The sequence below is a fragment of the Streptomyces sp. NPDC001668 genome (assembly GCF_042893155.1).
Classification (GTDB): Bacteria; Actinomycetota; Actinomycetes; order Streptomycetales; family Streptomycetaceae; genus Streptomyces.
In genome coordinates this window covers 112814-170484 of record NZ_JBIAUQ010000009.1, presented here as the reverse complement: position 1 = coordinate 170484, position 57671 = coordinate 112814, and the positions used below count along the sequence as shown (strand labels likewise).

Genomic DNA, 57671 nt, shown 5'->3' with positions numbered 1-57671 from the left:
CCCCATGAAGGCACCGTCATCTGCGATTGAAAGACCCGTCAGAAAACCCTGGTGGAACTCTCAACAACCATCCGGAATGCCGGCCCACCGATACCGGCGTCCCGCGACGCCCGGGCCGGTCGAGCCCGGCGCCCGCACCTGGCTCGACCGCCCTGTGGACACCGCACCGCTGTGGAGTTCGGTGGACCTGCGCGACGGCAACCAGGCGCTGGCCAACCCGATGGACCTGGGACGCAAGCGAAAGATGTTCGACCTGTTGGTCCGCCTGGGGTTCAAGGACATCGAGGTCGGATACCCCTCGGCCAGCGAGGCCGAGTTCGCGTTCGTACGGCAGCTCGTCACCGGCGGCCACATCCCCGACGACGTCACCGTCACGGTCTTCACGCCGGCCCGCCCGGAGCTCATCGACCGCACCTTCGAGGCGGTCCGCGGCGCGGACCGCGCCGTGGTCCACCTGTGCCACGCCACCGCGTGTCTGTGGCGCGAGGTCGTGTTCCGGATGACGCCGTCCGAGGTGATGGCACTGGCGCGGGAGAGCGCCCGACGCCTGGTGCGGCTGGCCGACCGGGCCGAAGGAGCCGTCCGGTTCGAGTACTCCCCGGAGACGTTCAACGTCACCGAACCCGAGTTCGCCCTGGAGATCGCGAACACCGTCGCGGAGATCGTCGACGCGACGCCGGAGCGGCCGCTGACGCTCAACCTCCCGAGCACGGTCGAGACGCACGCGCCGCACGTCTTCGCCGACCAGGTCGAGTGGATGCACCGCAACCTCGACAGACGGGACTCGATCATTCTGTCGGTCCACCCGCACAACGACCGCGGCACCGCGGTGGCCGCGGCGGAGTTCGCGCTGGCGGCCGGGGCGGACCGCGTCGAGGGCACGCTCTTCGGCAACGGCGAGCGCACCGGCAACGTCTGCCTGGTCACCCTGGCGCTGAACATGTTCAGCCGGGGCGTCGACCCGCAACTCGACCTCTCCGACCTGCCGGCCGTCCGCCGCACCGTCGAGGAGTGCAACGAGATGCCTGTGCCGGACCGGCACCCCTACGCCGGAGACCTCGTGTTCACCGCCTTCTCCGGCACCCACCAGGACGCCATAGCCAAGGGACTCACCCACCTGGAGGCCCAGGCTGGCGCGGCCCGGGTACCGGCCGCCGAACTGCCCTGGGACGTCCCGTACCTGCCCATCGACCCGCAGGACGTCGGCCGGAGCTACGAGGCGGTCATCCGGGTCAACAGCCAGTCGGGCAAGGGCGGCATCGCGCACATCCTGCGCACCCGGTGGGGGATCGACCTGCCCGTCGACCTGCGCGTGGAGTTCGCCGAGGCCATCCAGCGCGTCACCGACGCGACCGGCGCGGAGGTGGCACCGGGCCGTATCTGGGACACCTTCCGCGCCGAGTACTGCGACACGGGCGGGTGGGCCGGCTTCGAGGGAGCCGACCTCGACGGCGACGACCCGGTCGGCGCCCTGCTGGCGACGCTCCGCGCGGCCGGCGTGCGCGCCGAGGTGGACCAGCTGGTGCCCCAGGAGGCCGGTTCCGCCTCCGGCGCCGCACACGCCTGCTTCGCCCGCACGCTGGTCGCGGATCGTCCGGTGTGGGGCGTGGGTCTGGGCGCGACACCTCGGGACGCGGCGGTCCAGGCGCTGCTGGCGGCCCTGCACCGCGGCGGGGCCAGAGCGGACAGCACAGGACCCGTGCCACACCTGGCCGGACCGAGAGGGGTGGCCCGATGAACGAACCGACACTGCCGGCCTACGTCGAACTGGAGCCCGGGCGGTTCCGCGAGGACGAGGGCCTGCGCTACGAGGACTACGTCGTCGGCCATGTCTTCGAGCACCGCCCCGGTCGCACGATCACCGCGACCGACAACATCTGGAGCTCACTGCTCTGCCTCAACCAGCACCCGCTCCACATCGACGAGGTCTACGCCTCCCAGACCCCGTTCAAGCAGTTGCTCGTCTCCAGCCTGGTGACGTTCGGCCTCGTGAACGGGATGACGGTCAAGACCGTCAGCCAGAAGGCCGTCGCCAACCTGGGCTGGGACAAGGTCCGGCTCAACGCCCCCGTGTTCGTCGGGGACACCCTCTACGCCGAGACCGAGATCGTCTCCAAACGTCCGTCCGGTTCCCGGCCGGGCGAAGGGATCATCACCGTCCACACGGTGGGCCACAACCAGGACGGGAGACAGGTCATCGAGTTCGACCGCACCCTTCTGGCGTCCATGCGCAATCCGGCCGGTCCGGCCACTGATCCACAGAGCTGAGGCAGGAGACGTCCATGACCGCACTACCGGTGATCAGCCTCGAACAAGCCCGGAACGGAGACGAGCGCAAGGTCGCGGAGGAGATATCCCGCGCCTGCACCGAGGTCGGCTTCTTCGTCGTACGGGACCACGGCATCGACCGCCGCGTGTTCGACGAGGCCTACGAGCTGTCCCTCGACTTCTTCCGGCGGCCCGACGAGGAGAAGGACCCGCTGCGGATGCGCACGAGCACGGCTCGCGGCGACAACGACTACAGCCCCTACGGATACAGCGCACTGCTGTCGGAGAACGCCTACGCCTACACCGGCAAGCAGGGCATGCCCTCGGACTACGTCGAGAAGTTCAGCGTCGGCCGGCTCGTGCTCGACGACGCCGAGGACCTGCCCTTCCCCGACGACGAGCGGGGCGCCGAGCTGCGCACCGCTCTCAAGAACTACTTCACCGCGTGCGAAACCGTGGCCGCGCGGGTGACCGAGCTGCTGACCATCGCCCTGGAACTGCCGCGCGACTTCTTCGCCGTCCGCACCGACCGGTCCAACGACTCGTTGCGCTCCCAGTACTACCCGGGCACGCGGCAGGAGTTCCTCAACGACCAGGGCATGGGCGAACACACGGACGGCACGCTGATCACGCTGCTCACCGAGGACGGCCCGGGTCTGCAACTGCGCGACCTGTCGGGGCAGTGGCTCGACGTGGACGTCCCCGAGCGCGACTGGTTCATCGTCAACATCGGTGACCTCATGGCGCGCTGGTCCAACGACGAGTACGTCTCGACCCCGCACCGGGTGAAGCTCGTCGAGCGCCGGCGCCAGTCGATCGTCTTCTTCAAGCTGGCCAACGACGACGCGGTCATCGAGTGCTTCCCGAAGTTCACGCGAGAGCGGCCGGCCACGTACGAGCCGATCCGCTACGAGACGTTCTCGCTGCAGAAGATGGACGCGCTGTTCGGACGGGAGGCCCGCTCGTGAAGGTCGATCCCTGCCTGTTCTACGTTCCGGCGTCCCGCGCCGACGTCCTGCTCAAGAACGTGCCGCGCCACTCGGTCGCGCTGGTGCTCGACCTCGAGGACTCGGTGCCGAAGCACGCCAAGCCCACCGCTCGGCAGCGACTGGGTGAGATCGACCTGACCGGGACGGGTCTGACCGGTGTCATGGTGCGCGTCAACAGCATCGAGACACCGGACGGTCTCCTCGACATCCAGACGCTGCTCCGCCTCGGCGGGGAGATCGGCGGGCTTCCCGTACAGACGGTGCTGGCGCCGAAGATCGCCGCGGCCCGGGACGTCGCCATCTACCGCTCGCTGCTCTCGGGCCTCGCGGCTCCGCCGGAGATCTGCAGCTTCATCGAGACCGTCGACGCGGTGGAGAACGCCTTCGAGATCGCCGCGGTCAGCGACGGGCTCTGCTACGGGCAGGCCGACCTGGTCGCCGAGATGTGGGCGCCGGACACGTCGTACCTGGCGCACGCGCGGGCCCGGATGTGTGTGGCGGCCTCCCGCTACGGCCTCCCGTCGATCGACGGGAACTCCTTCGAGCTGTGGGACATGGACATGGTCCGTGCCCAGAGCGAGGAGGCCAAAGCGTGCGGCTTCACCGGCAAGGCGGCCATCCACCCCAAACAGGTCGCCCCGATCCTCCAGACGTTCACCGTCGCCCCGGACGAACTGGACGGCCACCGCCAGACGATCAAGGACTACGAGGCCGACGACGCCGGCTTCGCCGTCAGCAAGGACCGGGTGCTCGCACCGCCCTTCGTCCTCAAAGCCAGGCGCATGCTCGCGCTGCACGACGGGATCGCGCGCCCCGTCCGCTGACCCCCACCGACCTACGAGGACGCCCCCGAACAGGGCGTACCGACAACTGCGAGGACATCATGAGCCCTTTGACTGCGGACATCCTGAAGCACGCCATGGTCGACGTCTCCGGATACGAGGTGGAGTTCGTCGACGGCCGGTTCACCACCGTGCCCGCGGACCTGACCGCCCGCCTGGTGAAGCTGGTCGCGGACGGCGCCGGAGTGGCCGTCTGCCACGGTGCGAGCGCGTTGCTCGCCCAGCACGGCATGGACATCCATCGCGAGGCCGACGCGGCGGCCGCGCGCGACTACTTCGAGGCCGTCTTCCGCACGTTCGCGACCGAGGTCGACGTCGCGAAGCACACCCCGGTCGTCATGGGATACGACCAGGTGGCGAGCATGGACGTGGACGGGTTCAACAAGAACACCAGCTTCACACCCAACTCCGACCACACCGAGTCGCGTGAGTTCCTGACGACCAAGTGTGTCCACTTCGACGCTGCCACGACGTTCATCGGCAACGTCTACGGCCCCAACACGAACATCACGGGCGGCCTGCCCATCGTGTGCGACACCCGGGAGTACTGCCGCCTGACCGGCACCGACCCGGCCGACCTCGTCGAGCTGATGCCGCACAGCTACAACGTCGCGGTCCGGCAGGAGCACGCCGAGGTGATCCTCGCCGAGCACGCGGTCGCCGTGGACGTGGATCTGAGCAGCGAGATGCTCATGGTCGTGCTCAACAACGAGGTCGCCGGCGGGCTGGCGCACGCCGGCTCCACGCCGCGCCTGGCGGACCCCGCCGAACCCGGCAAGCGCCCCCTGCGCCACATCGAGCTCCAGTTCGAGGACGGCCAGAACCTGAACAACTGGTACCGCCACTACCGGCTCGCGATGCCGGAGGTGAAGGTCCGCGTGCCCGACGTGAACACCCCGGAACACGACCGCTACCACCAGGGTGTGAGCTCCGGACTCGCGGCTCACAGCCCGGTCACCCTCGGCGACTGAGGCGCATATGTCACTGCTGCATCGCCCGGAGACCCCGGGCATGGACGACACGGACCAGGCGGAGCTGACGGCCCTGCTCACCCTGCTGCGGGCCGACGACTGGCCCGAGGACCTCTTCGAGGGCCGTCAGTTCTACGACCGGTGGGGTACGCCGGTGGCGCCGGACATCGAGGTGTCCGCGTGCGAGCTGGGCGGCGTACCGGCCTACCTGCTCACCCCGCCGGAGGCCGACGGCACCCGGATCGGCCTCTGGCTGCACGGCGGCGGCTACGTCTTCGGCTCGCAGCGCAGCCACGGCAGTATGGTCGCGGAGGCCGCGCGCAGTGCCGGACACCCGTTCCTGCACCCGCAGTACCGCAGGGCGCCGGAACACAAGTACCCGGCGGCGCTCGAGGACGCGTTGGAGTGCTACACGACGCTGCTGGAGCAGGGCTGGGCACCGGACGCGATCGTCTTGGCCGGCGACTCCGCCGGCGGTGGCCTGCTGCTCGCCACCCTGCTCGCCGCCCGGGACCGCGGGCTGCCGATGCCCCGGGCCGCGGCCTGCATATCGCCGTGGACGGATCTCCTCGGGACCGGGGAGACGTTCACGACGAAGGAGAGCGTCGATCCCCTGATCACCCGGTCCGTGGTCGACGACGTCGCGCAGGCCTACCTGGCCGGAACCGCGCCCGAGACGCCGTACGTCTCCCCGCACTACGGCGAGCCCCATGGCTTCCCGCCGGTGCTCATACAGGTGGGCGAGCGGGAGATGCTGCACAGCGACGCGGAGCGGTTCGCCGCGAAACTGGCCGACGCCGGGGTGCCGGTCCAGCTCGAAGTCTGGCCGGGCATGGTCCACGTCTGGCATCTGCACCACTCACGACTGGCCAAGGCACGAGAGGGGCTGGCGCGGCTGGGCGCCTTCCTGAGCGCGCCCCCGGCCGCGTCCCCGGACTCCGCCGAGCCGCCCTCCGCGCTCGCGACACAAGGAGACTCATGCACACCGGAGCCCCAGTGACCGGCACGGAGTTCGACACGTCGATGGGGCCCCACCGGTTCCGCAACAACCAGCGCATGGTCCCGGCGAGCGAGGCGGCGTGGAAGCTCGCCGGGGACAACGGGATGCTCGACATCCGTGTCGACGCGAGCAACGGCCAGAACCGGCTCCGCGACGTGCGCACCGGGCACGAGTTCGTCAACCTCGCCTCATGCTCCTACCTGGGGCTCAACAGCCACTCGACGGTGGTCGAGGCGGGCGTCACCGCCCTGCGGGAGGAAGCCGTCACGGGGCTGGCCATGGCGGAGTTCCGCATCCGGCTGGAGGCCGCGCGCCGACTGGAGGAAGAGCTCTCGGAGCTGTTCGGCGCCCATGTGCTGCCGTCGATCTCGTGCGGGGTGCTCAGCGCCGCCGTACTGCCCCTGATGGCGTCCGGCCACCTCACCGGCACCGATCCGCTGGTCGTCGTCTTCGACAGGTTCGCGCACTTCTCCCTGAACTTCCTCAAGCCCATCGTGGCCGACGAGTCGCTGGTGCTGACCTCCCCGCACGACGACATGGACTTCCTCGAGGACGTGTGCCGCAAGTACCCGCGCGTGGCCTACGTCTGCGAGGGCGCCTACTCCACCGGCGGTCTCGCGAACCTGCACGGCATCAAGGCGCTCCAGGACAAGTACGGGATGTACGTCTACATGGACGACTCCCACGCGCTGTCCACCCAAGGACCCCACGGCGAGGGCTACGCGCGCTCGGTGTTCCGTGAACTCGACGACCGCACCATGATCGTCGCCTCGATCGCGAAGGCGTTCGGCAGCACCGGCGGGATCGCGATGACCGGCTCGTCCCGCCTGTTCGACTTCCTGTACCGCTCCGGTCCGATGGGCTGGTCCCAGGGTCTGCGTACCGCCGCCATCGGTACGACGCTCGGCAGCATCGCGGTTCACCGTTCCCCGGAGCTCGGCACACGTCAGCGTCAACTGGCGGAGAACGTCGGCGTCTTCGACCGGCGCATGAAGGACCGCGGGATCCGCGGCACCGGGTCGCACATCAAGTTCGTGCCCGTGGGCGAGAACGAGTGGGCGGTGGAGCTGGCCACCGAGTTGTACCGGCGCGGCTACTACTGCTCGGCGATGTTCTTCCCGGTCGTCCCCCGCGGCCAGGCCGGCATCCGGCTGATGCTGCGTGGCGACATGACCGCCGCGATGACCGAGACGTTCGTGGACACCCTGGAGGACGTACTGGACGGGTTTCTGTGACGGCGCCGGAGGGTCCGCGCACAGCTGCCCCCACCTCGTCCGTGGAACTCGTCCGGTCGCTGGCCGAGGCGATGCGCGACAGTCTGCGCAGCGGCGCCGTGGGACGCATGTCGGTCCCGCCGCGGGAGACCGTCGAGGACGCGGCCGGCGCGAAGTTCATCTCCATGCCCGCCGTGTCACCCGACCACGACCTCTACATCAACAAGGTCGCGACGATCGTGACATCGCCCGGAGGGGGCCGCGGCGCGACGGTCACCTCCGTCGTACCGATGTTCTCCGTCTCCACCGGCCGTTTCCACGGGGTACTGGACGGCGCCACCGTCACCAACCTCAAGTGCGCGGCCGTGACGGCGCTGGTGACCGACCGGTGCGCCGCGCCGGAGAGCCGCGTCCTGGGGATCATCGGGGCGGGTGTCCAGGCCCGGCAGCAGTTCCTCGGGGTGTCGGCGGTGCGCGGCCTCACGGAGGTCCGCATCTGGTCCCGCACCGCGAGCCGCACCGAGAGCTTCGCACGCGACATCGCCGCGACGGCCGCCGCCGGGGGCAGGCCGGTGAACGTCGTCGTGTGCGGCTCCGCGGAGCAGGCGAGCCGAGGCGTCGACGTCCTGTCGACCGCGACCACCTCGGTGGTTCCGCTGCCGATCTCGGCGCACCTGCCGGCGCACGCGCACGTCAACTGCATGGGCGCCCACACCACCCGGTCACGTGAGCTGCCCGACAGCCTGCTCCGCAGCGGCGTGATCATCGTCGAGGACCTGCGCACGGCGGTCGCCGAGGCAGGCGAGAGCCACGCGGGGGCCGTCGAACTCGACGTCCTGGCGGGGCCCGGGGGAGAGGAGTTCGCGCGGCGGCGGACGGTCTTCGCCTCTGTCGGATGCGCCTACCTCGACCTGATCACCTGTGCTCACCTGGTCAGCCAGGGCGCGGGCACTCTGACGGCGGCGGCCCTCGCCTCGTGACCGAGACGCACAACCACCCCGGTGGAAACCGAACCACCACCCGACCAACCCAGTAGAAGAGGAAGCACATTGGCCAACATCGGACGGGAAGAGCTCTCGGGAAGCCATGACAGGGCGATCCCCCAGCGGTTCCTGGATCTCATGGCGACGGGCTGGCGTGCGGAGCCGGTCGATCTCACCCCGGTTCCCCAGGTCAAGCACCTCGCCCGGCGCAGGTCCCAGCTCTCGGCGGCCTTCCCGGGAGACACCCTGGTCGTCCCCACGGGCAACATCCACTCACGCACCTTCGGCGCGCCGTACGACTTCCGGGCCGGCAGCGACTTCCTGTGGCTGACGGGAGACCAGGAACCCGACTCGGTGCTCGTCCTGCACCCGACGGCCACCGGTCACGACGCCGTCCTGTACACCCAGCCGCGCTCCGACGCCGCGTCCGGTGCCCAGTACCTCGACCGGATGGACGGGGAGATCTGGCACGGCCGACGGTACTCACCCCAGGAGAAGTCCACCATCCTGGAGATCGCCACACGTCCCCTCGGCGAACTGCCCGCGGTGCTGGACGCGGTGGCGACGTCACGGCGACTGCGTGTCCTGCGCGGCTACCACGCCGGTCTCGACGGCGGCCTCCAGCCCGGCGCACTGCCCGTCACCGCCGACAACGCCGAGCGGGACGCGCTGCTGGCGAGTGTGCTGTCCGAGCTGCGCCTGGAGAAGGACGAGTGGGAGATCGACCAGCTGCAGGACGCGGTCGACGCCACGATCCGGGGATTCGAGGACGTCGCCCGACGACTGCGGCCGGACGCTCCGACGTCCGAGCGGTTCATCGAGGGCGTCTTCGCCTGGCGCGCGCGCACCGCGGGCAACGGCGTCGGTTACAGCTCGGTCGTGGCCGGCGGGCCCCGCTCGACGATCCTGCACTGGTCGCGCAACGACGGCGCCGTCGACCCCGGGCAGATCCTGCTCCTGGACATGGGCATCGAGAACGCCAACTGCTACACCGCGGACGTGACCCGCGTCCTGCCCGTGTCCGGGACGTTCAGCCCGGCTCAGCGCGACGTGTACGACATCGTGCACGCGTCACGGACCGCGGGGCTCGCGGCGATGGCCCCGGGCGTGGCCTTCGCGGAGATCCAGGACACCTGCACGCGCGTGCTGGCCGAAGGCCTCAAGGGCCTCGGCCTCCTCACGGGCAGCGTCGAGGAGGCGCTGGACCCGGCGTCGATCGCCTACCGCCGCTGGTCGCTGCACGGATTCGGCCACATGCTCGGTCTGGACGTGCACGACTGCGGGCACGCCCGCCCCGAGGCGTACGCGGGCGGCGTCCTGCGGGAGAACTACGTGCTGACCATGGAACCCGGCCTGTACTTCCAGCCGCACGACGAGCTGGTGCCCGAGGAACTGCGCGGCATCGGCGTGCGGATCGAGGACGACGTCCTGGTCACCGCCACCGGCACACGGCTGCTCACCGAGTCGCTCCCCACGGAGTCGTACGAGGTCGAGTCCTGGCTCGCCGCCCAGCGTGAGGCGGGCCCGCGGGAACCGGACGGCCATGGCAGCTGACGTGACCGCGGCGGCGGCCGAGGCGGAGTTCGACGTCCTCACGGCGCGGCTGGGCATCGACGTGCCCGCGGACCTCAAGGGCGGTGTCCTGAGGGGCTATCAGGGACTGCGCGCCATGGCCGAACTGCTGCGCGGCGCCGACGCCCGGCACGGCGACCCGCCGGGCGACGACAAGCCGGGCGACGCGAAGGGGACCCCCCGTGGCTGACCAACGCACGGAGCGCAGCACAGCGCTGCACGAACTTTCCGTCCAGGAGGCGGGCACGCTGCTGCGCTCCGGTGAGCTCACCTCTCTCGAGCTGACACGGAGCGCCCTCGACCGCATCGCCCGGTTCGACCCCGCCCTGCACGCCTTCATCCTGGTGACGGAGGAGACGGCTCTGCGGCGTGCCGCGGCCGCCGACCGGGACCTGCGGGCGGGCAAGGACCGCGGTCCGATGCACGGCATCCCGTACGCGCTGAAGGACATCTTCGACGTGGAGGGCGTGCCCACCACCAACGCCTCGCGATTGTGCGCCGGCCGCGTGGCGCGCACGGACAGCACGGTCGAACGCCGCCTGCTGGCCGGGGGAGCGGTGGGGCTGGGCAAGCTGACCACGTTCGAGTTCGCGATCGGCGGCCCGAGCTTCGACCTGCCCGTGCCGCCCGCCCGCAACCCGTGGAGTGAGGAGCATGTGCCGAGCGGCTCGTCCTCGGGCTCGGGCGCGGCGGTCGCCGCGGGGCTGGTGCGCGTCACCGTGGGCTCCGACACGAGCGGATCCACCCGGGGCCCGGCGTTCCACTGCGGCGCGGTCGGCCTCAAGCCGACGTACGGGCGGGTGTCCGGGCACGGTGCCTGGACGCTCTCCCGGACGATGGACCACTTCGGCCCGCTGACCTGGACGGTCGCCGACGCGGCCGCGGCGCTCCAGGTGATAGCGGGCGCCGATCCGGCCGATCCGCGTACCGCCGATGTCGGGGTCCCCGACTACACCGCGGCGTTGGGCCGTGGCGTCGCCGGGCTGCGGGTGGCCAGTTCGCCGGGCTGGTACGCCGAGGACCCCCTGACGATGCCCGAGATCGTCACCGGCACGGAACAGGCGCTCGGTGTGCTCGACGGTCTGGGCGCGCAGGTCGAGCAGGTCACCCTGCCGCCCTACGAGGTGTTCAACGCGTGCGGCCGGATCATCTGCGCGGCGGAGGCGTTCGCGAACCTCGAGGACGACCTGCGGCGCCACCCGCGCTCGTTCGGGCGCTACACGTACCAGCGCGTGATGCCGGGGGCCGGGATCGCCGCCGCCGATCTGATGCGCGCCTACGACATGCGGCGACGGCTGACCCGGCAGCTCGACGAGGGGGTCTTCGACCGCCACGACGTCCTGGTCACCGTGTGCGGCCAGACCACCGCCGCGCTGTGGAGCGACTTCCCGCAGGACTGGCCGCCGCCCAAGCTCGCCAACGACATGCAGACGATCCCGTTCAGCGTCACCGGCCATCCGGCACTGTCACTGCCCATCGGGTTCGCCGCGAACGGCCTGCCCATCGGCCTCCAGATCGTCGGGCGGCCCTTCGAGGAGGCGACCGTCCTGCGCGTCGCGGCGGCGCTGGAGGCCGAACTCGGGCAGCGCCACCGGCGCCCGCCGGAACCGGACGAGACAGGAGCACGGTCATGAGCCCCGTGGCGGAACTGGCGACCGACTACCCCTCGGGTGCCCTGAACAAGGACACCCCGGGCGAGCGGGAGCGACTGCTGCTGCTCGAGGAATGGGGCGACGTCGACACCCGTACGGCGTTACGGGCGACCGGGCTCGGCCGTGACTGGCGTTGCCTGGAGATCGGGGCAGGCGCCGGCTCCGTCGCCCGCTGGCTCGCCGAGCAGTGCCCGGACGGCGCCGTCACCGCCGTCGACATCGACACCCGCTACGTCAGTGACGCAGGATGCCCCAACCTCGAACCGCGCACCGGGGACATCCGCTCGATGGACTTCGCGCCCGGCTCGTTCGACCTGGTGCACTCCCGCCTGACCTTCTGTCATCTGCCCGAACGCGAGGCCCTCGTGGGCGCGGCCGTGCGGTGGCTCAGGCCCGGCGGCTGGCTCGTCCTCGGCGACCCCATGTGCATGCCGGCGGCGGGATCGGTCCACGAGCCGGTCAGGCGTTTCTTCGGCGCCCTGGAGGAGGGATGGGCCGCCCAGGGGTCCGACATGACGGGTTGGGCGCAGACGATCCCGGCCCGACTGGGGCGCGCCGGCCTGCGTGACATCAGCGTCACGTCCAGGATCAACCGCCTGGGCGAGAGCGGCCCCTACGGTGCACTGGCCGCCGCCAACATCAGACAGGAAGGCGCCTACCTGGTCGGTGCCGGACTCCTGGCGCAGGCCGAGGTCGACGCGCTCACCGCCCTGTGCGCCGACCCCGGCTTCACCGACATCCGCTCGATCACGGTCTGCGCGTGGGGCCGCAAGCCCCTCGGCGCGGCCGGCGCCGGCGACGGCGGGAAGGAGTCATGACGGCGACCGACCCTGCCGGGGGGACCGTTCACCCGCCGGCGACCGCTGCGCCGCCGGATCCGTCACGAGAATCCGCCCAGGCGGGTGCCGGGACGTCCGGGGCGCTGCGGCGGCGCGCCGTCCTCGGCTGTGTCATCGCGGCCGCGATGACGGTCCTGGACCTGTCCATGTCCAGCACGGCGCTCGGCAGCATCCAGGACACCCTGGACACCTCGCTGGCCAGGGGCTCGCTGGTGATCTCGGCATACGCGACCGCCGAGCTGGTCACGCTCTCGCTGAGCGCCTACCTGACCCGGGTGTTCCGGCCACGGACGTATCTCGTGCTGCTGGTCTGCCTGTTCGTCGCGGGCGCACTGCTGTCCGCCGGAGCGTGGAGCTTCGAGAGCCTGCTGGTCGCGCGTGTCGTGCAGGGGGCGGCGAGCGGGGCGATCATGCCGTTCGCCTACTACGCGATCGTGGTCCTGCTGCCGGGGGACGAGCATCCGAAGGCGATCTCGACGTTCTCGATCATGGTGACCGGTTCCTACGTCCTGGCCCCCGTCCTCTGCGTCACGCTCGCGCAGTGGCTCAGCTGGCGGGCGCTGTACTGCGTGGCCGTGCCGGTGGGCGCGTTCGCGCTGTGGCTCGCCCTGCCCGCGCTGCGCGAGATGCGCACGGACGCGTCGCCGCCGACGAGGAGAGTGAACGTGGTGAGTGTCGGCGCGATCGTGGCGGGCCTGGTCTGCACCCAGTACGCCCTGGACACCGGGCAGGCGGTCGGCTGGTTCTCCTCGACGGTTCTGACCCTCGCCGTGGGTGTGGCGCTGGCCGCCTTCACGCTGTTCGTGGTGACCGAGCTGCGCGGCCGCCACCCGCTCGTCGACCTGCGTCTGCTGCGGCTGCGGCCGTTCCTGGCCGGCTGCGTGTTCAACGTCGTGGCCGGCGGGGCGGTCTACTCGAGCTTCGTCCTGATACCCGTGTACCTGACCACGCTCGGTTTCACGGTCAGGGACATCGGCACCGTGACGCTGTACGGCGGCATGGTGCAACTCCTGATCGCGCTCGGGCTGCCGGTCATGCTCCGCCGGGTCGACACCTTCCTGATGGCGTCCACCGGCGCCTGTGTGTTCGCCGTGGCCGCGTTGCTGCCCTTCCTCGCCGGTTCGTCGCCCCCCTACCTCGTGATCGTCGCGGCCCTGATGGCCCGCTCGGTCGGCGCTGGTCTGCTGCTCGCCTCGCTCGGGCTGCTGGCCACCCGCGCACTGGGCGCGCGCCAGGCATCCTCGGGGTCCCTGCTGTTCAACATGGCGCGCAGCCTCGGCGGATCCGTGGGGGCGGCCGGTCTCGCGGCGTTCCTGGCGGTCAGGGAGGCCCACCACGTCGGCGCGGCCGACGGGTTGGTCACGGCGGGCGAGGGCCGGGGCATGGCGCTGCACGACGTGTTCCTGGCCGCCTTGCTGATCCTTGTGACGCTGGCTCTCTCACTGGCCGCCGGATACGCGTTCCGCCGGGTCCGAGTCCGGCGGGAAGCCCCTACGACCGCGCGGTGAGGTACGGACCGCATGACCTCTCAGCCCTGAGGACCGCCCATGTTCACCGAGTACAACCGCTCGTTCCTGGCCGCGCAACGCGCGGCGCCGGACCACGCGATGGCCGCGCGCGGCGCCGACCAGCTCCTTGACGATCTCGGGATCGCCTTCCGGTCGCTGCCGTACTACTTCCGTATCGACCCGGCGACCCACGCCGCACTCGCGCGTGCGACACGCACTCTGGTCGGCGCCCAGGAGAAGCTGGTGCGGCACCTGTGCACCACACGGACGCCGGACGAACTGCGGACGCTGTTCCACGTACCGCCCACGATGGCCGCTCACATGGACTGGCCCACCGTCGCCACCCGTGGCCTGCGGATGCTGCGGGCCGACATCATCCCGACCGACTCCGGTTACCACTTCTGCGAGATCAACCACTTCTCCGGGGTCGGTGCGACCGAGGGCTACTACAGCGCCTACGCCTTCGCCGAACTGCTGGGCCGGTCCGTCTCCGGGGTGTCACCGATCCGACAGCAGGCGCATCTGTACATGACCGAGTGCCGGCGCGGCGGCTTCACCCGCTTCGTCATACTCGACTCGACCAAACACCGGGCCTACGGCTTCAGCCCGCACTGGCTGTTGCAGCGCTACCTGCGGCTGATGGCCCCGGACATCGAGATCCACTACCACGACGAGCTGACGTACCCCTCCGCGTGGCTGGAGCCGGCGGAGGCCGCGAAGACACTCGTCCACCGCCTGGTCACCGTCGAGGACACCTCGGACGAGGGCGAGTTCCTGGTGGCGCTGCGGGACAGCGGGGCGACGTTCTCCTGCCTGTTCGAGGGCGAACTGAAGATGCACCGGCGCTGGTTCTCACTGCTGTGCGACCCCGAGTACCAGGAGCTCCTCGACGAGGAGGAGCGAGAGGTCGTACGGCAGTACGTGCCGCACACCTTCGACCTGTGCCCCGCCACCCTGGAAGCGGCGTTGGCGGACAAGGACCGGCTGGTCTTCAAACGCAGCTACACCTACGGGGGCAACGAGGTCCTGATCGGCGACCGCTACACGCCCGAGGAGCTCCGCGCACTGCTGAGCCCCGACGTCCCCGGCTGGACCTGTCAGCGAAGGGTGCACGCCTCGACCCTGGAACTGCCCGGCCCGGACGGGGACGTCGTGCCGTTCCACTACGTCCTGGGGATGTACCTCTACGGAGAGGGCGCCAGCGGTCTCCTCGTGCGGGGTACCGCGCATTCCCCCGTGGTCAACCTGTCGCAGGGCGGAGGGGTTTCGTGGGCGTTCGTCGAGTAGCCGCAGTGAAGACCGACCAGGAATCGGCGACCCGCCAGGACGACCGGCGGTGGCTCGCGGAACGCGTCGCGGCGCTGCGGGCGGACGACCCGGAGTTCGCCGGGGCGATCCCGTCCCCGACGGTGGCGGAGGCCATGGGGCGGGCTGACGGCAGTCTGGCCGACACCGTCCGCGCCGCCATGACGGGATACGCGGACCGGCCGGCGTTGGCGCAGCGGGCGCGGAGGGTGGTCGCGGATCCCGCGACCGGTAGAGCCTGTCTGGAGCTCCTCCCACGCTATGACGCCGTCACGTATGGTGAGTTGTGGGCGAGGGTGGGCGGGCTGACGCGGGCTTGGGCGGCTGGTGTGTCGGGTGGGTTCGGGGCGGGCGACTTCGTCGCTGTTCTGGGGTTCACCGGTATCGATTACGCGACGATCGATCTCACGTGCATGGTGCTGGGCGCGGTGTCGGTTCCGTTGCCTAGGGGTGCGTCCGCGGCACCGCTCGTGTCCATCGTGGCGGAGACCCGGCCGCGGATCCTGGCGGCTGATGTCGAGTCGGCCGGTATCGCGGTGGAGGTCGTGCTGCGCAGTGACTCCGTCGAACGGCTTGTCATCTTCGACTACGACGAGCGGGTCGACGACCAGCGCGAGATGTTCGCGGCAGTCGTGGAAAGGCTGCGCGGGCGCGTCACCGTGGTGCCGTTGGGCGGGGAGCTGGAGGAGGGCCAGGGACTGCCGGCCGCGGAGGTCTCTCCGCATGGTGATCCCGAGCGGTTGGCCGGTCTCATCTACACCTCCGGCAGTACGGGTCCGGCGAAAGGCGCCATGTACACCGAAGCGATGCTCACCGCGATGTGGCAGCGCTCCCGAGGTGGCATGTCCAACGCCGGAGCCGGCGACGACGCGCCGCTGCCGACCATCGTCCTGCACTACATGCCGATGAGTCACGCGAACGGCCGTTCCTGGCTGGTCTCCGGGCTCGCTTCGGGCGGCATCGGGTTCTTCGTGGGGCGCGGTGACCTGTCCACCCTGTTCGAGGACATCTCCCTCGCGAGACCCACCGTGCTGAGCCTGGTTCCCCGGATCTGCGACATGGTCTTCCAGCTCTGTGAGATCGAGGCCGGACGGCTTGCGGGGCAGGGAACGGGAAACGATTCGGCTCGCGCCGCGGCCCGCGCGGACGTACGGGACCGGGTTCTCGGCGGTCGCGTTCTCAGCGCGCTGTGCGGCAGCGCCCCGCTGTCCGGGCAGATGCGCGATTTCATGGAGTCCGTTCTCGGCATCAAGGTGACCGACTGCTACGGCTCCACGGAGACCGGCCGGCCTGTGGTGGTGAACCAGCAGGTCAGGCGTCCGCCGGTGATCGACTACAAGCTGGTCGACGTGCCGGAGCTGGGGTACTTCCGCACGGACAGGCCGCACCCGCGAGGTGAACTGCGACTGAAGTCGGAGGGCCTGGTCCGCGGGTATTTCCGCCAACCGGACGCTACCGCCCGGGCGTTCGACGAGGAGGGGTACTACCGCACCGGCGACATCATGGCGGAGGTCGCCCCGGACCAACTGGTGTACGTCGACCGCATCAACAACGTCGTCAAGCTCTCCCAGGGCGAGTTCGTCGAGATCTCCCGCCTGGAAGCCCTGTTCTCGAGCAGTCCGTACATCGAGCAGATCTACCTGTACGGCAGCAGCGAGCAGGCGTTCCTGCTCGCGGTGGTCGTCCCCGACCACGAGCGAATCGGTTCGCGGGACACCGACGAGGTCCGAGCGGCTGTCAGCGGGTCGATCCGGCGGATCGCGGGGGAGGCCGGGCTGAAGCCGTACGAGATCCCCGGCGACTTCCTCCTCGAACCCGACGGGTTCTCCGTGTCGAACGGGCTCCTGTCCGGTGTGGGCAAGCACCTGCGGCCCGCGCTCAGGGCGCGTTACGGTGAGCGGCTGGAGGGCCTGTACGAGGAGATGGCGGCCCGCCGGGCGGGTCTGTTGGCGCGGGTGCGTGTCGACGCCGGCAGCCGGCCGACGCTCGACACCGTGGCGGCCACCGTGCAGGTCGCCCTGGGGCTGCGGTCGCCGGAACGCCGACCGGATCGCAGTTTCACGGATGCGGGCGGCGATTCGCTTTCCGCGCACACCTTCTCGACGATGCTGGGGGAGGTCTTCGGCATCGAGGTGCCGATCCAGGTCGTCATCGGGCCGACGGCCACTCTGGCCGACGTGGCCGCATATGTCGACACCGTGCGCGGTTCGGGAGCCGGGCGTCCGGGTTTCAGCTCGGTACACGGCCGGAACAGCACGCGGGCGAGGGCCGCCGACCTGTCCCTCGACGCCTTCATCGATGCCGGGACGCTGGCTCGGGCCACGGCGCTGCCGGCGGTGGCCGGCCCGGCCCGGACGGTGCTGCTCACCGGGGCGAACGGTTTCCTGGGCCGCTTTCTGTGTCTGGAGTGGCTCGAACGGCTGGCCGTGACGCAGGGGAGATTGATCTGCCTGGCGCGCGGACGTGACGACGCGGCGGCCCGGCGGCGTATCGACGAGGCGTTCGAAGGGGGATCGCCGGAACTCGCATCGCGCTACCGGAGGTTGGCCGGCCGGCACCTGGAGGTGCTCGCGGGAGACGTCGGCGCCCCGCGACTGGGCCTCAGGGACGCGGACTGGGACCGGCTGGCCGGCACCGTCGACCAGATCGTCCACTCGGCCGCGCTGGTCAACCATGTGCTGCCGTATGCCCAGTTGTTCCAGCCGAACGTCCTGGGCACGGCCGAGCTGATCCGCCTGGCGCTGACCGAGCGCCGCAAGCGGTTCAGCTATGTCTCGACGGTCGCGGTGGCGATGCTGCCGGACGGATCGTCGGTCGGCGAGGACGCCGACATCCGCACGGCGAGCCCGGTGCGTTCGCTCGATGACGCCTACGCGAACGGGTATGCGACGAGCAAGTGGGCGGGCGAGGTGCTGTTGCGTGAGGCACACGACCACTGCGGGGTGCCGGTCGGGGTGTTCCGCCCGGACATGATTCTCGCGCACAGCCGCTTTCCCGGTCAGTTGAATGTCCCGGACCGGTTCACCCGCCTGCTGCTGAGCGTCGTCGCCACCGGCGTGGCACCGCGTTCCTTCTACACGGCGGACGCCAACGGCAGACCCCCGCGTGCCCACTACAGCGGCCTGCCGGTGGACTTCGCGGCAGCCGCGGTCACCTCGCTCGGTGAGAAGGTGACGGAAGGCTTCGCGACCTACAACGTCGTCAACGACCATGACGACGGCGTCTCCCTCGACCGGTTCGTCGACTGGCTGATCGGTCTCGGCTGCCCGATCACCCGCATCGACGACTACGGGCAGTGGCGTTCGCGATTCGAGATCGCGCTGAAGGCGCTGCCCGAGCGGCAGCGCAAGCACTCCCTGCTGCCGCTGATCCACGCCTACGACGCTCCGGCGAGACCGGTGACGGGAGCGCTGGTCCCCGCTGAACGGTTCCGCGCCGCGGTCCGGGAATGCGGGGTGGGCGGGGGCCGGGGTGTTCCGCATCTGTCCATGGAACTGATCGAGAAATACGTGGCCGATCTGACCCGTCTGGCACTGCTGTAGGAGCTGACACGACACGATGTTCACGAAGAATCCCGTCGGGGCCGACGGCGGCCCCGCACAACGCCGCGACGGCGCGGTCCGGCCCGCCCGCGTACTGGCGGTGGCCTGCCTCGGCTACGGAATGGTCGTCCTGGACACCACCGTGGTCAATGTGGCCATCCCCGCGATGCAGACGAGCCTGCACGCGGACCTGGCCATGATGCAGGTGGTCGTGGACGCCTACGTGATCGTCCTGGCGAGTCTGGTGCTCGCCGGTGCCACGGCTGTCGCGCGGTTCGGCGCGGTCCCCGTGTACCGGGTGGGGGTCGGTGTCTTCGGGGCGGCGTCCTTGCTGTGCGGTGTGGCGCCCAACGGTCCGGTCCTGGTCGCGATGCGCGTCGTGCAGGGCTTCGGCGCGATCCTGCTGATGCCGGCCACCCTGGTCATGCTGACGAAGGCGTACCCGGGGCCGGACGCCCGCGCCAGGGCGATGGCCGTCTGGGCCACCGTCGCCGGCAGCCCGGTGGCGTTCGGGCCGATTCTGGGCGGGGCCCTGGTCGGCGCGGTCGGATGGCGAAGCATTTTCCTCATCAACGTCCCTGTCGTCCTCGGCGCGTTGTGGATGTCGGCACGATTCATGCCCCCCGACGACGGCATCCGAAGGGAGCCGCAGGACTTGATCGGTCAGGCACTGGCCGCCGTCTTCCTCGGGGGAGCCACGCTGGCGCTGGTGAAGGGTCATGAGATGGGCTGGGGCCGGCCGGTGTGGGCCGCCGTCGCGGTCGTCTGCGTCGCGCTGGCCGCGTTCGTGGCCAGGCAGAAGACCTACGCGTATCCCATGCTTCCGGCCGACCTTGTGCGCAGCCGTGGATTCAGCGGGTTCGTCGGCGTCGGCCTCCTGCTGTTCGCCGGGTACTACGGATTGGTCTTCGTGGTCAGCCTCTATCTGCAGCAGGTACGCGGCTATGGGCCCGTAGCCGCCGGGCTCAGCTTTCTGCCGGCCGCGCTGCCCATCACCTTCACGCCGTTGCTGGCCGGCCGGGTCAACGCGCGGCTGGGCGCCCTGCGCGTCCTGCTGATCGCGCTGTCCCTCAGCGTCTTGGGTGCGGGGCTCTTGATGGTGTTCGGCAGCTCCGGGCCGGTGGGGATGAGCGTCGGCCTCTTCGTGGTCGGACTGGGCTTCGGCCTGGCCACGGTTCCGCAGATCACCCTGGTCATGGCCACGGCGCCCACTCATCGCACCGCGATCGCCAGTGGTGTGCTGACCGCGGGACGGCAATCGGGGGCCTCCCTGGGAGTAGCGCTGCTGGGCGGCCTGCAGTCAGGCGGGACCATCTTGATGCCGGCGTGCGCCGCACTCCTGATCTATCTGCTGATGCTCCTGACGGGTGCCGCCGCGGGCAGACGTTCCACGGCCCGGCAGCCCGGCTGACCGGTGGGCCCCGCGTCGCTGACTTCCGGCGGCGTGATCGGGGCATACGGCGGGCTGAGCGCCGAACGGCGGCAGTTCCGCGGACTCACGCCGCCAGGGGCCACGCGAACTCGGACGGCCTGGCTCCCACGGGCAGAGAGACAGACCAGCAGCGTGCCCGTCTTTCGCCGCACACGGCTCGCGGGCACCGCGATGGCCCGGTCACAGGGCACCGCCGCGGGCTGAGCCCCCGCCTGGCCCGGCCGCCACCGCAGCCGGAAGAATCCTCCGCGTGGAGCAGACACTGCAGGCCATGGCCATCGTCGTCGCCGCCTTCGGCACCGCGGTCCTCTCGGCGGTGGCCGGATTCGGCGGCGGGGTGCTGCTCCTGCCCGTGTTCGTCGCCGTACTGGGCACCCGTGACGCCGTCGCGGTCCTCACCGTCGCCCAACTGGCCGGCAACGGCAGCCGGGTCTGGTTCAACCGCCGCGAGGTACACGGACGCCTGGTCGGCATCTTCGCGATCGGCGCCGTCCCGGCGGCGGCCGTCGGCGCGCTGTTGTTCGCCACCGCGCCACTGCCTGCCCTGACCCGCCTCATCGGCGTGTTCTTGCTGGTCATGGTCGTCTGGCGGCGCTGGAAGCCACACGCTGCCCGACTGGACGACACCGCGTTCGCCGCCGTCGGCGCCGCGTCCGGCTTCGGCTCCGCCCTGGTCGGCTCGGTAGGCCCGATGGTTGCCCCGTTCTTTCTCGCCCGCGGGCTCCTGCGAGGCGCCTACATCGGCACCGAGGCCGCCTCCGCCGTGGTGATGCACCTGACCAAGCTGGTCGTCTTCGGCGCCGCCGCGGTCCTGACCGCCTCCAGTGCGCTCATCGGCCTGGCCCTCGCCCCGGCCGGCACCGCAGGTGCCTGGGTCGGCAAGAAGATCGTCGACCGGCTGCCCGCCCATGTCTTCGTCCTCGTGGTGGAGATCGGCCTGATCGCCTCCGGCCTGCTCCTGACCATCACGGGCGGCTGATCACCCCAACCGGTGCACCAACCGGAGCAAACCCTCAGTGTCCGCGTAGGCTCTGGCGCCGACAGCCGATGAGAGACCCGAGGCCCGACGTGCAGATCGACGACGAGAAAGACCCGCCCGCACCCCACAGCAAAGAGATCCCACCCGTGGCAGCGGGCCAGGGAACCATCGAGCTGACAAGGGTCAAGGACGGATACCAGGACTTCCTCCGCGGCTACACCGTGCTGATCGACGACGTCCCGGCGGGCAAGGTCCGTCGAGGACAGACCCTGCGCCTGAAGGTCCCCGCGGGCACGCACCAGCTGCGATTGACGATCGCCTGGTGCTCCAGCCCGCCGATGACCGCCGACATCGATGCCGGCACGCGGACCTACTTCGTCTGTGCCCCGGGCAACGGGCCGTCCGCAGGCACCGACGTCACCGCCGGCGCGAACGACTACATCGCGCTCTGGCGGACACCGGAGGCCGCAGCCCTGCCGGCTGGCACCCGCATCGACGCACTCGGCCGGTTCCGCCTCGGCAGCGCGTTCGCGTTCTTCGTCGGGGCCCTGACCCTCATCGGAGCCGGGATCTGGCATCTGACCGGGGCCGCCCCCGGCGCGGACCATCTCGTCACCGGCGTAGGCCTGGCCGTCACCGCGGGCAGCATGCTCGCCTTCCGCATCAGTCGGCGCCGCCACCGATGATGTCCCCCCCCACCCCTGACCCGCCGACGGGCGCCGAGTAATTGCGGACGGCTGCGGATGGTGCGGGCTTGCAGGCGAGGACGTCGAGTTCGGCGCTGCCTGGTGAGCGGGGCCGGGCGCGGTGTCCGGTGGGTCGGCCGACGGAGTCAGCGGAGGTGGACCAGGATCCGGCCGGCGTTGGTCGGATCCGTCTCCACACGGACGTAGAGCTTCTTGAGGTGTTTCTGCGCCAGCACCGCCAGCACCCGCTTCTTCAACTGGCCCGTCCCCTTGCCCGGGATGATCTGAACCGTGTCGACCCCGGTGGCAGCAGCCTTGAAGAGGGTCTGCCGCAGGGCCGTGTCGATGGCGCGATCACTGCGGAAGACGGGGTGCAGATCCAGGGTGAGCAGGGCCATCGCCTCCGATGAAGTCGAGCCCCGTGGGGCTTGTCGTACGGTCGCAGCGTATGTGATCCCCCGGGCCCCGTCCCAGGCAGCAGTCGGAGGACGCCGCGCGGTGGTCGTCGATCGACAGGACACTTGCCGTGGCTGGGCGACGACGAATTCCTGGCCCGGGTCGAACAGTTCGCGGGACACCGGCACGAGACGCCGGGTCGGCGCGGACCAGGCCCTTGAGCGGTCCGGCGTCACCACGGCTGCCTTCCACTACGTCGAGATCCCTGGCCGGCACGTGCACCTCGTCGACGCGGCACGGCCCCTGGTGGAGAGCATCACCCGAACTCTCGCCGGGTGAAGGGCCGTTCATGAAACTGCTCGACGGCATGACAGCGGACGTCACCGGAGCGCGCGGACTCGGCCGCGCCTGCGCCACCCGGCTGGCCGGGGAGGGGGCTGACCTCGTCCTGGTGGACATCGCCGAGGACCCGGCCCGAAGTGATCCATCCGCTGGCACCGAGACCCAGCTCCCGCACACCGCCGAACTGTCCCGGTCGCCGCGCGTGCGCTCGGCCGATTCGGTGCGGTCGACAGCCTGGTCAACGGAGCCGGGATCGCCGCGCCTTCGCGAAGGCGGTGCACGGGATCGCCGAGGACGAACGGCGGTGGTGATCGACACGGATCTGTCCTGTCCGGCGCCCGGCACATAATGCGGGCGATCGTCCCCGCGGTGGCCGCCCGGCGGGAGGGCGACATCGTCAACATCGCGTCCACCGCCGGGCTGTCCGGCTACCGCTACTTCTCCGAGTACGTCGAGGCCAGGTAAGGGCTGATCCGACTGACCAAGTCCGCAGCGCTCGTCCACGCTCCGTTCCGGGTGCGGGCCAACGTGCTGGGCGCGGCGGTTCGGTGCGGGACGATCCGCTCGTCGACGGCCGGACGCTGTCGAGATCGCCCCTGTCAACGCCCGTGGGGCGGGGGAGAGGCGGCCGGTGATCAAGGTGCGGTCCGGTGTCAGGGATGCTGCCCGAGGGAGGCTTCGGTGCTGTTCGCCCATGCGGTGTCGAATTGTTGGAGGGCAATGGTGTAAAGGAGGCCGGGGGCGCGGGCGTACAGGCAGGGCGAGTTCCGGCCATGAGCGTTGTCGCTGTAGAAGGTGAGGTAGGCGGCCTTGTCGGTGGCGATGACGCGGCATGTGTGGGGGAGGTTGTAGCGGCGCAACCGGATGGCGGATTGTGTGCGCGCGGCTTGGGTGAGGTAGTCGATGTTGGCCCGGACCTGGCTTCTGAGGAGGTCAGGGGTGAACCCCGGGTCGAAGTGGGCGACATGCTGGGAGCGGCGGTCGAGCCAGGAATCGTGGGGTGCGTCGGGGTCGGGCAGCAGGATCTGGACGGAGGCGGGGCTCAGGGTGCCCGCCCACAGGGGGGCGAAGGCCTCGCGGGTGAGTATGTTGCCGCGTCCTGCCATGACTTTGACCCACTGGGCGCGGGCGAGGTCCTGGCGCATGATCCTCTCTGCGGAGGCCTGGCGGCGGTAGACGCGGTGGAGTCCCGTGCCGGTGAACCAGGAACAGGCGGCGGTGAGCCACCACAATGGGCGTGCGGCGCGTAGGAGGCTGAGGGCGAGCAGGAGGGCACTGGTGGCGAGGGAGCTGAGGATGCCGAGCAGGAAGGCGTTCATGGGCAGACTCCGGTCGGGGGAGTTCTCTTGTGGCTGTGCCGGTGCTCGGGACCGGCTCAGCAGAGGTAGGGCAGCAGGCGGCTGAGGACGTGGGCGGCGTTGCGGCTCGCGAGCTCGTGGTGGCTGTGGGCCTTGTGCTCGTCCGCGTTGTCGGACACGCCGCGGATGACGATCCAGCCGGGATTGGCCGCGCCGTGGACCGAGTTCTCCTGCCAGTACTGGCTGAGGCCGCCGGCCTCCATGTCTACGGCGAGGACCTTCTCGTGGTAGGCGGTGAGGTAGGTGCGGATCTCGCTGGCCCGGTCGGCGATGACGGCCTCGCCGGACCCGATGACTCCAGGATGGATCTCGTACTGCTGGTCGGCGTGTGCAGCCACCTGGCCGTTGATGCGTGCCGGTGTCCCGTGGTCGGTGAAATACGCGTTCACGGCGTGGACGACGTGCGCCGGAGCCTGCCGGTGTTCGCCGCGGCGGCGGGTGTCCCCCCGAGGATTGATCTTGCGGTTCTCGTAATAGACGACGTCGGTGGAGACGATGACGTTGCCGATGCGGGCGTGGTCGTCATGGATGCCTCCGGCGATGCCGACCAGGGCCCACAGACGGGGGTTGTAGTGGCGGCGGAGGTTTTCCAGGGCGGCCATGGTGGACCGCTGACCCTGGCTCTGGGTCTGGGTGGCCACGACGCGCAGCGTGGCGTCGGAGACGGTGTGTTCGCCCTGGTAGAAGTAGAGGCCGCTGGGTGTCTTGTGCCGTTGGAGCTTTAATGCGTCGATGACGGAACGGAGTTCCTCGCTGAGTATGGTGACGATCCCGAGATCCCAAGGGACGTCTGCCTCGGCGGCGGGTTTGGCCGAGGGCGCAGGGGCGGTCATGGAGACTTGCGCCTTCTCGCCGATGGCGATCGTGCTGAAGGCGTTGTTGTCGCCGCGGCTGATGATGCCTTTGTTGCTGGTCATGTGGCTGCTCCGTTGTCGGCCGGTGCGGGTTGGTTCGCGGAGACGCTGACCTGAGCCGCGTCTCCTACGGCATTGTTGGTGAAGCTGTTGTTGTCACCGAAGTTGAAGATCCCACTGTTGATGATCTTGAGTGCGCGGTCGTTGAATCCGGATGTGTCGACGTCCCGGCTCTGGAGGAAGTCGCCGGCAGCGCTCAGAAGCCGCTGCTCTATGGTTTTCAGGCGTCCCAGGATGTCGCTCTTCTCCAATTGGACCTTGGTCCAGGTCTGGGACGACTCCTCCCGTATGCTCACGCGGCTGCCGATGAGGATGTTGCGGATCGGGGTCGTGGTGAGGTCACGGGGCAGGACGGCGGCCTTGGCCAGCCTGTACAAGTACCGCAACAGACGCCAGGAGTGCTGGATGTCGGTGGGCAGCGCGCGCAGTTCGCTGAAGGCCGCCCACAGGACGGCCGCGGAGCCGTGGTGGCCGAACTCTTCACCTCGCTGGAAAGAGCGCGGCGTGTGGGCGAGCACGCATGCTGCCGTGGACAGGCTCAGGGTGCGTCCCTGCAGGCTGACGTGGAGCAGGACCGTCGCGACGAATTCGGACCCGTCGGCGGGGGTGATGATCTCGAGGAAGTGGTGCTGCTTCGATTCCGGCGAGTTGATGATGGAGCGCAACTCGTTGCGGGTGAAGTGATGCGGAAGCAGCGACCGGTCGACGGCGACATCGGTCTCCGCGACGTAGACGCGGTCCCGGACTTCGGCGGGCAGCCGGACGTCGCGGGTGTCGGCGTTCAGCGGCAGCACCGCCTCGCGTAAGTATTCGACGAGTTCATGTGCCTTGAACGGCGGCACCGCATGCTCACGCTCGTGCAGCGGCGCCTCGTCGGAGTCGGCACGCAGCAGCTGGATGCTCATCGGCGGGTTCCACTGGTAGACGAGTTCGCCCGCGCCGATGAACGGAGACTCGTCACCGAAAAGCGTGAACACGGTGGGGTCCTCGTCCTCGTCGTCGCTGTGCCGGGAGCGGCGGTACACGGCGCACATGTGGTGTTGCTGGCGGTCGGCTGCCCGCTGGCGGCCGGACAGCCGGGCGGGACGCAAGACAGGTGTGCGCAGTATGCGGTTGAGGATCAGCTGGCGCGTGGCTCCGACGGCCAGGTAGACGAGGGTGAGCACCGTGGCCAGCCGGAGCGCCGCCAGTGCCTGCCCTGGAAAGAGGAGGCCGATGGCCAGGATGGTCAGCGCCAGCCACAGCGCGGCCGTGATGACGTGTTTGATCACGCGCGCTGTGGGCGTGGTGACCCGCGGGAGGAGGAACCTGAGGAGAAAACGGTGAGCGCGTAAGGGATCCGGGACGCGACGGCGGGACCTGCCGGCCGCCGCCGACTGGCTGTCGGCGCCCCGCAGCCGTACGGCCAGACGCAGCAGCAACAGCAGAGCGAAACCGCTGGCAATCAGGACGGCCGCGGGAACGCTTCCGGTGAGCAGGGGACCGGCCACTATGGCGAGGACCGTGGTACGGGGCAGAGCCCTGAGCGCAGCGGCACGCCATGCGTGCTGCATGACCGGGACGATGTCGAAGCCGTAGGACGGGGCGACCCGGCGGTGCGGCGCGGTGCAGACTTCGTCGATCACGAGGTCACGGAAGCGTTCGTCCACGTACACGCCGGCACACAGATGGCGGGTGGCGGCCGTGGGTTCGGGCGTTGTCTCCTGTGCTGGTGGCGCCTCGGACGTGGTCATGTCCTACCCCCGGCTCCTACAGTTATGGTTGCTGTGACCATAAGTGTCGGCAGGGTTTAAGTCAATGAGACCTTTAGGGGTGCGGTGGACGACTGGCTGAAAGACTCGGACGAGGTCAAACCCTCCTGGCTGACCGTAGACCTCGCGATCTTCACCCTCAGAGACGAACAGCTCATGGTCCTCCTGATCGAGCGCGGCCTGGACCCCTTCCGCGGCATGCCCGCGATGCCCGGAGGCTACGTACAGAAGAACGAGACCCTGCGCGAGGGGGCCCTGCGCGAGCTGGCGGAAGAAGCCGGCATCGACGGCAGCCGACTGCACCTGGAGCAACTCGGCGCCTACGCAGACCCAGGACGCGATCCGCGGGGCAGAGTGGTGACGGTCGCCTACCTCGCACTCGGCCCCGACCTGCCGGCCCCCGTCGGCGGAACCGACGCCGCACGTGCATTCTGGGCGCCCGTGGCGCGCTTGGAAGACGGCACGCTCACCCTGGCGTTCGACCATCACGCCATCCTGACGCAGGCCCTGGAAGAAGTCCGCAGAAAGATCGAGTACACCGCAGTGGCCACCGCCTTCTGCGCAGAGACCTTCACGCTCAGAGACCTGCGTACCGTGTACCAAGTCATCTGGGGCCAGCAACTGGACCCCAGCAACTTCCGCCGCAAAATCCTCAACACCGCAGGATTCGTGCAGCCGACGGGAGACCAGTGGCTGCCCCCTACCGGCCGTCCAGCCGCCCTCTATCGCCGAGGACCGGCATGGCTGCTCAATCCGCCCCTGCTGCGCGCCACAACATCCGGTCAACGAGGCTGAGATGCGGCTCCGGTGACATCTGCCTTGACGCCGAAACGGTGTACCAGCAAGCCCCCCAGAGTGCGCAGAGAGTACAAAACCGACGTCCGCGCTGCGACGATGGGCCCACACGCTCGGCATGGTCGAAGCCGAAGAGCAGCCCGACCGCACCGCCGCCCTGTCGGCGGCGGCGACCGCTGGGCGGCTCCGTGCCGGCGGCCGCCGATCCGCAGACGTCCGCCCACCACACCACCCGTGCCCCGACCAGTTGCGCGCCCGCAGCGGAACGACTCGGCCGGTGACCGCCTCGGCGCCGTCCGCACCCAGAGCCGACGCTGGGCGCAGCCGGTTGTCAGACGTCACACGCGGCACCTCAACCAAAGCAGGCCCGCCGTAGCTTCGTTGGCGTCAGCGGCTCATCCGGAACGGCCCATGTGATGCGCGCGCCGCACTGAGCGATGTCGTCGAGGAACCGAAGGAGAAGGCCGAGCGTGAAGAGGAACTCTCCGGCCAGGTCTGGGACGCGCTCGACGACCGCTCCATATCGGCTGCGGTCTCCGTGTCTCGGTGCGCGCATCATGGGTGAGCTATCCTGCGCCCATGCGTGGGCGGTTCATCGGCTGGCCGGAGCAGGCCATGGACGTGTTGTGGCAGCTCCAGGGCGAACCGACCCAAGCGATCCGCGAGCGCTACCGCACGGACCGCGAACGCCTGGTCCGGCAGCCGATGATCGCCCTCCTCAACGAGGTCGCGGACACCGACCCCCGGTACGAGGACTTCTCCGTCTGGCACTACCGCACCGGCTCCTGGTGGTGGCAGCACCAGGGTGCGGTGATCCGGCTGGGCCGCAAGATCGAGATCGGTCTCCGGTTCTCCCTGGACGGCCTGCGGATCCAGGGCGCCTGGTGGTACCCCGATCCGGGCCAGGTGGACATGTTCCGCAAAGCCGTGGCTTCCGAGGGGAGCGGCCGCGAACTCGCGGCCATTGTCGAGGACGTGCGGAAGAAGGGCTACGACATCTCCGGGGACGTGATGAAACGCCCTCCGCGCGGGTATCCGACGGACCACTCCCGAACGGACCTGCTACGTCACCGTTCTCTGGTCGCCGCCCGTCCCCTGGGCTGCGAGGAGTGGCTGCACACCCCCGAAGCCGTCGACCGGGTCCTCTCAGCTGCCGCCGACCTGGATGCCCTGCTGATGTGGCTGGTCCGCCACGTGAAGCGCGCCGACTGACATCGCCGTCCCGTACCGGACGTACGGCAGCATGGACTCGATGTAGTCGGCAGGTGGTGGCAGTCCCGGTACATCGGCGATCTGTTCGCCGATCGCGAGGTCGGCGAGCTGCAGAGGCACTGCGTGCCGAGGTGCGGAAGGGACTCCAGCGACAGCCGGGCCGTGTTCGTCAGCTCTTCGAGCGCGGCGTACACGCCGGTCCTCAACTCGACGGCGAACGCGGAGGCATGGCTCTCCATCACCTCGCGGGTGGTGCGGTTGGTGACGGGCGTTCCGTCCGGCCGGTAGATGACGTCTCGTGGGTTCCCACAAACCCCCTCCCGAGTGTTAGGCGCCTTGTCAGAGGTCTGCTCGTCAGGGCGCTCCATATGTCGTCACTGGCTCCTACGAAATCCCCCTGCGCCGCAGCGTCTCCAGTCGTTGTCCGGCGCACATGGCGCGTGCGATGCTGCCGCACACCGCTGGTCCCGCAGCCGCACATTTGGATCCGTAGTGCACCCCGACGGTGATCACCACCAGGATGAAGACGTAGGCGGGCAAGTCCTTCAGCCAGCCGAGCTGGATGCCGGTGCCGATCGCTCCGATGATCAGGGCGTAGAGCAGCATGGTCCACCACCACTGTTCGAATCCGCGGGTGAAACGGCGGCTCGGATCAGGCGTCGTCGACAGCGTGGGCTCGGCCTCCCGCAACAGGATGTCGGCCGTCGACCAGGCAGCCCAGTTGCTCAGCGCGACGGCGACGGCGCCTGCCGTGCAGGTCCAGGGCCAGACCCAGTACCAATGGGCGCTAAAGGTGGAGAGCACCGTGGTCGGCACAGCCACGACGGCCATGGAGCGCATCGCCACCTCGGTGCAACGGGCCCGTAGGCCCGGAATGCCGCGCGCGGTCAGCCTGGCAAGGATCGTCTGATAGAACTTCGCTGCCACGAGCCCCTGAGACAGGGCGATGACCTTGGCGTAGAGCTCTGGGCCGGTGGGCAGCGCGTCGGCCTCACCAACGACGATGTCGCCCACGGTGACCAGAGCGGTCTTGGACACGATGAACCACCAGGCCAGGGTGGACAGAGCGGTGAAGAAGAGCAGGTAGCGCTCGTGCGGGCCACGGAACTCGGCGCCGTTTCGCCACTGGAGCCACTGCTGGAACTGGGTCGCGAACTCGCGGGACGTGGGAGCGACACGGGCCCACAGGTACCTGGAGCGCTTCGGTTGGGCCACCGGTTCCTGCTGCACGAGTTGAAAACAGAACTCGAGGTGGCGGCGGAGCTCGTCGAAGTTCAGGCCCTGTGCGTGGGGGACGGCCAGCAGGCGGTGCTCGGGGCGCTCCTCGATCAGGTCCTCCAACAGACGTCCCAGATTGGGACTGGTGGACCAGACGACCTCAGGTGTCCGTCCATCACGTGGCGGAGCGCCGGCCAGTGTCTGCAGCAGGATGACACCGAGCGAGTAGGCATCGGCCGTCTTCGACGCGATGCGTTTGTTCTTGATCTCCGGGGCCGTGTAGACGGCGTCGTCATGTTCGGCGATGCCGACCTGCCGGCTGTAGAGGTGGTTGACACCCAGGTCGATGAACTTCGCGTTTCCCTGCGGATCGATGATCACGTTGTTGGGCGACAGATCGAGATGCTGACGCTTCGGATCGGAAGCGTCGACCGCCTCGTGGCGACCCAGTTCGTGAAGGGCGACAGTTAGTTTGCCCGCGATGTCCTCGGCCATGGCGATGCGGTCGGCCATCGTGGGAGAGCCGGCCTCGAATTCGCTGAGGACCTCTCCGAGTGTCCGGCCCTCCTGGAAGGGCATCAGCACCCACTGACCCGAGGACGCCTGAGGTTTGACGACCTGCGCGGAGACCGACTCCTGCCCGTAGCGCAGGGCGTACTCGTCGGTGGCTCTGGTGATGGCGGCCAGCTTGTTCCAGGGGAACAGGACGCATTTGACAGCCAGCGGACTGCGTGCGCCCGCCTCGTTGTCGGGAAGCCGTCGGTGACCGCGCAGGATGAAGGACGTGGTGCCTGCCTTGTGGTACCGAAGGCCGGTGAAGTCCACGGCGGACCAGTACGCTGCCTCGCCCTGCGTGGTCGACGGGTGGCCAAGTGGGCCGTAGACCAACTCGATGGCCCGGCCGATCGCCTGATCGGGAAACAGGGAGTCGCAGTAGGCGTCAGCGTTCCTCTGCTCCTCCAAGTTCGGTGATCTGAACCGCCGATCGAGAAGTACGACATTGAGGGTGATCAGGGAGACGAAACCCACCGCGAGTGCGGTGGGGCCGCCCGGCTCGGCCAGCAGACGTCGGCGGGCCTCGCGGCAGGAGTCCGCGAAACCGCTGCCGTCCGTGCTCTCGAAGTCGTAGTTGGTGATGTGGTCCAGGATGTCCCGGAGCACGGTCACGGTGGCCGCCGTCATCTCGACCTCGTCGCCCGTCTCCAGGAGGCAGCGTCTGCCGCCCGCGCCGTTGCGTCCGTTGAGTTCTGCCAGCAGTAAGTCGCTGAAGGTGCCGTTCGGTGTCGTGGCCACGGATCCCCCGTACTGGACGTCTCTTCCGTGCTGTGGACAGGAGGCGGTGCTACGGGTTGTCGGTGAGCGATCCCCGCGCGTCCAGCCGCACTTTCCGGCGGCCGACGAGCGGTACGACGCCGAGGGCTCCCTGGACCGAGACGCCCGCCCGCAAGGTGGTGTGCAGGCGGGCCGCGGTGACCCCGTCCGGAAGGCCGACCAGCACGCGCAGCACGCGGTCGACGTGCAGGGGCGCTTCACCGACCTGCATGAAGTCCCACCAGGCCGCTGAGAACATGGGCCCGGACGACGTCAGTCGGGGTAGGTACACGTCCTGTTCCCTGGCCCGTTCGACGCTGACCTCGGGCCCCAGGGGGACGGCCTCGATCTCCAGGGACAGGCCACCGCTGTACCGGGTGGTCACCTTCACCGGTTCGGTGGCGACCTCGTCCTTCGGACTGAGGTCGAGGATCCTCCCGTCGCTTTCGGAGACGTCCACGCTCACTCTGACCCACCGGAGGCGGCACTCGGGGTGCCGGTGAGCGACGCATCGCAGCGGGATGTCGACCGTGCTTCCCTGACCGGACGCGAGCGGATGCCACGCGTCAGGGCCTGCCCGCAGGGCGAACCTGTTCTCCCGTGCCATCAGTCGGACCGTTCGGTCCAGGGTGACCGGTTCGGCGCGTTCCTCCAGGGCTGCTTCGTCAATGTCCATCACGAAGTCGGCGGTGTGCTCGCCCGCCGCCGCGTCCTGACCGTTGTGCAACTGATCCTCCCTCATAGCCAGTCGCCGATGGCGACGAAGGCGCCCCAGTGGTAGAAGTGCCGGCGTGCTGTACCGGCCACCGCTCGGGCCACGCGATGCAACGCGTCAACGGCGCTGTGCCCGTTGGCCAGTTCCCGGTGGAATTTTTCGAGCAGGGCGGCCGCGGACGTGTCCGCCACCTTCCACTGGCTCACCACGACCGACCTGGTCCCACCGAGGAACAACGCCCGCGGAAGTCCCACCGGCTCGTCACCGCTGCGGTGTTCGTTGACCCCGGTTTCGCAGCCGCTGAGCACCACCAGACCGGCTTCGAGACGGCGGCCGACAAGGTCGGAGGCGCGCAACACCCCGTCCGCCATCTCCATGCCGCGTTCAAAGCCGTCCCCGGTCGACAGGCGGCCATGGCCCGCGAGATGCACGAGGGCGCAGGTCTCCAGTGCCTCAAGGACCCGGGCCCTTGTCACCTCCTCACTCAGCTTCTCCTCGACCGCGAGGAGACGGGCCACAGACCTTGCCTCCTCCGCCGACCTCGGCAGATTGGCTTGCGAGTCGCCGAACACCGCGCGCGGGCCTGTCCGTGCCTGATGCGCCCTGCCCTCGCGGCTCATGAGGTCGACCAGCACCGCGGTGCTCGGGCTGTAGCACACCGGATTGCGCAACAGCAGCGGCTCGCCCGCGACGGGCAGGGTGTGCAGCGGCAGGTCGTGGAGGATGCCGTGCGGGACGAGGTAGACAATGTCACCGGGCCTGGTCCAGTCCGCCAGCGGGGCGACGAGCGGCGCGAAGGAGTGCCAGTCGCGCTCTCCCCCGTCGGCGAGATCCTGCATCATCAGCCGCACCCCGCCGGGCCGGCGGAAGTACTGAGCGGCGTAACGGGACAGGCGTGCGTGATCGACCGCGACGGGCTTCACCTGCGGTGTGGGCCAGTCGGCGCGCAGTGCGAACAGCAGCGTCTCACGCGGAGTGCACCGGTACTCGGCAACGACGATCCGACGTCCGCCCGTGTGCCGCTGGTCGCTGTCCAGCGCCGCGCGCAGTTCCTCGTAGCCCGGAGGCTCGACGGACCTGGCGCGTGCATAGCCGGCCATCGGACCGTCGCGCATCGACTCAAGCAGTACGGCGATTTCCTCACGCAGCGCCAGTTCCTCCGAGTCGGTCGAGGCGGAGCGGTTTTGAAGCGCTCGTTCACGGGCGAGTTCGGGCGCCTCCCGTAGGACCGACTCGGCGAGTTCGAGCTCGCCCAGACCGTCGAGCAGCGCCCGGCCCTTCGTCCGTTCGAGCCATCGCAACGCCCCGGCCGCGTCGGATCTGCGGTACCAGCTCAGTTCGAAACCGAGGCGGTAGACCTCAGACGTGTCACCGGCCAGCGCTATGCGTACGTGCTGGGCGCGCAGCGCGGTCATGTCCGCCGTCGCCGAGGCGGCACGGAGCCGGTCCAGTTCCCGGGCCGCCTCGTCGAGGAGTGTGCCCGCGCGGACCCAGTGGCTGTCGCGGTCCCGGTTCGTGCGCGCATAACGGTCTCCGGTCTCCAGCGCACAGATGCCACGGTGGAACAGCACCCGCCATATCTCCGGGCGCATACCTGCGGCGGCAAGCAGACGCTGCACCTCGCCCAGACGGCTCTCGGCATCTTCGTACAGCGCTGCCCCGCCTCCCTGTCGGGCTCGGTCGATCAACACCAGCGCCTGGTAGCTGAGAGTGAAGGCGAGTTGCGGACGCAGCCCGAGGGCCCGGGACAACTCCTCGGCGCGGCCGAGGGACGCGCCGCACTCCTCCCAGTCTGCGGCGAAGAAGGCAGCCTGGCCGCGCTGCTGATGGACAGACACCAGGTGGACGCGCGCCTCCAGGGTTCGTACAGACTCCAGTAGCCGTGTCGCCCGGTCGAACAGACCGGCCACGTCGTCATGCGCGCTGGCCACCGCGCTGCCGTCGCGCCGACGAGCCAGCACGATCACCCATGCCTGGAACGAAAGGCATCGCGCCTCGTCCACAGGCAGACCCAGCTGACGGGCCACGGCAGCACCGTGCTCCAACTGGGCGCAGGCCGCGGGGCTGTCGGACTCCGCGAGGAGACCCGCCAGCGACAGCGCGACCTCGGGCAGCAGGCCCGCGGGCGCCGGACGGTCCCGCAGTCGATGTTCGACGTCTCGGAGCAGTTGCACGGCCTCCTCGGTCAGGCCCATCGCCGACAGCACCGAGGCTCGCACGACGGCCTGGCCGGCGAACTCGCCTGTCCCCGACCGGCTCGGCCGCAGAGTGAGCGTGTCGGCCAGGCCACGGTTTCCGCCGCGAAAGGCGATGTCCGCGTCGCTGATCGCCCTCGCATCGTCGGCGAGCGGATGCCCGATACGCTCGGCCAGAGCCGCAGCCCTGCGGTCGGCGACCGCCCGCGCCGCCGCATCGCCGTGATGGACGTGCCACATGGAGAGCGCCTGCCAGGCAGTCACCTCCTGACCTGGTACGTCAGCCCGCCGGAAGCCTTCTGCCGCTTGCTCGGTGAGTGCCACGCCGTCGGACGCCCCGTACTCCAGGCACAGGTGCCCGAGTGCCAGATGTGCCCGCGGTTCCGCTAGACAGCCGCCGGCGGTGGCGATCCGGTCCGCCGCGCTCTCCAGCGCGGCGAGCAGCGGCCCGGGCTCTCGCCCCTCGGGCTCTTGCCACTCGGTCTGGAACCAGTGACCGAGATCGAGTTCCGCGAGGGCGAATGCCGTTTCGGCGGCCGACAGATCGTCGTGTCGCCGTTCCGCCGACTCCAAGAGGGCCAGTAGAAGCTCACGGGCCCGAGCAGGGTCGGCTCCCGGAGCGCGGCGCAGGAACGAAGCAGCCCGCCGGATCGCCCGGTCGGCGTCCTGGTACAGCCCCGCACGACGGTAGGCGGCCGCCGAGGCCTCCCACTGATCGGAAATGACGGCACGCTGGGCGGGGTCCTGGCCCGACAGCACGAACCGCAGGGCCGAGCCCTGTGCCCTGAGGTCCCGGGCCAGCGCGGCGGGCGCCGGGGCCGCGTCGGCAGCGACTCGTTCGCAATGCCTGATGAACTCATTCAGCGGCCCGGGAGCCAGCTCCGATCCCCGAGCAAAGACCCTGACGAACCGACTCCACAGACCGGCAATACCGTCAGTGGCGAAACGACCGTCGGCGGCTTCCGCCAAGGTGTCGGCCTCTTTGACGAGGCCCTGCTCCAGGCGGCATCGGAGCAAGAGCGTCCACGTCTCCTCGTCCCAGCCGTGTGGGCCAGGCCGTCGCGCACTCCATGCGACCGCCTCCACGAGTTCCGTATACCGCTGCTGGTCCAACAGGAGTCTCGTCGCCGAGGCATCCACCCGGGCCCCCTGTCACTCCGGCCACCCCCACCGATGGCAACGGATATGAGGATGCCCTGTCGACCGCCTGCGAACTCCTGACTGTCCGTTCATTTGCGGTTCGCCCACTCCTGCCGTCCGAACGACGTCGCACAGCCGTACCGGGCCGTGCTGTTGATGACCGTTTGCCTGCGCATGAGGTGGCCTGCTCATTACTGACTTTCTCGGCGTGGTGTCGTCAGGGTGAGGCCGGTTCCGGCGAGGCAGCCATCAATGACGTTGCTGCGGTACTGGATCTTGCGGAGGCCCTGTCTGAGAGTGCGCATCAAGTGATCGGGGTCGGTGAAGGCGGTGTTGGCCTGACTGCTGCGTCGCAGCAGTGACCAGATGCCTTCGACAGGGTTGAGGTGAGGTGCGTAGGCCGGCAGGAAGCAGCTGGTGATCCAGTCGTGGGAGTCGATGAACTCCCGCAGCCGAGCGTCCTTGTGCACGTCCAGGTTGTCCCAGATGAGCACGATCGGGGCGCCGAGCTGCTGGTGGGCGTCGATCAACAGGTCGCGGTACTCGGTCCACATGCCGCTTGGGCCTGAAGATCAGCCGCGAGCGTTCGCCCTGCTTGTAGCAGGTCAGAGCGGCGATGGAGAACCGGCGCCGGGAACGTCCCCGCACCCGGATGACGGGCGTGCGTCCGAGCCTGGCCCAGGTCCGCATCGTGGGCGGCGTCATCGAGAAGCCTGCCTCGTCTTGGAAGCAGATCCAGCCCCCGAGCGCCGCCGCGGTGTTTCCACCCGGGGCCAGGTCTCCTTCACCCAGCCGGTGACGGCTTCCTGGTCGCGTTCCACCGCCCGTCTGGCCGGGACCTGGTGACTGAAGCCGTGCCGGTGCAGCATCCGCGCGATCGACGACAAGGTCATGCTCTTGTGGAACCGGCGCCCGATCAGCATCTCGATCCTCGACAGCGTCCATGTCCGGTCCGGCCAGCCGTGCGCCACCGGCCCCTTGGCCAGCTCCTGCTCCAGCACCGCGAAGAGCGCCTCACTGAGCCTGGGCCTGGAGGCCGGCCCCTTCGACGCCAGGGCCCGCTCCCCACCGTCATCCCAGACCCGGCGCCACCGCTGTACGGACCGCACGCTGACACGTAACTCACGGGCGACCGCGGCATTGCCCTGCCCAGCCGCGAACAGCTCAGCCGCCTGTAACCGGACGTGCTCACGAAACGCCTGCCGCTCTGCGGTCAGCCCGCCCCCCTGCGCTTACCTCACACAACCGACCTACCGCAGCAACTACCGCTCGTCAGCTACGACATCACGCCAACAAAGTCAGTAGCGGCGGGTGCCGGACCAGGGCGTGAGTAGTCACCGTCGCGGCGTGTCCGTCGTGGGACGCGAGGGGGGAATGTCAGCGCCGCACGTACGGTGCGTCCGCCCTGGGGATCAGCTCCAGCGCCTGCCGGGCCGTCTGCCGGAGCGTCGTGCCGTCGACACCCGCCTTGGCCATGCAGTCGATGCCCCTGACCACGCTCAGCAGCAGATATCCCAGGGCCGTGGCGTCGGCGTGCTCGGCCACCTCTCCCGCGTCCTGGGCGTCGCGTATCGCGGACGCGAGGGCGCCGGCGAGATCCTCGAACGCGCGACGGGCCGTGCCCGCCACCATGTCGTCCTCTCCGGCGCGGTCCGCGGTGACCTTGCTGCGGAAGCATCCCCGGCGGGGCGACTCGGTCGCGAAGGCGTCGGCGAGTGAGACGACGTAGCGCTCCAGGCGGGCCATCGGCGAGGTGAGCACCGCGTTCGGGCTTTCCCGCAGTTCCTCGCGGGCCTGGGCGACGAGGTCCTGGCAGTAGTCGGAGAAGACGCGCACATAAAGGGAGTGCTTGTTGCCGAACGCCTTGTAGATGCTGCCCTTGCCCAGGCCGGTCGCATCCATGAGGTCGTAGGTGGACGTGCCGTCGAATCCGGTGGTCCAGAACCGGTCGCGGACGACATCGAGCACGGTGGTCTCGTCGAAGCCTCGGTTTCGCCCCATGACCTCGCCATACGTCGTTGTGGTCCAGGTGGACCACAACGGTCGCCAGATGCCCGCCCGCTGCAGGGCGGAGCTGTGACTTCGGTCGTAACACTTTTCGTTACCCGGGCCCCAGGTGTCCCGCCGAAGCCGACGACGGGAACAACCTGCAATCGACGCCCAGGCCGAGGCAGCAAGCTAGGTCCTCCAGGGACCTGACATTGTCTGGGGATGTTCAACGGCCGGGCGCGTCGAGACTGGCGCCGATCAGTCGGCAAGCAGTGGGATCCCGTCGTAGGCATTGACGTCGTGGGCAGGCACGATCTGCATGACGTCCGCGAGCGCGATCATACGAAGCAAGTCGTCACGCACCAGTTCGGGATCAGTGTCGGCGAGTTTGCGCAGCAAGAGCGGTCGTTCGACACGACGGCGGATGCCGTCGATTTGCCAAGTCAGGTCGCCGATGAAGGCGTACCGCTTGCGGGTCGGCAGAGTGACGAAGATGATCACAGAGCCAGTCGTGTGACCTCCGGCGGGCACGATGACCACTGAGCCATCGCCATAAACGTCGAAGCTCGACGAGAAGCCTAGATAGGCGGGTCCGTTGAGTTCGTACTGGTGAATTTGGTGACCTGCGGAGACTTCACGGAATACTTTCCCGCCGCGATGTTCGCTCGCATATTGCAGTTCCCCTGCATTGATCCAGATGGGCACTTGAAGCTCGTCGAGGCCGCTGACGTGATCCCAGTGAGAATGGGTCAGCAGCACACCACGCAGCCCGCTGCGGTCGTAGCCGCTGGCTGTAAGTTGATCGCTGGCGGTGCTGGTCACCTGGTATGGAGCCTGTTCCATGCGCGGGAGAGACTGAATGTGCGCGGCAACGTGAGAGCCGAAACCCGCATCGATCAACAGATCACCCTGCGGGTGCCGCAGCAGGGTCGCCGTCGCGGCGAACCGGCGCTTATCGCGGAACGAGCCGCCCTTGAAAGCGAATGCCGCCCTGGTTTCGTAGGTTCCAGTAGGCAATTGGTACAGCGCCATTTCAGATGGCGGCGCGGCCTCAGGAAGAGGCTCCGCCCAGGCGGAAGGTATGGGAAGCGGTGACATGAAGGTATGGTCCGTTACCGCCAACCGAGCGTCCAATACCTGATCTGCAGGCCCGATACCTGCCAGGTATCGGGCCTGCAGTGCCACGGCACTGTCCTCGTACCTCGTGTCGGACGACTCTCCTTACGAGCAGGAGAGCGGGGCTGGAAACGGTCACGCTGTACGCGACCAATGGAGCGGCCCAGTCGGTCGCTTCCTGCACGGTTTCTGACCTGCCATGGAGGTATGGCCACCGATGACTGTCGGTCGGACCTCATCATGTGAGTTTCATGTGAGTCCCAGGGGCATCGAGTGCTGTCTGTGGGAGCTTCCCAGGTCAGAGACTTGGCATTGCCATGAAACGTTCATGTTCGTCCAGATCGGGCCCACGTCGGCAGCGGACAGTGAGTGGCGCACGCGACGGTCGCGTGCACCACTGCCGGTCTGGAGTCTCGATGATCGAAGTATGCGGCCTGTCGAAACGCTATGGCGAGGTCCTGGCTGTGGATGATCTGACATTTGCTGTCCGCCCCGGGGAAGTCACCGGGTTCCTGGGGCCCAATGGAGCCGGCAAGTCGACCACGATGCGCATGATTCTGGGTCTGGACGCCGCCAGTTCCGGGACTGCGACAGTGGCCGGTCGGCCGTACGCCGCGCAGCCCGCGCCACTGAAGGTGGTCGGGGCGCTCCTGGATCCGGGCGCAGTACTGCCCAGCCGCACCGCCTGTCATCATTTGTCGGCATTGGCGGCCGGCAACGGAATTCCGCGCCGCCGGGTGGACGAGGTACTGGCGGAAGTCGGCTTGGAGAAGGTGAGTCGCCGGCGTGCGGGGACGTTCTCCCTCGGAATGCGTCAGCGGCTGGGCATCGCCGCGGCCCTGTTGGGCGATCCTCCGGTGCTGGTGTTCGACGAGCCGCTCAACGGGCTGGACCCGGAGGGCATTGTGTGGATCCGTTCGCTGATGCGGAGGATGGCGGCCGAAGGACGCGCGGTTTTGATGTCCAGTCATCTGATGAGTGAGATGGAGTTGACCGCCGACCATCTCATCGTCATCGGTCGCGGAAAGCTGATCGCTGACACGACGATGAAGGACTTCATCGAGGCGCACTCCGAGCGTGAGGTCCTTGTTCGCACCCCTCAGGCCGAGGCCCTGCGCAGCATGCTCTCCGCGGCCGTTCAGGTGCGGACCGAGGGCGGTGACGCCTTGGTGGTGACAGGTCTGGAAGCCGCCGAGATCGGGGCCCTGGCATCGCTGGGCGGAGTGGAGCTGCATGAGCTTGCTCCGCGCCAAGTGTCGCTGGAAAAGGCATTCATGGATCTGACTCGCGATGCGGTGGAGTACCAGTCGGAGAAGGAGACGAGCCGATGACCGCCCCTGCGCGACTCCCTGCCAGGTCGACAAAAGCCCGTCGGCACTTGCTTGTGTCCCGCCTTCAACGAGACCCGGACCGTGCGCGGAGTGGGAAGGTGACCTTCTGGCACTGCCTGCACGCCGAGTGGATCAAGATCCGCACGATGCGGTCGACGGTGTACGTGATCCTGGGCACTCTGGCGTTCTGCATTGGTCTTGCTGCGCTGAACGCCTCGTCCGCAGGCAGTGAGTTCGCGGACCTGAGTCCCGCGGACCAGGCCTCGTTCGACCCGTTGGCGACCAGCCTGCGCGGCTACCTGCTTGCGCAGATCGCGCTCGGCCTGTTGGGCGGCCTGGTCATCACCTCGGAATACGGTGCGCGCACGATCGTCCCCACCCTGATCGCTGTTCCGCACCGGGCGCGGGTGCTGGTGTCCAAGGCTGTGGTGCTGGTGGGCGTGGCGCTCCCGGTCGGGATCGCGGTGTCACTGGCCGGGTTTCTCGTGGGGCAGGCGTCGCTGTCCGGGGCGGGCGCCCCGCACCTGACACTCTCCGACGGCGTGGCACTGCGTGGCATCGCAGGTGGTGGTCTGTATCTGGCACTGGCCGGGCTCTTCGGGCTGGCTCTGGGCACGGTGATCCGCTCCACCACGGCAACAGTGACCACGCTGTTCGGCGTGATGCTGATCGTTCAGGCCTTCGCCCCGGCCCTGCCCGCAGGACTCGGCGACTGGGTGTCGAAGTACTGGCCGCCGATCGCCGGCGGGCAGATCATCACCAGCTATCAGGACCCCATGTTGCTGAGTCCCTGGGCAGGCGTGGGCGTCATGGCCGGATGCGTGGCGGCCTTGATGACGGCGGCGTTCGTCGTGTTCCGCAAGCGTGACGCCTAGCAAGGCGGGACAGTGAAGACAGAGGATCATCAGCCGGGGACGGGTGCCATGACGACGACACAGCGACTGCTACTGGTGGAGGACGAGCCCACGCTGCGTGAGTTGCTGTCTGCCAGCTTGCGGCTGGCCGGCTTCGAAGTGATTTCGGCCGAAGCCGGCGGCCAGGCCCTGGAAGCGGTCCGCGACAAGCGCCCCGATCTGATCGTCCTGGACGTGATGCTGCCCGACTTCGACGGCTTCGAGGTCGCACGCCGCCTGCGCGAGCATCCGTCCGGTTCCGGAAGCGGGCACCCGCCGATCCTCTTCCTGACGGCCCGGGACGCAGCCGAGGACCGCATCAGCGGCCTGCGGGCCGGCGGGGACGACTACGTGACCAAGCCCTTCAACCTCGAGGAACTCATCCTGCGCATCCAGGCCGTGCTGCGCCGCACCAGCGGCCGCCGGCTCGATGGGCTCGTGGTCGTCGACGACCTGGAACTCGATCTCGACAGCCACCAGGTGACGCGAGGCGGCGAGCCGGTGCAGCTGTCTCCGACCGAATTCAACCTGCTGCGCGTGCTGATGGAAAACGCCGGCCAGGTCTTGTCCAGGGATCAGCTGCTGGACCAGGTCTGGCACTACGACTTCGACGGCGACGACTCCATCGTCGCCTCCTACATCAGCTACCTGCGCCGCAAAATCGACACCGGCGAACGGAAGCTGATCCATACGGTGCGTGGCACCGGCTATGTCCTGCGCAGGCCCCGCGGATGAGTGCGGCTGCCACGCGCGGGCCAATCAGCCGTCTGTCGCTGCGCGGGCGGGTCGTGGCCATCACGTTGCTGCTGGTCATCGCCGCCCTGTTGGCCAGTAACGCCCTGCTCGTCACCCTGCTGCAACGGCAACTGGTGCAGCAGCTGGATGACCGGCTGCGCACCGCTGTCACGACTGCGGCACGGCTGTCGAACACGGAAGACACGTCCGGCGAGTCGGCACCGGAGACGCGCGATGCCGTGGAGGGCGACCTGGCGGGCGATGTCTACGTCGCCTACCTCGATGCCGAAGGGCATCTGCGGCGTACGCTGCGTCCGGCCACCCATGCCACCCCACGGCTTCCGGTCCTGGACACGGCAGCGATCGCGGCCCGAGACCAGCACCCCTTCCAGGTCCTGGGCAAGGGTGACGGCGATGAGTGGCGTGTCATCGCTGCCCAGTTGGCCGCCGACCACGACACCCAGGTGGACGAGGTCGGCAGCGTCGTCGTGGCCGGTTCTCTGGCGCCGGTCCACACGACGATCCGGCAGCTGGGCGTGTGGATGCTGGTGATCGATTCCCTGGTGCTCGTCTGCTTGGGCATCATCGCCTGGTTCGCCGTGCGGGCCGGTCTGCGGCCGCTGCGGCGCATCGAGACGACGGCAGCGGCCATCGCGGGCGGAGATCTGTCGAGCCGGGTCCCGCAGCCGGACACGACGCGCACCGAACTGGGCCGGCTGTCCGCCGCGCTCAACGGCATGCTGGACCGCATCGAAGCCGGCGACGCCGCTCGCGCCGCCACCAACGAGCGCATGCGCACTTTTGTCGCGGACGCCAGCCACGAACTGCGCACCCCGCTGTTCGGGATCAAAGGCTTCACCGAGTTGTATCGGATGGGTGGCATGCCCGAGCGCGCCGATGTCGATGCCGCCATGAGCCGTATCGAACGCGAAGCAGCCCGCCTCGCCCGCATTGTCGAGGACCTGCTGCTGCTCGCCAGGCTCGACGAAGAGGCCACCGGTGATGTGCATCCGACCCTTCGTCTCACCCCCATGGACCTGCGCACCCTGGCCGCCGACGCCCTGCACGACCTACGGGCCTTGGCCCCCGAACGTCCCGTCACCCTGACCGGCCCGGGCGGCGGTCCGCCCGGTGGCGCCCCCGTCCTGGGCGACGAGTCCCGACTTCGACAGGTCACCTCCAATCTCGTCGGCAACGCCATCGCCCACACCCCGCCCGGCACGCCGGTACGCATCGGTGTCGGCACGCTGGAGGATCAGGCAGTCCTGGAGCTGAGCGATGAGGGGCCAGGAATCGCGGCCGAGCAGACCGGCCACATCTTCGACCGTTTCTACCGTGCCGACACCGCTCGCGGCCGCACACAGACTGGCGGTGCCGGTCTCGGACTGTCCATCGTCCGCTCCCTGGTGACCGCTCACCGCGGCCGTGTTGAGGTCCGCTCCGTGCCGGGGGAGGGCGCCACGTTCCGCGTCCTGCTGCCGTTGCATCCCGACAGCTCCGTCAGCAATTCCTGAGGACAGCGCGGTAACTCCTCGGCCGGCCGATGCGAACGGCCGGATGTAGCCGACGCATACCCGAATCCAAGACCCACCGATGGCGTGCTCCACCCAGGTGTGTCGCCTTTCTGTTCGCGCCCCTTCTGCCGTTCGCGGCTGGGGGACTACCGGCGGGAGATGAGACACCCGCCGAGTCCTACTTGTTTTTGAGTACAGGGGATTGTCGACAGGGCCGACGACATGGAGAGGCCTGCCCGCCAGGGTGAGAGACGTTCCCGATATCCAGATATGGAGATGTCCTTCATGGCGACTTTCTTGCATCGGGTGGGCCAATGGGCCTTCCGCAAGCGCCGCACAGTGGTGCTGGCCTGGGTGGCGGTGCTGGCCGCCGTGTTCCTCGGGGCTTCCACCGCGTCCGAGGCACCAGACGACTCGTCCTCCCTGCCCGGCATCGAATCCCAGCAGGCGTTCGACCTGATCAATGAGCGTTTCCCGGGCGCCGAAGCGGACGGTGCCGAGGCCCGCATCGTGTTCGTCGCGGAACACGGTTCGGACGTCACCGCCGCCGCCAACCGCTCGGCCATCGGCAAACTCGTTGCCGCGGTGGCCGACGGGGCACAGGTCGCCGACGCGACCAGCCCCTTCGACACGAACGCCGTCAGCAAGGACAAGTCGACGGCGTACGCCACCGTCACCTACAAGGTCGCCGGCGACGAGCTCACCGACGCCAGCAAGACGGACCTGACCAAGGCGGTCGAGCAGGCCCGGGACGCGGGCCTGACCGTCGAGGTCGGCGGTTCCGCGCTGGAGACCGAAGCCGCGCAGGGCGCGGGTGAGATGCTCGGTGTTCTCGTCGCCGCGGTGGTTCTGCTGATCACCTTCGGCTCACTCGCCGCCGCCGGCCTCCCCCTGCTCACCGCCGTCCTCGGCGTCAGCATCAGCCTGGCCGCAATCACCGCCCTGAGCAGTGCCCTCGGGTTCTCCTCGACGGTCGGTGAACTGGCGATGATGCTCGGCCTCGCCGTCGGCATCGACTACTCCCTGTTCGTGGTCTCGCGCTACCGGGAGGAGCGGGCCAAGGGACACGAGCCGCAGGGGGCGGCTGCCCTGGCTGTGGGCACGGCCGGAAGCGCGGTCGTCTTCGCCGGCCTCACCGTCGTCATCGCTTTGCTGGGTCTGTCCGTCATCGGCGTCCCGATGCTCAGCAAGATGGGTATCGGCTCGGCAGGCGCAGTCATGGTCGGAGTCCTGATCGCCCTGACCGCAGTGCCGGCACTCCTGGGATTCTGGCCCAATGCGGTGCTCTCGCGCCGTGACCGCAAGGGCGGACGCCGCACCCGCACCAAGATCCTCAGCCCTGTCGGCAGGACCAAGACGGCCGGCTCCACCACGAAGGCCCCCCGGGGTGTTCGGTGGGCGCAGTTCGTGGTGCGCCGCCCGCTGCCGGTTCTGCTCCTGTCGGTGATCGGCCTCGGGGCGCTCGCGGTGCCGTCGCTGGACCTGCGGATGGGTATGCCTGGCGATGAGGCCAAGTCGACCGCAACCACCGAGCGCCGCGCCTACGACGCGCTCGCCGAGGGCTTCGGCCCGGGCTTCAACGGCCCGCTGACCGTGGTCGTCGACGTCAAGAAGGCCAAGGACCCGCGGGCGGCCGTGACCGCGGTCTCCGACAAGCTCGCCGAGACCAAGGGAGTCGTCTCCGTCTCCCCGGCACGGTTCAACGAGGCGAAAGACACAGCGGTGATCGCCGCTGTCCCCTCGACCGCACCCACCAGCCGGCAGACGCAGGACCTGGTGCACACCATCCGCAGTGAGCGCACTGCGGTGGAGTCCGCCACCGGCGCCGACTTCAAGGTCACCGGCACCACCGCCCTGAACATCGACGTGGGCCAGAAGATGCAGGACGCCCTCATTCCCTACCTCGCGGTCGTCGTCGGTCTCGCCTTCCTCCTCCTGGCCCTGGTCTTCCGTTCGATCCTGGTGCCGCTCAAGGCAGCGCTCGGCTTCCTGCTGTCCGTCGGTGCGGCTCTCGGCGCGATCGTCACGGTCTTCCAACAGGGCCACGGAGCCGGCGTCTTCGGCGTCGACGAAACCGGCCCGATCATGAGCACCATGCCCATCTTCCTGGTGGGTATCGTCTTCGGCCTCGCCATGGACTATCAGGTCTTCCTCGTCTCCCGGATCCGCGAGGCACACATCCACGGAGAAGGGCCCGGCCAGGCCATCGTCACCGGTTTCCGGCACAGCGCCCAGGTCGTAGGGGCAGCAGCGCTGATCATGATGGCGGTGTTCGGCGGGTTCATGACGGGCGGCGAATCCCTGGTCAAGATGGTCGGCTTCGGACTGGCCAGTGCCGTCTTCTTCGACGCCTTCGTCGTCCGTATGGCATTCGTGCCCGCGGTCCTGGCGCTCCTCGGCAAGCGGGCATGGTGGCTCCCACGCTGGCTGGACCGGCTGATGCCCCGCGTCGACGTCGAGGGCGAAGCACTCACCCAACAGGCCTCCGCGCCGCATGATCTGCCTGCCGACGATCCACGGGCCTCCGTGAAGGTCTGACGAACGTGCCGGCCCGGGCCGCTCGGACCCAGTCCAGAGCGGCCCGGACTGGCCTCCACTCTGTCCACTTCTTCAGCCCTCGGTCACGGCACTGCGGAGAAACCATGGTCACCCGCCTGCGACGTCGCATCGATCGGCACCCCCGCCTCGTCGAAGCGGCTTTCCTCCTGTTGATCTATGCGGCCACCAGCAACCAGTACCGCCGGGCCGGCGACGACACCCTGTGGTGGCCGGGCTTCGCCCTCGCGGCAGTCACCTGTACGAGCCTGCCGGCGCGCCGCCGACACCCCGGCACCGTTGTCGTCCTCACCACCCTCGGCACCGCCGTCGCAGGCGCCCAGGGCAGCACCTTCGGCCCCCTCCTGCTGCTCCCGGTCATCGTTGCCCTGTACGAACTGACTCTCCAAGCTTCTCAGCAGACCATCCGCCTCTACGGTCTCCTGGCTGCTGTCATCCTCGTGCCCACTGCCCTGCGCTGGGATGCGGAGGACGAGCCCTGGGCGAACGAGGCGGTGAGCCTGGCCTTCTGGATCCTGCTGCCCATCCTGCACGGATTGGCGGTGCGAGCGCGCCGCGCGTACATGGACACCGTCCGCACCCGTGCCGAGGACGCCGAACGCACCCGCTACGAGGAAGCACAACGCCGCGTCACCGAAGAACGCGTCCGCATCGCCCGGGAACTGCACGACGTGGTGGCCCACCACATGGCCCTCGCCAACGCCCAAGCCGGCACAGCCGCCCACCTGTTCTCCACTCATCCCGCGCAGACCGGCCGCATCCTCACCGAACTCACCGACACGACCACGGCAGCGCTGCGCGAACTCGAGGCGACCGTGGGCCTGTTGCGCCAGTCCGAGACCGCAGAGGAATCGCTCAATCCCGCACCTGGACTTGACCGGCTTCCTGACCTGGTCGCCGCCTTCGCCGCCGCCGCACTGCACATCACGATCGCTGTCGAAGGCCCCGTGAAGCCCCTGTCGGCCGGGGTAGACCTGACCGCCTTCCGCATTGTGCAGGAAGCGCTCACCAATGTTGCCAAACACGCCGCGGTGAACACGGCACATGTCCACCTCGCCTACGCCCGGGAGCAGTTGACGATCACCGTGAGCAACGACAGCAGTCCGATCGCGCCCCCGCGCGCACCCGGCGGAGGCTTCGGTCTCATCGGCATGCGAGAGCGCGCTCAGTCCGCCGGGGGCCGCTTCCGTGCAGGGCGCCGCCCGGAGGGCGGCTTCGCCGTCACGGCCGAACTTCCCATCAGCGCCAGAGCAGAGAGTGAGTTCCATGACGATCCGCGTACTGATTGCCGACGACCAGGCCCTGCTGCGAGCGACCTTCCGGGTGCTGATCGACTCCTGTGACGACATGGAGGTCGTCGCCGAGGCCGCCGACGGACAGCAGGCCATCACGCTGGTCGGCATCCACCGCCCGGACGTCGTTCTGATGGACATCCGCATGCCCGGCACCGACGGACTGGCCGCGACCGCCGCCATCTGCGACCAGAGCGAGCTGCAGGACACACGCGTCCTCATCCTCACCACGTTCCAGACCGACGAGCACGTCGCCCAGGCCCTGCACCTGGGTGCGAGTGGCTTCCTCGGCAAGAGCACCACTGCCGACGCCTTCCTCGACGGCATTCGCACGGTCGCCTCCGGTGACGCCTTGCTGTCACCCGTAGCCACCCGCTCACTGATCACTCGCTTCCTTGCCCTACCCGTGCCCACCTCCGTCGCCCCTGCCCCCGAGCGATTCAGCAGCCTTACTCCGCGAGAGCGCGAGGTGCTGGCCGTGGTCGCGGAGGGCAAATCCAACGACGAGATCGCCGAGGAACTCTTCCTCAGCCCTCTGACCGTCCGCACCCACGTACAGCGCGCCAAAACCAAGACGGGCGCCCGCGATCGTGCACAGCTCGTCGCCTTCGCCTACCAGTCCGGTCTGACGCAACCGCCGCGGTGACAGACGAGGCGACCAGCGCCTTTCACCGGCCCCCAGGGACGCCGCCAAGTCGCCGAGCCCCCGCCGCACGCCGCAACAGGGCCGCCATCCCTTGTCGACGCTGCCGCTCTCGCAGGCATCGGGCATGCCCTGTCCCTGACCGATCAAGCCACTCAGAAGACGGGACACAAGACATCGTGACGCACCCACGCTTCGTTCTGACCGGCATCCTCCTGTCCGCAGTAGTCCTGACCGTCGCCGTCGCCGAGACCCGTCAGGACAGCGACACTGCTAGGGACAGCGTCCTGCAGGGCCCTTATGTCGCTCTCGGCGACTCCTACACTTCCGGTCCACGCATACCAGCTCAGAGCGGCAAACCCGCTGGCTGTGACCGCTCCGACCACAACTACCCGGCGCTGCTCGCCGCCCGGCTCAAGCTCAAACCGGGCATGTTCCGCGACATGAGCTGCAGCGGCGCGACGACAGCGGACTTCACCTCGCCTCAGTCCACCGACGACGGCCGCAATCCTGCACAGCTCTCCGCCCTGTCCCGCCGGACCCGGCTCGTCACCGTCGGTATCGGAGGCAATGACATCGGCTTCAGCAGCATGCTCACCCGCTGCCTCACCATGGGAACGGCGTACAAGCTCATCACTCGCAACAAGGACGTCTCGGTCGACGCTCCCTGCCGAGAGCGTTACGTCAAGGACGGCACCGACAGGACGCAGCAGCGGATGACAGCGCTGGGAACGGCACTGTCCGACTTGACGCAAGAGATCAGGCGGCGTGCGCCCGGGGCGCACCTCTACATCGTCGGCTACCCCGCGATCCTGCCGCCCGGCGGCACGGGATGCGGACGCGCCCTTCCCCTTGCTCCCGGCGATATCGCCTACCTGTGGGAGAGGGAAGACCAGGTCAACAAGGTGCTGCGGCAACAGGCCCAAACAGCCGGCGCCACCTACGTGGACACCGAAACCGAATCCCGGGAGCACGGCGTCTGCTCAGCCCAGGACACACGATGGATCGAGCCATTGATCCCCAGTAGCCCGGCGGCACCGATACACCCCAACGCTCGCGGACAACGCGGAGTCACGCAGATCATCCTGCGTGCCATGGGGGCAACAAACCGACATGTCGAAGCATGCGCAGCGAGGCGAACCACATCCCCCACACCCCGGTGATGCGCAGAGCCCGAGAAGGGACAGCAGATGTTCACCCCTTCGGGAGGCAGTCCCGAGGGCCGCGGCGTTCGAATTGTTCACGGGCTGCGGCAGCACCCGTTGCCGGTGTTCAGTGGCGGTACGCGGCTGTCGCGAGCTCGATGAAGGATCGGATCAAGGGGTTGGTGTCACTTTCGTTCCACGCCGCCACCACTCCGCTCGGTGCCATGTCGATCAGCGGTACCACGACCAACTCCGCGGGCAGGTCGTGTCCGAGCGGGGCCAGGCCGACCGTTCCGCTCCACAGCACGGCCTGCAGGCATTCCTGGACGGCGCGCACTTCTGGGCCCGCTCGCGGCTTGCCGCCGTTCCAGTACGACTGCCAGATGGGGTCGGTTCCCGCGGGGAACTGAAACCAGCGGCGGTCGCTCAGGTCGACCAGGCGCAGCCGGTCGCGGCGGGCCAGCGGATCATCGGCGCGCAGGACCGCGCCGACTGGATCGGTCCGCAGCGCACGGACCGTCAGGGCGGTCTCGTCGAACGGAGCTCGGGTCAAGGCGACGTCGACCAGGCCGGCGCGCAGCCCGCACGTCGGGTCGGTCAGATCGGTGTCGCGGATGCGGATCTCGATGCCGGGGTGGCGTCGGCGGTAGGCGGCGGCCAGCCTGGTCATTCCCGGGTCGGTGCCGTCGCCCAGGATGCCGACGGTGATGGTCGCGACGCCGGCCGCCGCGCTGACGCGCACGCGGACGCTGTCGGCATGGTCGAGCAGGGCCCGCGCCTCGTCGAGCAGCACCGTGCCCACCGCAGTGAGCGTGACGCCGACAGGCGAGCGGGTGAACAGCAGGGCCCCGACGTCGGCCTCCAGCTGCTTGATCGCCCGGCTCAGCGGCGGCTGACTCATGTGCAGCCGGGTGGCGGCCCGGCCGAAGTGGAGTTCCTCGGCGACCGCCACGAAGTAACGCAGGGTTCGTAGCTCCACGCTGCAACGATACCGACGAGGTATCGGCACTGCGGGATCGGTCTTGGACACTGGGGAGAGCCCCGGCTGTGCACCCGTGAGCATGACCGAAGAAGCCAAGACCGGCGAAACGCAGGCTGACCCCGCCGTATCGGTGGTGGGTCCCGCCGAAGGCGAGACGATCGCCCCATACCCCGCACACACGCAACCGACGGGGCCCTGCAAACCGGTGGCCCATGAACGGGAACCATGAACATCCCCTATTGGCCGGCAACGAGCCGAGAATCCCGTGACAGCTGCAATCCCATGTCTGACCAGCGAAATCCGCACACGAGGTTCGGAAAGAGAGCGACCTCTTATATACGTGCCCTCCCGTTGTGGCTGCTATGGGCGTGCACGGGCTCGGTGCCAGGCCGGTCACGGAGCCGGAGGCTGATCAGCGCGGTGATCGTGAAGGCAGCGACCTGGTAGAGCATGGCGTGCCGGAACGCGGTGTCCGCATCGGCGGCGGGGGCATAGTAGGCGAGTCCGGCCGCGGTCACTCCGATCGATCCGCCGAGTTGCTGTGCTGTGGGCAGCAGTCCGGAGACCGAACCGGCGGCGGGGCCGTGCACCTCGGCCAGGACCAGCGTGAACACCGAGGCGGTGAAAACGCCGAACGCGGCTCCGCCGATGGCCAGCACGGGCAGTGCCGCCTGGCGTCCCGCTGCCGAGCCGATGAGCGGGGCCAGCGCCAGGCACATCCCGGCCAGTACCAGGGACGCGACGGTGAGCACCGTCGGCCCGTGTCGGCGGGTGAGAGCGGGCGCGGCTCTGCTGCCGACAACGGCGGCGGCGGCGAACGGTGCCGACGTCAGCGCGGCCGCCAGGGCCGAGTACCCGACGGCGGACTGAAGGTGGAGGAAGAGCAGGTAGGTGAAGGAGGGCACGCCCGTGTTGAACACGAACACCACCAGCGTGCCCTGGCGCGCCGACCGGTCACGCAGCACCGCGGGATGGATCAGCGGGTCGGGCCGGTGCGGGAGGCTGTGGACGAAGTGGCCGAGGGCGGCAACAGCCACGGCGAATCCGGCCCACGTCCACCAGGGCCAGCCTGCTTCCCGCCCCAGCGCCAGGGGCAGGACCAGCGCGCCGGCTCCCACGGTGACCAGCAACGCACCCAGCCTGTCGACGCGGAGTCCGTCCGCCCCGCGGGTGCGGGGCAGCGCGGTCGCTCCGGCCAGCGAGGCGAGCGCCACCGGCACGGTGAGGAGCATCACCGGCCGCCAGCCGAGGCCGAAGAGATCGGCACTGAGGACGAGGCCGCCGATCAGGGGCCCGGCCAGTGACGCGACGGCCATGGTGGCGCCGTACAGGCCGAGGGCGCGCGGCCGGCGTGTCGCGGGGGTGGCGGCCTGGATGAGCGACAGGACCTGGGGAGCGACCAGGCCGCTGCCCGCGCCCTGCACCAGCCGGGCCGCGATCAGTGATGCGGCGTCGGGGGCACACGCGCCGGCCACCGAGCCCGCGGTGAAGACCACGGTGCCCGTCACGAACAGGCGGCGGTAGCCGTACCGGTCGCCGAGCCGTGCGGCTGGGATGAGCAGGCACGCGTACGTCAGGGTGTATCCGGCAAGGACCAGTTGCACGGCGCCCGGACCGGCGCCGAGGCCGGCCTGTATCGCCGGCGCAGCCACCTGGGCGACAGTGACGTTGAGCAGTTGCACGAAAGTGGCGCTGAGCACCACCGGCAGCACGAGGCGTCCGCCGCTCACGGCAGCAGCGCCGCGGCGAGCTCATGGGGCCGGGCGGCGAACGGGCTGTGGCTGCCCGGGAGGGTGCGCACGGTGAACGGGTTGCCGGGCATGGCCAGGTCGGCTTCCGCGATCATCAGATCCTGCACGGCCGCCGGCAGTGCCCGGTCGTCCGCGCAGCGCAGGAAGATCCGCGGGATGCGCCCCCACCGGCCCGGGGTCACGATGACCGGGGTGGTGGGGATCGCCAGAGGTAGATCGGGGCTCAGCGCCGTGCGCCAGCGGTCGAAGCGGTCCAGGGGGGTGTCGTGGTAGTGAGTCTGCCGCAGTTCCTCGATGTAGGCGGGGTCCTGGGAGAGCGGGTTGATCCGCACGGCGCCCAGTTCTCCGGGGTCGCCGAGGTTCAGACTCTGGCCTCGTGCCGTGGCGTTCTCGGGCGAGCCCAGGTAGTCGAAGAACCGGGGCCGTCCGGCGGGCACGAAGGCCGAGAGGTAGACGATCTCGTCGACGAGCTCGGGTGCGCGCTCGGCGGCCAGTGACGCGGGGCCGCCGCCCGCGCTGTGCGCGACGAGCACGACACGACGGTGGCGGCGGGCCTGGCGCAGCGCGTCCAGCACGGGCCCGGCGCTGTCGTCCATCGTCACGGTGGCGAGCGCGGACTTCTCGGTCAGCAGGCCGGGCTGGCCCGGCTGGAGGTATCCGCTGGGCAGTGGCGCGTCGAAGCCGTGCCCCGGCAGGTCGGTTGCCATGCTCGCGGCACCGAGTGCGGCGAGTGCGCGCTGCGTCGCCGCCCACTGCCCGGAGCCGTGCCAGGCCCCGTGCACGAAGACGAAGACGGTGTCTGTCGAAGAAAAAGCAGTCATGACCGCATTCCACGTGACCCAGCCCTCACCATCCAGCGAAAGATCTGACAAGCTGCCCCGCGATACATATGAGGTATGACTGGGAGGCTGGCATGGAGGCGCGGCACCTGCGGTACGCACTGGCCCTCGCCGAGCACGCACACTTCGGCCGGGCGGCCAGTGCGCTGGGCATCGCGCAGCCTCCGCTGTCCAAGCAGATCGCCGACCTGGAACGAGAAGTGGGCGCCCGCCTGTTCGACCGCACCCGCCAGGGGGTGTTCCCGACAGCTGCGGGCGCGGCCTTTCTCTCCCGGGCCCGCAGGGCGCTCGACGAGATCACGGCGGCCTCGGTCGACGCGGCTCGGGCAGCGCGCGGCGAGACGGGACGGCTGCGCCTGGGGTTCATCGCCTCGGCTCTGCTCGAACCCCTGCCGGACGTCCTCGGCCGGTTCGGCCGCGAACGGCCCAACGTGCGGCTGGAACTGCACGAGATGGCGACCAACCGCAGCACGGCCGCGCTCGTCGCCGGCGAACTTGACGTCGCGATCGGCCTCGGCCGTCCGCGAGGCGTCGGGGCCGAGCAGTTGGTATCGGTCCCGATCGGACACGACCACCTGGTCGCGGTCGTGAGCAGCACGCACCCGTACGCGGGGCAGTCGTCGGTGGACGTGGACCAACTACGGCGACAGCCGCTGATCGTGGCGCCGGGCGAGGACGAGCCTGCCGTCGTCACCGGCCTGCGGACCCTGCTGGGCGAGGACTCCCCGGCGCTCTCCGGCGCGACCGTCGCGAGGGACATCCACACCATCATCGGCCTCGCCGCCTGCGGGGTGGGCGTCGGTCTGGGACCCTCCCGCATGCTGACGGCCCAACGACGGGGCACGTGGTTCTGCGAGGTGACCCCGCACACACCTCTGCCGGATCTGGTCCTGTCCTTCCAAGCCCGGGACCGCTCCCCGGCACTGAACGCCTTCCTCGACATCATCCGCCAGAACTGCCCCGAGGTCGGTGCCGCGCTCAACCACCGGCTCGGCCCACTCGGACCACAAGAGGAAGGCGACGGCGCCTTGACTTCTACCTGACTTCGCCTCACCTCCGTTCCTGTGCTTCGGCACCGAGCTCCGCCGCACTGTCGGCACGACTGAACCAGAACCCCATCGCACGTTCACCCAGGCGTCAGCTGCGGCGAGAAGCCGTAGTCCTATCGACCGTGAGGGGCTCGTCCGGCTACCCGCGACCTACTTTGGGGCTCGTGTCCGAGCCAGGACTCCAAGGCCGTCATGGAGGGATGGGGCTGCCACGGTGGGGGTGGGCCGTGTGGATGTATGTCTACGCCTACTTCGCCCGCTGGCAGGAGGAAGGTGTCTTCGACCAGCTCAACAGCCTCCTGCGCCGTCAAGTCCGCAGGCAGGAAGGCCGCCAGGCCGAACCCAGCGCATGCGTCATCGACTCACAGAGCATCAAGACATCCATCAACGTCCCCGCGGCCGGCCAGGGCGTCGACGCAGGCAAGAAGATCGTGGGCCGCAAACGGAGCATCGTCATCGACACCGCCGGCCTGCTCCTGGCAGTGCTGGTCACGGCCGCGAGCGTGCAGGACTCGGTCGCCGGCCGGGCCCCACCATCCGCAAGACCTGGGTCGACGGCGGCTATCGCCAACACCTCGTCGAGCATGCCGCCACCCTCGGCATCGACATGCACATCGTCCGGCGCGACCCCATCAACAGAGGGTTCACCGTCCTGCCCCGCCGCTGGACCGTCGAGCGCACCCTGGGCCGGCTCATGAACCACCGCCGCCTGGCCCGCGACTACGAAGCCCACCCCCACCGCTCCGAAGCCATGGTCCAGCTGACCATGATCAACCTCATGACCCGCCGCCTCACCGCCGAATCCACCCCGACCTGGCGCGGAACCTAGAACCCTCCAAAAAGGGGCATCCAGGGACCAAACATTGGAGCGAAACGCCGTCTTATTCGACAGCCTGACCGCCGGTCGGGTGACCTCGCCGGCGGACCTGACGCTGGTGGCCGAGCACCGGCGCGGACACGGCGCGATGTACGAAGCGCTGAACCGCCGAGCGCGGTGGCTCACCCCGGCCCGAGTCCGCCGGGAGTTTCGGAACCTCCGCCCGCACCTGCACTGCCAGGCCGGTGCCTTCGCGTTTACGGCTGGTCAGGCCGAGGTCCCAGAAGCAGCGCGGTCGTACGCAGGGTTCACCGGGCTCGTGGTTCGTAGGGACCTGGTGTGGGTGCCCTGCAAGGACTCGTGCTGGTTTCCGGGACCGTCCCCCCGAAGCGGACACTCCCGCTGGTCTGGGCGCAGCGCGGGCAGCCCCGTGCGGCGGTTCGGAAGGGGGCAGGGGTGGGTGTGGATGTCAGGCGGCGAGGCAAGGGCGCGAGGTGCGTAGACGGTGCCGCTGCGGATCATGCCGGGCCGTGCCCGCCACGACCTCCACACCAAGTCGCCGACGGCAGGCGTGGAGGCGTCAGGAGGGCCTTCGCGAACGCCCACCCGGCCGGGGGGCAAGGCGCGGGCCGGTGACGGACGCGAGTGCCGTCGCCAGCCGCCTGGACAGCGCCCCCCGCCCGTCGGGCAGCCGTACGGCGAGATCTTCGGGGTGCCGGGCCGTACCGATGATGGACGGAAGGTCGTCAAGCCGTGCGTGTCGGCGGCGTCCCGGCTCCCGCCCGTGTCGCGTCGGTGCCCCAGCTGGCCAGCAGCCGTAGTGCCTCCGCCGACGGGGAACCGGGTTCGGCGTGGTAGGTCGCCAGCGTCTGTTCGTGGTTGTCGGCCAGGTGGAACGACTCGAGGCGCAGATCGAGTTCGCCGACGAGCGGGTGGTGCAGGCGCTGGACGCCGTGGCACTTGTCCTTGACGTCGTGGGCGGCCCACAGCCGCCTGAACTCCTCGCTCTTCACGGAGAGTTCGCCCACCAGCGCGGACAGCCGGGGGTCGTTGGGATGGGAGCCGGCGTCCATACGCAGCTGAGCGACGACGTCGTTCGCCTTCTGCTCCCAGTCGACGAACAGGTCGCTGTACTCAGGCCTGAGGAACACCAGCCGCGCCCAGTTCCGCTCGTGCTCGGGCAGCTCGGCCCAGTCGCCGAAGACCGCCGCGGTCATCCGGTTCCAGGCGAGGATGTCCCCCCGCCGTCCCACGAGGATCGCCGGGCCGCCTTCCATGGTGTCCAGCAGCGTCCGCAGGGAGCCCCGCACCCGCTGGGTGCGGCCGGCCGGCTTCTTCTTGTGCTGTTTCGGCTTGGCCAGGTGTGTCAGGTGGGCGTGCTCTGCGTCGCTCAGCCCGAGCGCGCGGGCGATGGCGTCGAGGACCTCCGCCGACACGTGCTGCCCGTTGCCCTGCTCCAGGCGCGTGTAATACCCCACCGACACCCCGGCCAGCTGCGCCAGCTCCTCGCGGCGCAGCCCCGGCACCCGTCGGTGCCGGGCGAAGTCCGGCAGGCCCACGTCCTCCGGCTTCAGCCGGGCCCGCCGGGTGCGCAGGAACTCGCTGAGCTCGGCACGCGGGTCCAGAGCGCCGTCGGCGGGCTCGTGCACCGGTTCGGGGTATTCGTCCATGCCTCCGAGTATCCACGGTCGGACACACGCCAGCCTGCCCCAGTCAGTGGTAGTCACAGCGGATGTACACAAGGCCGTGACCTGGGTGAATACCGGATCGTCCAGCAGGCTGGGGACCGAGCCCGGCTGGAAGGCAGCCGGGGCGTGGCTTGCATCAGGAACGGAGCACACCTCATGAGCGCAACACAGGGGACCGAGTCGAGGACGCGTCAGAGCGAACCGGCCGCGGAGGTGGTCGGCCGCCTTCGCACGACGTTCAACACCGGCGTCACCCGCCCACTGGACTGGCGTGTCAACCAGCTGCAGCGGCTGCGGGCCCTGCTGGTCGAAAACGAACAGGAGCTGCTCGAAGCGCTCTGGGCGGATCTGAGGAAAAACCCCGCCGAGGCGAAGACACAGGAGATCGACTTCACCGTCGCCGACATCGACGAGACGGTGGCTAACCTCGAGAGCTGGCTTCAGCCTCGTCCGGTGGAGGTTCCCGCACACTTCGGAGGTCCCACGACCACGGCCTACACCACGTACGACCCGCTCGGTGTCGTCCTGGTGATCGCTCCGTGGAATTACCCGCTGCACCTTCTCATCGACCCCATCATCGGCGCCCTGGCCGCCGGGAACACCGTGGTGGCCAAGCCGAGCGAGATCTCGGTGCACACATCGGCAGTGGCTTCACGCCTCCTGCGCCAGTACTTCGACGCCGACGTGCTCACCGTGGTCGAGGGCGGAGCCGAGGAGACCACGGCCCTCCTGGCACAGCGTTTCGACCACATCTTCTACACCGGCAACGGCACCGTCGGCCGGGTCGTCATGGCCGCAGCCGCCAAGAACCTCACCCCCGTCACGCTCGAACTCGGAGGCAAGTCTCCCGTCTTCGTGGCGCCCGACGCCGACGTGGACGAGACCGCGAAGCGGTTGGCCGGCGCCAAGTTCGGCAACGCGGGGCAGCAGTGCATAGCCCCCGACTACGTTCTGGCCGATCCTGCCACCGCCGCCGCACTGGTCCCCGCCCTCCGCGTGGCGATCGAAGCCCAGTTCGGTACAAGCCCGCAGACCTCAGCCGACTTCGGCCGGATCATCAACGAGCGGCACTTCGACCGGCTCACTCGCCTCCTGGACTCCGGCCGGGCGGTGGTGGGAGGCCGGCATGACCGCGACGACCTGTTCATCGCACCGACCGTGCTCACCGATGTCGACCCCGCATCGCCGGTCATGCAGGAAGAGATCTTCGGTCCCCTCCTCCCCGTCGTCGAAGTCGCCGACCTCGATGCCGCCATCGCCTTCATCAACGAACGCGACAAGCCCCTCGCGCTCTACGCCTTCACCACCTCCGAGGCCACCAAGTCGCGCCTCCTGAACGAGACGTCCTCCGGCGGCGTCGCCTGGGGCCAGCCCGCGATGCAACTGCTCATGACCGGCCTGCCTTTCGGTGGCGTCGGCGAAAGCGGCATGGGTCGCTACCACGGCCGGTACTCCCTCGAGACGTTCAGCCACGTCAAGGCTGTCGCGGACGTACCGCTCGTCTGAGCCCGCCTTCGTGAAACAGGCTGCCGGATGGGTGATCGGTCGACGGACGTACCTGAGGCCGGTGAGAACGAGGATCACTGAGATCGCCGTCGCCGCGCGGAGAAGAAGTCGGCCGCAGCGCGGCCTGCAGACACCGATCCCAGGAGCGAACGCCCACACTCCGTCAGGACAGCCTGGACCCCCTGCGTCGCAGACCTTCATCCCGTTTCCTCCATATTGCAGAAAGAAGAAAAGAAACCCATGGTCGTAAAAATGTCAGAAGTTTCGCCCATTCCATCGCTTTTCTCCCCCGTCTCTCTCGGGAAGATCGAGCTCGCCAACCGCATCGTCATGGCACCGCTGACCCGGGTCCGGGCCGGTTCCTCCGGCATTCCCGGGGACCTGATGGTCGAGTACTACCGGCAGCGGGCGAGCGTCGGAATGATCATCACCGAGGGCACCTACCCCGATCACGCGTCGCAGGGGTATGTCGGTGAGCCGGGCATCGCCACCGACGAGCAGGCGGCCGGCTGGCGGCGGGTGTTCGAGGCGGTGCACGCCGAGGGCGGCCGCATCGTCCTGCAGATCATGCACGCCGGCCGCGGCACCCACCCCGACATCAACGGCGGCCGCCGCATCCTCGCCCCCAGCGCGATCGCCATCGACAACAAGACGTTCACCGAGAAGGGCGAGCAGCCCTACCCCGTACCGGAAGCG

At 69.1% G+C, this 57671-nt stretch carries 49 protein-coding genes and 2 pseudogenes (1 of these 51 cut by a window edge); 36 read left to right on the top strand and 15 right to left on the bottom strand.

Going from position 1 to position 57671, the window contains the following annotated elements; all coding sequences use genetic code 11:
• Nucleotides 1-76 precede the first annotated feature (76 nt).
• The 18 genes from ACFYZ8_RS26820 (at nt 77) to ACFYZ8_RS26735 (ending at nt 21782) form a co-directional block, all read left to right on the top strand.
• Nucleotides 77-1738, top strand: a complete 1662-nt coding sequence (locus ACFYZ8_RS26820; protein WP_388539558.1) for a 2-isopropylmalate synthase — start codon at nt 77-79, stop codon at nt 1736-1738.
• Nucleotides 1735-2268: a MaoC family dehydratase gene (locus tag ACFYZ8_RS26815; RefSeq protein ID WP_359038174.1), complete on the top strand. Its 534-nt coding sequence runs from the start codon at nt 1735-1737 to the stop codon at nt 2266-2268. Before ACFYZ8_RS26820 ends, ACFYZ8_RS26815 begins: the two co-directional genes overlap by 4 nt.
• A gap of 14 nt (nt 2269-2282) precedes the next feature.
• A complete protein-coding gene (locus tag ACFYZ8_RS26810; protein ID WP_359038172.1) occupies nt 2283-3236 on the top strand; it encodes a 2OG-Fe(II) oxygenase family protein in 954 nt (317 codons plus the stop codon).
• The gene (locus ACFYZ8_RS26805; protein ID WP_359038170.1) at nt 3233-4081 is read left to right on the top strand and encodes an aldolase/citrate lyase family protein; all 849 of its coding nucleotides are present in this window, start codon (nt 3233-3235) and stop codon (nt 4079-4081) included. Before ACFYZ8_RS26810 ends, ACFYZ8_RS26805 begins: the two co-directional genes overlap by 4 nt.
• Before the next feature lie 59 nt (nt 4082-4140).
• Entirely contained in the window at nt 4141-5070 is a 930-nt protein-coding gene (locus ACFYZ8_RS26800; protein WP_388539562.1) for a hypothetical protein, read from the top strand.
• Nucleotides 5071-5077: 7 nt separating this feature from the next.
• Complete coding sequence (locus tag ACFYZ8_RS26795; RefSeq protein WP_388539565.1) at nt 5078-6070, top strand: alpha/beta hydrolase; 993 nt, start codon at nt 5078-5080, stop codon at nt 6068-6070.
• A complete protein-coding gene (locus tag ACFYZ8_RS26790) occupies nt 6049-7305 on the top strand; it encodes an aminotransferase class I/II-fold pyridoxal phosphate-dependent enzyme (protein ID WP_388539568.1) in 1257 nt (418 codons plus the stop codon). The genes ACFYZ8_RS26795 and ACFYZ8_RS26790 overlap by 22 nt, the downstream gene beginning before the upstream one ends.
• Nucleotides 7306-7346: 41 nt before the next feature.
• Nucleotides 7347-8264 (top strand): ornithine cyclodeaminase family protein, encoded by a 918-nt coding sequence (locus ACFYZ8_RS26785; RefSeq protein WP_388539571.1) that lies wholly within the window; start codon nt 7347-7349, stop codon nt 8262-8264.
• 69 nt (nt 8265-8333) lie between these two features.
• Nucleotides 8334-9821 carry an aminopeptidase P family protein gene (locus ACFYZ8_RS26780; RefSeq protein WP_388539574.1) on the top strand — a complete coding sequence of 496 codons (1488 nt, stop codon included), beginning with the start codon at nt 8334-8336 and terminating at the stop codon, nt 9819-9821.
• The gene (locus ACFYZ8_RS26775; RefSeq protein ID WP_388539576.1) at nt 9811-10029 is read left to right on the top strand and encodes a hypothetical protein; all 219 of its coding nucleotides are present in this window, start codon (nt 9811-9813) and stop codon (nt 10027-10029) included. The genes ACFYZ8_RS26780 and ACFYZ8_RS26775 overlap by 11 nt, the downstream gene beginning before the upstream one ends.
• Nucleotides 10022-11473, top strand: a complete 1452-nt coding sequence (locus tag ACFYZ8_RS26770; RefSeq protein ID WP_388539579.1) for an amidase — start codon at nt 10022-10024, stop codon at nt 11471-11473. The genes ACFYZ8_RS26775 and ACFYZ8_RS26770 overlap by 8 nt, the downstream gene beginning before the upstream one ends.
• Entirely contained in the window at nt 11470-12309 is an 840-nt protein-coding gene (locus tag ACFYZ8_RS26765) for a class I SAM-dependent methyltransferase (protein WP_388539581.1), read from the top strand. The genes ACFYZ8_RS26770 and ACFYZ8_RS26765 overlap by 4 nt, the downstream gene beginning before the upstream one ends.
• Nucleotides 12306-13838 (top strand): MFS transporter, encoded by a 1533-nt coding sequence (locus ACFYZ8_RS26760; RefSeq protein WP_388539584.1) that lies wholly within the window; start codon nt 12306-12308, stop codon nt 13836-13838. Before ACFYZ8_RS26765 ends, ACFYZ8_RS26760 begins: the two co-directional genes overlap by 4 nt.
• A 39-nt stretch (nt 13839-13877) precedes the next feature.
• Nucleotides 13878-15125, top strand: a complete 1248-nt coding sequence (locus tag ACFYZ8_RS26755; protein ID WP_388539587.1) for a hypothetical protein — start codon at nt 13878-13880, stop codon at nt 15123-15125.
• A 5-nt stretch (nt 15126-15130) separates the two neighbouring features.
• A complete protein-coding gene (car, locus tag ACFYZ8_RS26750; protein WP_388539589.1) occupies nt 15131-18685 on the top strand; it encodes a carboxylic acid reductase in 3555 nt (1184 codons plus the stop codon).
• A gap of 16 nt (nt 18686-18701) precedes the next feature.
• Entirely contained in the window at nt 18702-20096 is a 1395-nt protein-coding gene (locus ACFYZ8_RS26745; RefSeq protein ID WP_388539592.1) for an MFS transporter, read from the top strand.
• A 271-nt stretch (nt 20097-20367) separates the two neighbouring features.
• Nucleotides 20368-21096: a sulfite exporter TauE/SafE family protein gene (locus ACFYZ8_RS26740; RefSeq protein WP_388539594.1), complete on the top strand. Its 729-nt coding sequence runs from the start codon at nt 20368-20370 to the stop codon at nt 21094-21096.
• Between the two features lie 146 nt (nt 21097-21242).
• On the top strand, nt 21243-21782 hold the full coding sequence (locus ACFYZ8_RS26735) for a hypothetical protein (protein WP_388539597.1): 540 nt from the start codon (nt 21243-21245) through the stop codon (nt 21780-21782).
• A gap of 146 nt (nt 21783-21928) precedes the next feature.
• Here ACFYZ8_RS26735 and ACFYZ8_RS26730 read toward each other — a convergent pair whose 3' ends face one another.
• Nucleotides 21929-22180: a Smr/MutS family protein gene (locus ACFYZ8_RS26730; protein ID WP_359038140.1), complete on the bottom strand. Its 252-nt coding sequence runs from the start codon at nt 22178-22180 to the stop codon at nt 21929-21931.
• 100 nt (nt 22181-22280) lie between these two features.
• On the opposite strand from ACFYZ8_RS26730, the gene ACFYZ8_RS26725 reads away from it, so the two are divergent.
• Genes ACFYZ8_RS26725 through ACFYZ8_RS26715 form a run of 3 tightly spaced genes read left to right on the top strand, consistent with a single transcriptional unit; the run spans nt 22281 to nt 22985 of the window.
• The gene (locus ACFYZ8_RS26725) at nt 22281-22517 is read left to right on the top strand and encodes a hypothetical protein (RefSeq protein ID WP_388539599.1); all 237 of its coding nucleotides are present in this window, start codon (nt 22281-22283) and stop codon (nt 22515-22517) included.
• 10 nt (nt 22518-22527) lie between these two features.
• Nucleotides 22528-22869 (top strand): hypothetical protein, encoded by a 342-nt coding sequence (locus tag ACFYZ8_RS26720; RefSeq protein WP_388539603.1) that lies wholly within the window; start codon nt 22528-22530, stop codon nt 22867-22869.
• Complete coding sequence (locus tag ACFYZ8_RS26715) at nt 22773-22985, top strand: hypothetical protein (RefSeq protein WP_388539877.1); 213 nt, start codon at nt 22773-22775, stop codon at nt 22983-22985. Before ACFYZ8_RS26720 ends, ACFYZ8_RS26715 begins: the two co-directional genes overlap by 97 nt.
• A gap of 188 nt (nt 22986-23173) precedes the next feature.
• Here the strand turns inward: ACFYZ8_RS26715 and ACFYZ8_RS26710 are convergent, their stop codons facing one another.
• From ACFYZ8_RS26710 to ACFYZ8_RS26700, 3 genes are read right to left on the bottom strand one after another with little or no spacing between them, the layout of a single operon-like run.
• The gene (locus ACFYZ8_RS26710; protein WP_359038134.1) at nt 23174-23839 is read right to left on the bottom strand and encodes a hypothetical protein; all 666 of its coding nucleotides are present in this window, start codon (nt 23837-23839) and stop codon (nt 23174-23176) included.
• A gap of 56 nt (nt 23840-23895) precedes the next feature.
• Nucleotides 23896-24795 carry a hypothetical protein gene (locus ACFYZ8_RS26705; RefSeq protein WP_388539605.1) on the bottom strand — a complete coding sequence of 300 codons (900 nt, stop codon included), beginning with the start codon at nt 24793-24795 and terminating at the stop codon, nt 23896-23898.
• Entirely contained in the window at nt 24792-26525 is a 1734-nt protein-coding gene (locus tag ACFYZ8_RS26700; protein ID WP_359038130.1) for a hypothetical protein, read from the bottom strand. Before ACFYZ8_RS26700 ends, ACFYZ8_RS26705 begins: the two co-directional genes overlap by 4 nt.
• An 84-nt stretch (nt 26526-26609) precedes the next feature.
• Between ACFYZ8_RS26700 and ACFYZ8_RS26695 the strand changes: the two genes are divergently transcribed.
• The 3 genes from ACFYZ8_RS26695 to ACFYZ8_RS26685 all read left to right on the top strand — a co-directional run bounded on the left by ACFYZ8_RS26695 (nt 26610) and on the right by ACFYZ8_RS26685 (nt 28838).
• Nucleotides 26610-27338 (top strand): NUDIX domain-containing protein, encoded by a 729-nt coding sequence (locus ACFYZ8_RS26695; protein ID WP_359038128.1) that lies wholly within the window; start codon nt 26610-26612, stop codon nt 27336-27338.
• A gap of 579 nt (nt 27339-27917) precedes the next feature.
• Nucleotides 27918-28550: a DUF2461 family protein gene (locus ACFYZ8_RS26690; protein WP_359038126.1), complete on the top strand. Its 633-nt coding sequence runs from the start codon at nt 27918-27920 to the stop codon at nt 28548-28550.
• Nucleotides 28551-28712: 162 nt separating this feature from the next.
• Complete coding sequence (locus ACFYZ8_RS26685) at nt 28713-28838, top strand: hypothetical protein (RefSeq protein ID WP_388539608.1); 126 nt, start codon at nt 28713-28715, stop codon at nt 28836-28838.
• Between the two features lie 96 nt (nt 28839-28934).
• On the opposite strand, the gene ACFYZ8_RS26680 is transcribed toward ACFYZ8_RS26685, so the two are convergent.
• The 7 genes and pseudogenes from ACFYZ8_RS26680 to ACFYZ8_RS26650 form a co-directional block, all read right to left on the bottom strand.
• Nucleotides 28935-31061, bottom strand: a complete 2127-nt coding sequence (locus ACFYZ8_RS26680) for a hypothetical protein (RefSeq protein WP_388539610.1) — start codon at nt 31059-31061, stop codon at nt 28935-28937.
• A 49-nt stretch (nt 31062-31110) separates the two neighbouring features.
• Nucleotides 31111-31806, bottom strand: coding sequence for a hypothetical protein (locus tag ACFYZ8_RS26675; protein WP_359038120.1), 696 nt, complete (start codon nt 31804-31806; stop codon nt 31111-31113).
• A gap of 11 nt (nt 31807-31817) precedes the next feature.
• The gene (locus tag ACFYZ8_RS26670; protein ID WP_388539613.1) at nt 31818-35102 is read right to left on the bottom strand and encodes a CHAT domain-containing protein; all 3285 of its coding nucleotides are present in this window, start codon (nt 35100-35102) and stop codon (nt 31818-31820) included.
• 218 nt (nt 35103-35320) lie between these two features.
• Nucleotides 35321-35834: pseudogene (locus ACFYZ8_RS26665) on the bottom strand (transposase).
• Nucleotides 35831-36346 (bottom strand): winged helix-turn-helix domain-containing protein, encoded by a 516-nt coding sequence (locus ACFYZ8_RS26660; protein ID WP_388539880.1) that lies wholly within the window; start codon nt 36344-36346, stop codon nt 35831-35833. The pseudogene ACFYZ8_RS26665 and the gene ACFYZ8_RS26660 overlap by 4 nt, the downstream one beginning before the upstream one ends.
• 160 nt (nt 36347-36506) lie before the next feature.
• Entirely contained in the window at nt 36507-37130 is a 624-nt protein-coding gene (locus ACFYZ8_RS26655; RefSeq protein ID WP_388539616.1) for a TetR/AcrR family transcriptional regulator, read from the bottom strand.
• 246 nt (nt 37131-37376) lie between these two features.
• The gene (locus ACFYZ8_RS26650; RefSeq protein ID WP_388539620.1) at nt 37377-38303 is read right to left on the bottom strand and encodes an MBL fold metallo-hydrolase; all 927 of its coding nucleotides are present in this window, start codon (nt 38301-38303) and stop codon (nt 37377-37379) included.
• A 347-nt stretch (nt 38304-38650) separates the two neighbouring features.
• On the opposite strand from ACFYZ8_RS26650, the gene ACFYZ8_RS26645 reads away from it, so the two are divergent.
• The 8 genes from ACFYZ8_RS26645 to ACFYZ8_RS26610 all read left to right on the top strand — a co-directional run bounded on the left by ACFYZ8_RS26645 (nt 38651) and on the right by ACFYZ8_RS26610 (nt 48361).
• On the top strand, nt 38651-39565 hold the full coding sequence (locus tag ACFYZ8_RS26645) for an ABC transporter ATP-binding protein (RefSeq protein ID WP_388539623.1): 915 nt from the start codon (nt 38651-38653) through the stop codon (nt 39563-39565).
• Nucleotides 39566-39663: 98 nt separating this feature from the next.
• The gene (locus tag ACFYZ8_RS26640; protein WP_359040174.1) at nt 39664-40440 is read left to right on the top strand and encodes an ABC transporter permease; all 777 of its coding nucleotides are present in this window, start codon (nt 39664-39666) and stop codon (nt 40438-40440) included.
• 48 nt (nt 40441-40488) lie between these two features.
• Nucleotides 40489-41193, top strand: coding sequence for a response regulator transcription factor (locus ACFYZ8_RS26635; protein ID WP_359040172.1), 705 nt, complete (start codon nt 40489-40491; stop codon nt 41191-41193).
• The gene (locus tag ACFYZ8_RS26630) at nt 41190-42707 is read left to right on the top strand and encodes an ATP-binding protein (RefSeq protein WP_388539626.1); all 1518 of its coding nucleotides are present in this window, start codon (nt 41190-41192) and stop codon (nt 42705-42707) included. Before ACFYZ8_RS26635 ends, ACFYZ8_RS26630 begins: the two co-directional genes overlap by 4 nt.
• A gap of 285 nt (nt 42708-42992) precedes the next feature.
• A complete protein-coding gene (locus tag ACFYZ8_RS26625) occupies nt 42993-45245 on the top strand; it encodes an MMPL family transporter (protein WP_388539629.1) in 2253 nt (750 codons plus the stop codon).
• A gap of 104 nt (nt 45246-45349) precedes the next feature.
• Nucleotides 45350-46606: a sensor histidine kinase gene (locus tag ACFYZ8_RS26620; protein ID WP_388539631.1), complete on the top strand. Its 1257-nt coding sequence runs from the start codon at nt 45350-45352 to the stop codon at nt 46604-46606.
• Complete coding sequence (locus tag ACFYZ8_RS26615) at nt 46530-47201, top strand: response regulator (RefSeq protein WP_388539634.1); 672 nt, start codon at nt 46530-46532, stop codon at nt 47199-47201. The genes ACFYZ8_RS26620 and ACFYZ8_RS26615 overlap by 77 nt, the downstream gene beginning before the upstream one ends.
• Nucleotides 47202-47377: 176 nt before the next feature.
• The gene (locus ACFYZ8_RS26610; protein ID WP_388539637.1) at nt 47378-48361 is read left to right on the top strand and encodes an SGNH/GDSL hydrolase family protein; all 984 of its coding nucleotides are present in this window, start codon (nt 47378-47380) and stop codon (nt 48359-48361) included.
• 109 nt (nt 48362-48470) lie between these two features.
• Here the strand turns inward: ACFYZ8_RS26610 and ACFYZ8_RS26605 are convergent, their stop codons facing one another.
• From ACFYZ8_RS26605 to ACFYZ8_RS26595, 3 genes are all read right to left on the bottom strand, one after another.
• The gene (locus ACFYZ8_RS26605) at nt 48471-49307 is read right to left on the bottom strand and encodes a LysR substrate-binding domain-containing protein (protein ID WP_388539883.1); all 837 of its coding nucleotides are present in this window, start codon (nt 49305-49307) and stop codon (nt 48471-48473) included.
• A gap of 350 nt (nt 49308-49657) precedes the next feature.
• Complete coding sequence (locus ACFYZ8_RS26600) at nt 49658-51055, bottom strand: MFS transporter (protein ID WP_388539640.1); 1398 nt, start codon at nt 51053-51055, stop codon at nt 49658-49660.
• On the bottom strand, nt 51052-51897 hold the full coding sequence (locus ACFYZ8_RS26595; RefSeq protein WP_388539643.1) for an alpha/beta fold hydrolase: 846 nt from the start codon (nt 51895-51897) through the stop codon (nt 51052-51054). Before ACFYZ8_RS26595 ends, ACFYZ8_RS26600 begins: the two co-directional genes overlap by 4 nt.
• 92 nt (nt 51898-51989) lie before the next feature.
• Between ACFYZ8_RS26595 and ACFYZ8_RS26590 the strand changes: the two genes are divergently transcribed.
• Both ACFYZ8_RS26590 and ACFYZ8_RS26585 read left to right on the top strand, forming a co-directional pair.
• Nucleotides 51990-52958, top strand: coding sequence for a LysR family transcriptional regulator (locus ACFYZ8_RS26590; protein WP_388539645.1), 969 nt, complete (start codon nt 51990-51992; stop codon nt 52956-52958).
• Between the two features lie 236 nt (nt 52959-53194).
• Nucleotides 53195-53793: pseudogene (locus ACFYZ8_RS26585) on the top strand (IS5 family transposase); the annotation flags it as partial.
• Nucleotides 53794-54527: 734 nt separating this feature from the next.
• On the opposite strand, the gene ACFYZ8_RS26580 reads toward ACFYZ8_RS26585, so the two are convergent.
• A complete protein-coding gene (locus ACFYZ8_RS26580) occupies nt 54528-55451 on the bottom strand; it encodes a helix-turn-helix transcriptional regulator (RefSeq protein WP_388539648.1) in 924 nt (307 codons plus the stop codon).
• Between the two features lie 174 nt (nt 55452-55625).
• Here ACFYZ8_RS26580 and ACFYZ8_RS26575 point away from each other — a divergent pair, with 174 nt between their 5' ends.
• Entirely contained in the window at nt 55626-56975 is a 1350-nt protein-coding gene (locus ACFYZ8_RS26575) for an aldehyde dehydrogenase family protein (RefSeq protein WP_388539650.1), read from the top strand.
• 240 nt (nt 56976-57215) lie between these two features.
• Nucleotides 57216-57671, top strand: partial view of an alkene reductase gene (locus tag ACFYZ8_RS26570; protein ID WP_388539653.1) — the 5' end (the start) only. 657 nt of this gene lie beyond the right edge of the window; the window shows 456 of its 1113 coding nt (coding positions 1-456); its start codon is at nt 57216-57218; its stop codon lies beyond the right edge, outside the window.

Bases quoted from the DNA above. Each gene is read 5' to 3' on its own strand.
- ACFYZ8_RS26765 (WP_388539581.1), top strand. From the start codon at position 11,470: ATGAGCCCCGTGGCGGAACTGGCGACCGACTACCCCTCGGGTGCCCTG.
- ACFYZ8_RS26655 (WP_388539616.1), bottom strand. From the start codon at position 37,130: ATGGGGCGAAACCGAGGCTTCGACGAGACCACCGTGCTCGATGTCGTC.
- ACFYZ8_RS26775 (WP_388539576.1), top strand. From the start codon at position 9,811: ATGGCAGCTGACGTGACCGCGGCGGCGGCCGAGGCGGAGTTCGACGTC.
- ACFYZ8_RS26635 (WP_359040172.1), top strand. From the start codon at position 40,489: ATGACGACGACACAGCGACTGCTACTGGTGGAGGACGAGCCCACGCTG.
- ACFYZ8_RS26810 (WP_359038172.1), top strand. From the start codon at position 2,283: ATGACCGCACTACCGGTGATCAGCCTCGAACAAGCCCGGAACGGAGAC.
- ACFYZ8_RS26710 (WP_359038134.1), bottom strand. From the start codon at position 23,839: ATGAACGCCTTCCTGCTCGGCATCCTCAGCTCCCTCGCCACCAGTGCC.
- ACFYZ8_RS26820 (WP_388539558.1), top strand. From the start codon at position 77: ATGCCGGCCCACCGATACCGGCGTCCCGCGACGCCCGGGCCGGTCGAG.
- ACFYZ8_RS26815 (WP_359038174.1), top strand. From the start codon at position 1,735: ATGAACGAACCGACACTGCCGGCCTACGTCGAACTGGAGCCCGGGCGG.
- ACFYZ8_RS26595 (WP_388539643.1), bottom strand. From the start codon at position 51,897: ATGACTGCTTTTTCTTCGACAGACACCGTCTTCGTCTTCGTGCACGGG.
- ACFYZ8_RS26630 (WP_388539626.1), top strand. From the start codon at position 41,190: ATGAGTGCGGCTGCCACGCGCGGGCCAATCAGCCGTCTGTCGCTGCGC.
- ACFYZ8_RS26745 (WP_388539592.1), top strand. From the start codon at position 18,702: ATGTTCACGAAGAATCCCGTCGGGGCCGACGGCGGCCCCGCACAACGC.
- ACFYZ8_RS26590 (WP_388539645.1), top strand. From the start codon at position 51,990: ATGGAGGCGCGGCACCTGCGGTACGCACTGGCCCTCGCCGAGCACGCA.
- ACFYZ8_RS26720 (WP_388539603.1), top strand. From the start codon at position 22,528: ATGAAACTGCTCGACGGCATGACAGCGGACGTCACCGGAGCGCGCGGA.
- ACFYZ8_RS26690 (WP_359038126.1), top strand. From the start codon at position 27,918: ATGCGTGGGCGGTTCATCGGCTGGCCGGAGCAGGCCATGGACGTGTTG.
- ACFYZ8_RS26615 (WP_388539634.1), top strand. From the start codon at position 46,530: ATGACGATCCGCGTACTGATTGCCGACGACCAGGCCCTGCTGCGAGCG.
- ACFYZ8_RS26625 (WP_388539629.1), top strand. From the start codon at position 42,993: ATGGCGACTTTCTTGCATCGGGTGGGCCAATGGGCCTTCCGCAAGCGC.
- ACFYZ8_RS26620 (WP_388539631.1), top strand. From the start codon at position 45,350: ATGGTCACCCGCCTGCGACGTCGCATCGATCGGCACCCCCGCCTCGTC.
- ACFYZ8_RS26705 (WP_388539605.1), bottom strand. From the start codon at position 24,795: ATGACCAGCAACAAAGGCATCATCAGCCGCGGCGACAACAACGCCTTC.
- ACFYZ8_RS26755 (WP_388539587.1), top strand. From the start codon at position 13,878: ATGTTCACCGAGTACAACCGCTCGTTCCTGGCCGCGCAACGCGCGGCG.
- ACFYZ8_RS26575 (WP_388539650.1), top strand. From the start codon at position 55,626: ATGAGCGCAACACAGGGGACCGAGTCGAGGACGCGTCAGAGCGAACCG.
- ACFYZ8_RS26700 (WP_359038130.1), bottom strand. From the start codon at position 26,525: ATGACCACGTCCGAGGCGCCACCAGCACAGGAGACAACGCCCGAACCC.
- ACFYZ8_RS26580 (WP_388539648.1), bottom strand. From the start codon at position 55,451: ATGGACGAATACCCCGAACCGGTGCACGAGCCCGCCGACGGCGCTCTG.
- ACFYZ8_RS26795 (WP_388539565.1), top strand. From the start codon at position 5,078: ATGTCACTGCTGCATCGCCCGGAGACCCCGGGCATGGACGACACGGAC.
- ACFYZ8_RS26760 (WP_388539584.1), top strand. From the start codon at position 12,306: ATGACGGCGACCGACCCTGCCGGGGGGACCGTTCACCCGCCGGCGACC.
- ACFYZ8_RS26730 (WP_359038140.1), bottom strand. From the start codon at position 22,180: ATGGCCCTGCTCACCCTGGATCTGCACCCCGTCTTCCGCAGTGATCGC.
- ACFYZ8_RS26645 (WP_388539623.1), top strand. From the start codon at position 38,651: ATGATCGAAGTATGCGGCCTGTCGAAACGCTATGGCGAGGTCCTGGCT.
- ACFYZ8_RS26800 (WP_388539562.1), top strand. From the start codon at position 4,141: ATGAGCCCTTTGACTGCGGACATCCTGAAGCACGCCATGGTCGACGTC.
- ACFYZ8_RS26790 (WP_388539568.1), top strand. From the start codon at position 6,049: ATGCACACCGGAGCCCCAGTGACCGGCACGGAGTTCGACACGTCGATG.